This window comes from Streptomyces katrae (genome assembly GCF_000717655.1).
GTDB lineage: Bacteria > Actinomycetota > Actinomycetes > Streptomycetales > Streptomycetaceae > Streptomyces > Streptomyces katrae_B.
Map to the genome: position 1 here is coordinate 398,140 of NZ_JNZY01000010.1, position 56,511 is coordinate 454,650.

Annotated in this window: 50 protein-coding genes and 3 pseudogenes (1 of these 53 only partly in view); 25 read left to right on the forward strand and 28 right to left on the reverse strand. The window is 71.9% G+C overall.

What is annotated here, in order from left to right; genetic code table 11:
• Both IF09_RS0115510 and IF09_RS0115515 read right to left on the reverse strand, forming a co-directional pair.
• Positions 1-811, reverse strand: partial view of an NAD-dependent epimerase/dehydratase family protein gene (locus IF09_RS0115510; protein ID WP_030295994.1) — the 5' portion only. The gene continues 194 nt to the left of window position 1, outside the view; the window shows 811 of its 1,005 coding nt (coding positions 1-811); its start codon is at positions 809-811; its stop codon lies off the left edge, out of view.
• A 118-nt stretch (positions 812-929) separates the two neighbouring features.
• On the reverse strand, positions 930-1,265 hold the full coding sequence (locus tag IF09_RS0115515; protein ID WP_030295995.1) for a hypothetical protein: 336 nt from the start codon (positions 1,263-1,265) through the stop codon (positions 930-932).
• Positions 1,266-1,429: 164 nt separating this feature from the next.
• Between IF09_RS0115515 and IF09_RS0115520 the strand changes: the two genes are divergently transcribed.
• From IF09_RS0115520 to IF09_RS0115540, 6 genes and pseudogenes are all read left to right on the forward strand, one after another.
• Positions 1,430-1,708, forward strand: a complete 279-nt coding sequence (locus IF09_RS0115520) for a hypothetical protein (RefSeq protein WP_051832483.1) — start codon at positions 1,430-1,432, stop codon at positions 1,706-1,708.
• 87 nt (positions 1,709-1,795) lie between these two features.
• A pseudogene (locus IF09_RS44695) lies at positions 1,796-2,305 on the forward strand (hypothetical protein); the annotation flags it as partial.
• A 6-nt stretch (positions 2,306-2,311) separates the two neighbouring features.
• Positions 2,312-3,739 carry a hypothetical protein gene (locus tag IF09_RS0115525; RefSeq protein ID WP_030295999.1) on the forward strand — a complete coding sequence of 476 codons (1,428 nt, stop codon included), beginning with the start codon at positions 2,312-2,314 and terminating at the stop codon, positions 3,737-3,739.
• On the forward strand, positions 3,736-5,082 hold the full coding sequence (locus tag IF09_RS0115530; RefSeq protein ID WP_030296001.1) for a vWA domain-containing protein: 1,347 nt from the start codon (positions 3,736-3,738) through the stop codon (positions 5,080-5,082). The genes IF09_RS0115525 and IF09_RS0115530 overlap by 4 nt, the downstream gene beginning before the upstream one ends.
• A gap of 49 nt (positions 5,083-5,131) precedes the next feature.
• Positions 5,132-6,244, forward strand: coding sequence for an ATP-binding protein (locus IF09_RS0115535; RefSeq protein ID WP_030296003.1), 1,113 nt, complete (start codon positions 5,132-5,134; stop codon positions 6,242-6,244).
• Positions 6,241-9,045, forward strand: coding sequence for a DUF5682 family protein (locus tag IF09_RS0115540; RefSeq protein ID WP_030296005.1), 2,805 nt, complete (start codon positions 6,241-6,243; stop codon positions 9,043-9,045). The genes IF09_RS0115535 and IF09_RS0115540 overlap by 4 nt, the downstream gene beginning before the upstream one ends.
• 3 nt (positions 9,046-9,048) lie before the next feature.
• On the opposite strand, the gene IF09_RS0115545 is transcribed toward IF09_RS0115540, so the two are convergent.
• Positions 9,049-9,582, reverse strand: coding sequence for a hypothetical protein (locus IF09_RS0115545; protein ID WP_030296007.1), 534 nt, complete (start codon positions 9,580-9,582; stop codon positions 9,049-9,051).
• Between the two features lie 132 nt (positions 9,583-9,714).
• Between IF09_RS0115545 and IF09_RS48215 the strand changes: the two are divergent.
• Both IF09_RS48215 and IF09_RS0115555 read left to right on the forward strand, forming a co-directional pair.
• Positions 9,715-9,903 (forward strand): annotated as a pseudogene (locus IF09_RS48215) (SpoIIE family protein phosphatase); the annotation flags it as partial.
• 199 nt (positions 9,904-10,102) lie between these two features.
• Complete coding sequence (locus IF09_RS0115555) at positions 10,103-10,462, forward strand: VOC family protein (RefSeq protein ID WP_030296009.1); 360 nt, start codon at positions 10,103-10,105, stop codon at positions 10,460-10,462.
• Positions 10,463-10,532: 70 nt separating this feature from the next.
• On the opposite strand, the gene IF09_RS0115560 is transcribed toward IF09_RS0115555, so the two are convergent.
• The 4 genes from IF09_RS0115560 to kdpF are packed head-to-tail and all read right to left on the reverse strand — an operon-like array spanning position 10,533 to position 15,106.
• Positions 10,533-11,210 carry a potassium-transporting ATPase subunit C gene (locus IF09_RS0115560; protein WP_030296011.1) on the reverse strand — a complete coding sequence of 226 codons (678 nt, stop codon included), beginning with the start codon at positions 11,208-11,210 and terminating at the stop codon, positions 10,533-10,535.
• Between the two features lie 22 nt (positions 11,211-11,232).
• Complete coding sequence (kdpB, locus tag IF09_RS0115565; RefSeq protein ID WP_030296013.1) at positions 11,233-13,332, reverse strand: potassium-transporting ATPase subunit KdpB; 2,100 nt, start codon at positions 13,330-13,332, stop codon at positions 11,233-11,235.
• Positions 13,329-15,008: a potassium-transporting ATPase subunit KdpA gene (gene kdpA, locus IF09_RS0115570; RefSeq protein ID WP_030296015.1), complete on the reverse strand. Its 1,680-nt coding sequence runs from the start codon at positions 15,006-15,008 to the stop codon at positions 13,329-13,331. The genes kdpB and kdpA overlap by 4 nt, the downstream gene beginning before the upstream one ends.
• 8 nt (positions 15,009-15,016) lie before the next feature.
• The gene (kdpF, locus tag IF09_RS44700; protein ID WP_037634895.1) at positions 15,017-15,106 is read right to left on the reverse strand and encodes a K(+)-transporting ATPase subunit F; all 90 of its coding nucleotides are present in this window, start codon (positions 15,104-15,106) and stop codon (positions 15,017-15,019) included.
• A 272-nt stretch (positions 15,107-15,378) separates the two neighbouring features.
• On the opposite strand from kdpF, the gene IF09_RS45640 reads away from it, so the two are divergent.
• On the forward strand, positions 15,379-15,534 hold the full coding sequence (locus tag IF09_RS45640; RefSeq protein ID WP_158709980.1) for a hypothetical protein: 156 nt from the start codon (positions 15,379-15,381) through the stop codon (positions 15,532-15,534).
• Between the two features lie 2 nt (positions 15,535-15,536).
• Positions 15,537-15,721 (forward strand): annotated as a pseudogene (locus tag IF09_RS46990) (amino acid permease); the annotation flags it as partial.
• Here the strand turns inward: IF09_RS46990 and IF09_RS0115595 are convergent.
• Both IF09_RS0115595 and budA read right to left on the reverse strand, forming a co-directional pair.
• On the reverse strand, positions 15,702-16,589 hold the full coding sequence (locus tag IF09_RS0115595) for an alpha/beta fold hydrolase (protein WP_030296017.1): 888 nt from the start codon (positions 16,587-16,589) through the stop codon (positions 15,702-15,704). The pseudogene IF09_RS46990 and the gene IF09_RS0115595 sit on opposite strands and share 20 nt — an antisense overlap.
• A 197-nt stretch (positions 16,590-16,786) precedes the next feature.
• Positions 16,787-17,539, reverse strand: coding sequence for an acetolactate decarboxylase (gene budA / locus IF09_RS0115600; RefSeq protein ID WP_078613269.1), 753 nt, complete (start codon positions 17,537-17,539; stop codon positions 16,787-16,789).
• Between the two features lie 101 nt (positions 17,540-17,640).
• Between budA and IF09_RS45645 the strand changes: the two genes are divergently transcribed.
• A complete protein-coding gene (locus tag IF09_RS45645; RefSeq protein ID WP_158709981.1) occupies positions 17,641-17,856 on the forward strand; it encodes a hypothetical protein in 216 nt (71 codons plus the stop codon).
• Between the two features lie 203 nt (positions 17,857-18,059).
• Here the strand turns inward: IF09_RS45645 and IF09_RS47945 are convergent, their stop codons facing one another.
• The 5 genes from IF09_RS47945 to IF09_RS0115625 form a co-directional block, all read right to left on the reverse strand.
• Complete coding sequence (locus IF09_RS47945) at positions 18,060-18,182, reverse strand: hypothetical protein (RefSeq protein WP_267882152.1); 123 nt, start codon at positions 18,180-18,182, stop codon at positions 18,060-18,062.
• A 505-nt stretch (positions 18,183-18,687) separates the two neighbouring features.
• Entirely contained in the window at positions 18,688-20,076 is a 1,389-nt protein-coding gene (locus IF09_RS0115610; protein ID WP_030296020.1) for a chloride channel protein, read from the reverse strand.
• 58 nt (positions 20,077-20,134) lie between these two features.
• Positions 20,135-20,410 carry an SHOCT domain-containing protein gene (locus IF09_RS0115615; protein ID WP_030296022.1) on the reverse strand — a complete coding sequence of 92 codons (276 nt, stop codon included), beginning with the start codon at positions 20,408-20,410 and terminating at the stop codon, positions 20,135-20,137.
• A gap of 45 nt (positions 20,411-20,455) precedes the next feature.
• Entirely contained in the window at positions 20,456-20,929 is a 474-nt protein-coding gene (locus IF09_RS0115620; RefSeq protein ID WP_234321002.1) for a DUF6325 family protein, read from the reverse strand.
• 187 nt (positions 20,930-21,116) lie between these two features.
• The gene (locus IF09_RS0115625; RefSeq protein ID WP_030296026.1) at positions 21,117-21,836 is read right to left on the reverse strand and encodes a GAP family protein; all 720 of its coding nucleotides are present in this window, start codon (positions 21,834-21,836) and stop codon (positions 21,117-21,119) included.
• Positions 21,837-22,015: 179 nt separating this feature from the next.
• On the opposite strand from IF09_RS0115625, the gene IF09_RS0115630 reads away from it, so the two are divergent.
• The 3 genes from IF09_RS0115630 (at position 22,016) to IF09_RS0115640 (ending at position 26,240) form a co-directional block, all read left to right on the forward strand.
• On the forward strand, positions 22,016-22,987 hold the full coding sequence (locus IF09_RS0115630; protein ID WP_234321003.1) for a YhjD/YihY/BrkB family envelope integrity protein: 972 nt from the start codon (positions 22,016-22,018) through the stop codon (positions 22,985-22,987).
• A 105-nt stretch (positions 22,988-23,092) separates the two neighbouring features.
• The gene (locus IF09_RS0115635) at positions 23,093-24,514 is read left to right on the forward strand and encodes a DUF2252 domain-containing protein (protein ID WP_051832485.1); all 1,422 of its coding nucleotides are present in this window, start codon (positions 23,093-23,095) and stop codon (positions 24,512-24,514) included.
• A gap of 100 nt (positions 24,515-24,614) precedes the next feature.
• Positions 24,615-26,240: an MFS transporter gene (locus IF09_RS0115640; protein ID WP_030296032.1), complete on the forward strand. Its 1,626-nt coding sequence runs from the start codon at positions 24,615-24,617 to the stop codon at positions 26,238-26,240.
• Between the two features lie 10 nt (positions 26,241-26,250).
• Here the strand turns inward: IF09_RS0115640 and IF09_RS0115645 are convergent, their stop codons facing one another.
• Positions 26,251-27,564 (reverse strand): hypothetical protein, encoded by a 1,314-nt coding sequence (locus tag IF09_RS0115645; protein WP_051832487.1) that lies wholly within the window; start codon positions 27,562-27,564, stop codon positions 26,251-26,253.
• Positions 27,565-27,849: 285 nt separating this feature from the next.
• Between IF09_RS0115645 and IF09_RS0115650 the strand changes: the two genes are divergently transcribed.
• Positions 27,850-28,215, forward strand: a complete 366-nt coding sequence (locus tag IF09_RS0115650; RefSeq protein ID WP_051832528.1) for an SHOCT domain-containing protein — start codon at positions 27,850-27,852, stop codon at positions 28,213-28,215.
• Here the strand turns inward: IF09_RS0115650 and IF09_RS0115655 are convergent.
• Entirely contained in the window at positions 28,169-29,305 is a 1,137-nt protein-coding gene (locus tag IF09_RS0115655; protein ID WP_063607382.1) for a type II CAAX endopeptidase family protein, read from the reverse strand. The two genes, IF09_RS0115650 and IF09_RS0115655, sit on opposite strands and share 47 nt — an antisense overlap.
• A gap of 481 nt (positions 29,306-29,786) precedes the next feature.
• Between IF09_RS0115655 and IF09_RS45650 the strand changes: the two genes are divergently transcribed.
• A complete protein-coding gene (locus IF09_RS45650; RefSeq protein ID WP_158709982.1) occupies positions 29,787-29,960 on the forward strand; it encodes a hypothetical protein in 174 nt (57 codons plus the stop codon).
• Positions 29,961-30,244: 284 nt separating this feature from the next.
• Here IF09_RS45650 and IF09_RS0115665 read toward each other — a convergent pair whose 3' ends face one another.
• From IF09_RS0115665 to IF09_RS0115675, 3 genes are all read right to left on the reverse strand, one after another.
• Positions 30,245-31,258, reverse strand: a complete 1,014-nt coding sequence (locus IF09_RS0115665; protein ID WP_030296040.1) for a hypothetical protein — start codon at positions 31,256-31,258, stop codon at positions 30,245-30,247.
• Positions 31,255-32,601, reverse strand: coding sequence for an MFS transporter (locus IF09_RS0115670; RefSeq protein ID WP_030296042.1), 1,347 nt, complete (start codon positions 32,599-32,601; stop codon positions 31,255-31,257). The genes IF09_RS0115665 and IF09_RS0115670 overlap by 4 nt, the downstream gene beginning before the upstream one ends.
• A gap of 114 nt (positions 32,602-32,715) precedes the next feature.
• Positions 32,716-33,588, reverse strand: coding sequence for a glycosyltransferase (locus tag IF09_RS0115675; protein ID WP_030296045.1), 873 nt, complete (start codon positions 33,586-33,588; stop codon positions 32,716-32,718).
• A gap of 410 nt (positions 33,589-33,998) precedes the next feature.
• Here IF09_RS0115675 and IF09_RS0115680 point away from each other — a divergent pair, with 410 nt between their 5' ends.
• The 7 genes from IF09_RS0115680 (at position 33,999) to IF09_RS0115710 (ending at position 43,696) form a co-directional block, all read left to right on the forward strand.
• A complete protein-coding gene (locus IF09_RS0115680; protein WP_078613271.1) occupies positions 33,999-35,123 on the forward strand; it encodes a Gfo/Idh/MocA family protein in 1,125 nt (374 codons plus the stop codon).
• 102 nt (positions 35,124-35,225) lie between these two features.
• Entirely contained in the window at positions 35,226-36,236 is a 1,011-nt protein-coding gene (locus IF09_RS0115685) for an NAD-dependent epimerase/dehydratase family protein (protein ID WP_030296048.1), read from the forward strand.
• Entirely contained in the window at positions 36,233-37,387 is a 1,155-nt protein-coding gene (locus IF09_RS0115690) for a DegT/DnrJ/EryC1/StrS family aminotransferase (RefSeq protein ID WP_030296050.1), read from the forward strand. Before IF09_RS0115685 ends, IF09_RS0115690 begins: the two co-directional genes overlap by 4 nt.
• Entirely contained in the window at positions 37,384-38,202 is an 819-nt protein-coding gene (locus IF09_RS0115695) for a NeuD/PglB/VioB family sugar acetyltransferase (RefSeq protein ID WP_078613272.1), read from the forward strand. The genes IF09_RS0115690 and IF09_RS0115695 overlap by 4 nt, the downstream gene beginning before the upstream one ends.
• A complete protein-coding gene (locus tag IF09_RS0115700) occupies positions 38,199-39,314 on the forward strand; it encodes a DegT/DnrJ/EryC1/StrS family aminotransferase (RefSeq protein WP_030296053.1) in 1,116 nt (371 codons plus the stop codon). The genes IF09_RS0115695 and IF09_RS0115700 overlap by 4 nt, the downstream gene beginning before the upstream one ends.
• A gap of 39 nt (positions 39,315-39,353) precedes the next feature.
• A complete protein-coding gene (locus IF09_RS0115705) occupies positions 39,354-42,653 on the forward strand; it encodes a DUF4082 domain-containing protein (RefSeq protein WP_030296055.1) in 3,300 nt (1,099 codons plus the stop codon).
• Positions 42,650-43,696, forward strand: a complete 1,047-nt coding sequence (locus IF09_RS0115710) for a glycosyltransferase (RefSeq protein WP_030296058.1) — start codon at positions 42,650-42,652, stop codon at positions 43,694-43,696. The genes IF09_RS0115705 and IF09_RS0115710 overlap by 4 nt, the downstream gene beginning before the upstream one ends.
• A 77-nt stretch (positions 43,697-43,773) precedes the next feature.
• On the opposite strand, the gene IF09_RS0115715 is transcribed toward IF09_RS0115710, so the two are convergent.
• Complete coding sequence (locus IF09_RS0115715) at positions 43,774-44,466, reverse strand: hypothetical protein (RefSeq protein WP_063607383.1); 693 nt, start codon at positions 44,464-44,466, stop codon at positions 43,774-43,776.
• Positions 44,467-44,561: 95 nt separating this feature from the next.
• On the opposite strand from IF09_RS0115715, the gene IF09_RS0115720 reads away from it, so the two are divergent.
• Together IF09_RS0115720 and IF09_RS0115725 are read left to right on the forward strand one after the other, a co-directional pair.
• A complete protein-coding gene (locus IF09_RS0115720; protein ID WP_078613273.1) occupies positions 44,562-46,583 on the forward strand; it encodes an O-antigen ligase family protein in 2,022 nt (673 codons plus the stop codon).
• Positions 46,526-47,497 (forward strand): glycosyltransferase, encoded by a 972-nt coding sequence (locus IF09_RS0115725; protein ID WP_051832490.1) that lies wholly within the window; start codon positions 46,526-46,528, stop codon positions 47,495-47,497. The genes IF09_RS0115720 and IF09_RS0115725 overlap by 58 nt, the downstream gene beginning before the upstream one ends.
• 14 nt (positions 47,498-47,511) lie before the next feature.
• Here the strand turns inward: IF09_RS0115725 and IF09_RS41745 are convergent, their stop codons facing one another.
• From IF09_RS41745 to IF09_RS0115765, 8 genes are all read right to left on the reverse strand, one after another.
• Positions 47,512-48,321, reverse strand: coding sequence for a glycosyltransferase family 2 protein (locus tag IF09_RS41745; RefSeq protein WP_234321005.1), 810 nt, complete (start codon positions 48,319-48,321; stop codon positions 47,512-47,514).
• 29 nt (positions 48,322-48,350) lie between these two features.
• The gene (locus tag IF09_RS0115735; RefSeq protein WP_030296077.1) at positions 48,351-49,457 is read right to left on the reverse strand and encodes a lipoprotein; all 1,107 of its coding nucleotides are present in this window, start codon (positions 49,455-49,457) and stop codon (positions 48,351-48,353) included.
• 5 nt (positions 49,458-49,462) lie between these two features.
• A complete protein-coding gene (locus IF09_RS0115740; RefSeq protein WP_234321007.1) occupies positions 49,463-50,932 on the reverse strand; it encodes an oligosaccharide flippase family protein in 1,470 nt (489 codons plus the stop codon).
• Complete coding sequence (locus IF09_RS0115745) at positions 50,929-51,669, reverse strand: chain length determinant protein (RefSeq protein WP_234321009.1); 741 nt, start codon at positions 51,667-51,669, stop codon at positions 50,929-50,931. Before IF09_RS0115745 ends, IF09_RS0115740 begins: the two co-directional genes overlap by 4 nt.
• Positions 51,670-51,798: 129 nt before the next feature.
• Positions 51,799-52,908, reverse strand: a complete 1,110-nt coding sequence (gene wecB, locus IF09_RS0115750; protein WP_037634902.1) for a non-hydrolyzing UDP-N-acetylglucosamine 2-epimerase — start codon at positions 52,906-52,908, stop codon at positions 51,799-51,801.
• Positions 52,909-52,912: 4 nt separating this feature from the next.
• Complete coding sequence (locus IF09_RS0115755; protein ID WP_030296085.1) at positions 52,913-54,169, reverse strand: nucleotide sugar dehydrogenase; 1,257 nt, start codon at positions 54,167-54,169, stop codon at positions 52,913-52,915.
• Entirely contained in the window at positions 54,169-54,963 is a 795-nt protein-coding gene (locus tag IF09_RS0115760; RefSeq protein ID WP_030296087.1) for a WecB/TagA/CpsF family glycosyltransferase, read from the reverse strand. The genes IF09_RS0115755 and IF09_RS0115760 overlap by 1 nt, the downstream gene beginning before the upstream one ends.
• Complete coding sequence (locus IF09_RS0115765; RefSeq protein WP_030296089.1) at positions 54,960-56,147, reverse strand: hypothetical protein; 1,188 nt, start codon at positions 56,145-56,147, stop codon at positions 54,960-54,962. Before IF09_RS0115765 ends, IF09_RS0115760 begins: the two co-directional genes overlap by 4 nt.
• Positions 56,148-56,511: the final 364 nt, after the last annotated feature.

Below are 56,511 nucleotides of genomic sequence, written 5' to 3' on the forward strand. Positions count from 1 at the left end.
CCCAGCCCGCCTCGACCAGCCACATCGGCAGCGACTCGGCCCCCATGTACTCGGCCACGCCGTTCGCCAGCAGCCATGCCGAGTCGGCGACGACCACCGGACCGGTGTGCCCGCCCGTCGTACGGGACAGCTCGATCCACTCCCGGAACGGAACGACCGGGCCGACGGCGTTGTACGTCCCCGTGCTCCCGTTCTCCGCGGCGTCGAGCAGCCAGGAGGCGAGGTCCCGTACGTCGATGGTCTGCGTCGGTGCAGCCGGTTCGTCGGGAACCAGCATCGGCCCGTGCGGATCGCGCGCCGCGCGGGCCACCCAGTACCCCGAGCGGCCGGTGTGGTCCCCCGGGCCGCCGATGAGTCCGGCACGTGCGATGAGGAGGCGCTCGCCCAGGGCGGCCGCCGACGCCTGCTCGCAGGCCGCCTTGGCCTCGCCGTACAGCGCGCGGTCGACCTCGCTCAGGTCCGTCGGAGGCCGGAGCGGCGCGGACTCGTCCGCTCCGGGCGTGGCGTCGGAGGCGTAGGCGCTCACCGAGGAGACGTACGTCCAGTGCCGGGCACGGTCGCCCAGTGCGTCGAGCGCCCCACGGACGAAGCCCGGCTGCCACGACACCTCGACGACCGCGTCCCACACGCGGTCGAGCAGGGGCGCGTACGCCGCGGGGTCGCGCCGGTCCGCGGCCACCAGCCTCGCCCCGTCGGCGACTGCGCCGCTCTCACCGCGCGCGAGGCACGTCACCCGATGGCCGCGCCCGACCGCCTGCCGCGACAGCTCCCGGCCCACCCATGCAGTTCCGCCCAGCACCAAGATCTCCATGCCGACACCCAAGCATCGGCAGCCTCGGACATCCATACGGATTCGCTGACGGCGGACCCGGCGCCGGAGCCGGCTTTGCGGCGGGGGAGAGAGCCGCTAGCCCGAACGGGTGAGGTTGCTACTCCTCGGTGACCGGGATGTTGATGCCCAGGTTCCGGATCAGCACCCACTCGACCTCGTCCGCGATGGGGAACTCACCCTCGACTTCGGTGTCGGTGACGACCGTGAGCACCGTGCCCGTCGGCTCCTGCTCCACCAGGTTGAGGTGGAGCACCTCGGGCGTGGCCACGATCGGCGGGCTGGCGAGCTCCAGCACGAGCCGGAAGCCGGAAGAGGGGCAGGCCGCCACACCCTTCACCCTGACCGAGCGCCTGCCGCCGCTCGTCCGGTGTTCCGTCGCCTTGAAGTGCTCGGTCTTGTACTCGCACGCAGGTCCGTCGGCCTGTTCAGCCATGTTCGCTCCTCTTGGACGGGGCGCTGCCCCCGAGACCGGTGTTCGGCGCCGGTCCGTATCGGCAACACCCACACCGCTTCACCCTCGGCGCTCCCGCGGGCCGGCGCAACTCCGGCGCCTCGGGATACCGGCCCGTCGCCCGGTCGGTGGCTAGCCTGGGCTGCATGAACTCCTCCGCCGCGCCCGGCCCCGCCGCCGCCCCCGACCGGTACACCGTCGTCCTGCGCCCGGGGCTCGCCGAGCCCGGGGGCTCCCCGCGCCGGGGCGTGCTGCGCACCGCGCTGGTCGAGGCCACCGGTGAATTCGGGGCCTCCGGCTATCCGCGGTACGCGGGCGAGGGCGTACAGGCCGACATCGACCCGAGGACCCGGACCGTCGAAGCGGTGACGGTCGACGGCGCGGAACTCCCGTACGGCTGGGTGGCCCAGGTCGCAGACGCCTGAGGCCGAGCCCGGGGCATTGTCAGTGCTCCCGCCTATGTTCAGCAGTGTCCCGCCGATCGGCGCGGAACTCCCCTTGCTGCATAGGAGATGGGTGCGTTGTCAGACTGGGAGAGGTCGAGCACGGCCCGGGTGGTACCACCCGCGCGGCCGCGCAAGCTCGCCAAGGTCCCGTTCGTCGAGCTGGCCGACGGTCGCTTGCAGGGCGTGGTGTCCAGCGGTTCGGACATAGAGCGCGTCTACGTCTCGTCGGTCGCGGCCGGTACCTACGCGTTCGCCTGCAGCACCAACAACAACCGGCCCTGCGGCGGCGCGCGGGGCTCGTTCTGCAACCACATCAAGGCCCTGGTCGCGGAGGCCGTGCTCCAGTACGGAGCTCCGCGCGTGGCCCGCTACCTGCGGGTCGAGGCTGCGGACGGCGAGCCGACGGCGGTGGGCATCGCCGCCGGCATGAGCAGCACCCGTCCTCCGCAGGGGGACAACAAGGCCGCCGCACCCGTCTTCAGCCGGTTCCTGCGCCACCTGGCCTACCTGGAACTCGCGCCGACCACCGCACCGTTGCCGGAGATGCAGTGGTTCCCGCCGACCAGGGCGGTGGCGACGGCGGTGCCCCCGCGCGAGCCCGGTCCGGGCCCGGGGGAGCGTACCGGCCTGCTGGGCGAAACCATCGCCGGGCTCGACGAGGCCCTCGCGGCCGTCGACGCCTTCGACGGGGCCCTCGTCGCCGGTCTGCTCCGTCCCCGGCCCGCCGAGGCCGCCGGGCTGACCGAGCTCGCCCGGGCCGTCGCGGGGACGCCGCTGGGCGCCAGGGTCGCCGAAGCGGCCGAGAAGGCGGCGGCCGGAGCCGCCGGCGAAGACCACTTCGTGGCCCTCGCCGCCGCCCGCACCGCACTGCTCGGCTCCGTGCACGACGCGCTGACGACCCGCGTCGACGAGATGACCGGCCGGCCCCACAGCGGGGATGAGGCCGTCCCGGCACCCGGAGGGCAGCAGACGCCGAACCTGCTCGCCGCCGCCCGCTCCTGGCTCTCGGATCTCGCCCGCGCCGGCTGGCAGGGCATCGACCACGACCTGGTCTCCGCGTCGGCGCCCGTCGTCTCCGCGATGCTTCCCGACCCGGAGCTGCGCCGCCTGGCGACGCTCCTCGACGGGTTCGCCGCCGAACTCGCCGCCTCCTGCCCGGGTGTGTCCCTGGACCGGATCCCCGCGCGCCGCTGGGCCGACCTGTGGTCGCGCGCCCTGCTGCTGACGCTGCCCGGCGCGGCCGGCGCCCCCGCCACCGGCACGGCCACCGGCCGGCTCCTGCCGCTCGGCATCGACCTGCACGAACACGCGACCGCCGTACAGGCCGAGGTCCATGCGGTGTTCGAGCCCGCGGCCGGCTCGGTGCCCCGCCTGGTGCGGGCCGGCGTATCGGTGCCGAAGCCCGACACGGTGGTAGGAGCCGGCCTCTGGCAGCTGCTCCGTCCGCACATGTCGCTGCTGGCGGCCGCCGGTGAAGGCCGCTCGATGGACCTCACCGACATGCCGATCACCGCCGAGGGCGACCTGATCTGGAGCGAGGCGTGCGCGCGCCCGGGGGAGGCGGCAGACGCCTTCGCCACCGCCCGTGTGGCCCTGCCCCCTGCGGCCGCTGCGGTGGCGGCACCGCTGGACCGGCACCCGGCGCGGATCGCCGTACCCGTCTTCCTGGAGGGCTACGCCACCCGGCAGGAGGACGACGGCGCACTGACGTGGACCACCGCCGGCGGCGACCTCGCCGTCGACACGGACCGGATCCCGGCCGCCGGACCCCTCACCCCGGAAGCCGTTGCGGCGTCGAACGCATGCATCGGCCTGCTCCGCTGGGACGCCGGGACGTTCAGCGTCCAGCCGCTCGCCGTCGAAACCACCGCCCGGAAGAAGGCGGTCGCGGTGCACGCAGGGGCATGGGCGGGCGGCACGGCCGACAAGGCCGGCGTGAAGGCCGAGAAGGCCGCCACCGACGCCGCGGCGGTGCTGCGCGAGCGAGCGGGAAGGCTGTTGCGGAAATGACCGGACAGGAACCCGGGGTGCTCCCCGCCCCCGAAGACAACCGCCGTCAGGTCCTGTACTGGCGGCTCCTCGGCCGGCTGTTCGATCAGGAGGAGCAGGCGACGCTGGAGTCGGCGAGCCTGGCCGTGGTCGAGGACATCGGCCTGCCGACCGCCCTGCTGGACCCGCAGGTGTCCGTCGATTCGATCGTGCAGCGCCACCCGGAGCTGGCCACCGAGTTCGAGGGCCTGATGGTGCCGCCGGAGCCCGCGCCGGAGGGCGCAGGTGAAGACGGACGGGACCGGGCCGCCGAGGTACGGCGCGCAGCGCTCGTCTCCAAGGTGCTGCTCAACGTCTTCTCCTCCGGGTCCGGCACGGTCACCGCCGGGCAGCTGTCGCGCTGGCAGTCCGACGCGGGCTGGCTGGAGCGCTCGCTCGGCTGCAAGCCCGGCGAACTGCGCGGCCCCCGGGCCGGCGGAATCGGCCCGGAACTCGGCGCCATCGAGGCCGGCCTGGTCAAGCGCATGCACCTGCGCGAGGTGCTCGCCGACCCCAAGCTCGCCGCGCAGCTCACCCCGAGCATGTCCCTGATCGAGCAGCTGCTGCGCGACAAGAACAACCTGTCCGGCGTGGCCCTGGCCAACGCCAAGGCCCTGATCCGCCGTTTCGTCGACGAGGTCGCCGAGGTGCTGCGCACCCAGGTGGAGAAGTCCACGGTCGGCGCCCTGGACCGGTCTGTGCCGCCCAAGCGGGTGTTCCGCAACCTGGACCTCGACCGGACGATCTGGAAGAACCTCACCAACTGGAGCCCGGAGGAGGAGCGGTTGTACGTCGACCGCCTCTACTACCGGCACACCGCGCGCAAGACGACGCCGCAGCGGCTGATCGTGGTCGTCGACCAGTCCGGCTCGATGGTGGACTCGATGGTCAACTGCACCATCCTGGCCTCGATCTTCGCCGGGCTTCCGAAGGTGGACGTCCACCTCATCGCGTACGACACGCAGGCACTCGACCTCACGCCGTGGGTGCACGACCCCTTCGAGACCCTGCTGCGGACCAAACTCGGCGGCGGCACCGACGGCACCGTCGCGATGGCGCTGGCCCAGCCGAAGATCGCCGAGCCCCGCAACACCGTCGTCGTGTGGATCTCGGACTTCTACGAATGGCGGACCGAGCCGCTGTTCGAGAGCATGGCCGCCATCCACCGCTCGGGCGCCAAGTTCATCCCCGTCGGCTCGGTGACCAGCTCCGGCCGCGGCAGCGTCAATCCGTGGTTCCGGGAGCGCTTCAAGGACCTCGGCACGCCGGTGCTCTCCGGACACATCCGCAAGCTCGTCCACGAACTGAAGACGTTCCTCGCTTAATACCCCCCTCATACCGCTTACCCATTGATGTGCTGAGAAAGGCGCCGATATGTCCGACCTGTTGCGTGCACCCGCCGAGATCAAGTACGCCGAGGAGCTGGCCTGGCTCGAGTCCGTCGACGACGGCCCGAAGCCCTTCTCCTGGCGCCTCTCCCCGAAGATGGTCCGCCTGTTCATCCTGGGATCCGAGCGCTCCGACGGCCTCGACCGGGAGATCCCGCAGAAGTGGTACGGCGACCGCAGCTTCGTCGAGCGCTCCATCGTCACCCTCGCCTCCGACCGCGGCCTGCTGCTGATCGGCGACCCCGGCACCGGCAAGAGCTGGCTGGCCGAGCTGCTGTCCGCCGCGATCTGCCGCAACTCGACGCTGGTGGTGCAGGGCACGGCCGGAACCACCGAGGACCACATCAAATACTCCTGGAACGTGTCCATGGTGATCGCCAAGGGCCAGTCGCGGGAGTCGATGATCCCTTCGCCGATCATGACCGCGATGGAGTCCGGCGCCATCGGGCGCTTCGAGGAGCTCACGCGCTCCACCAGCGACGTCCAGGACGCGCTGATCTCGATCCTGTCGGAGAAGTACATCTCGGTCCCCGAACTGGACAGCGAGAACATCGTCTTCGCCAAGCCCGGCTTCTCCGTCATCGCCACGGCCAACAGCCGTGACCGCGGCGTCAACGACCTGTCCTCCGCGCTGAAGCGCCGCTTCAACTTCGTGCGCATCCCGGTGGTGACGAACAAGAAGAGCGAGGAGGAGATCGTCCGCTTCCGCACCGAGGAACTGCTGCGCCGGCACCAGATCGAACTGGACGTGCCCCCGACGCTGCTCGACGTGCTGCTGCAGAGCTTCACCGATCTGCGAGCCTCGGCAGCCGCGGCAGGCAGCGACGACGAGAAGCTCGAGTCGGCGCTGTCGACCGCCGAGCAGATCGGCGTCCTCGAGGACGCGATCCTGCACAGCAACTTCTTCGGCGAGCGCACCCTGACCGCCCACACGCTGGCCTCCTCCCTCGTCGGATCGCTGGCGCGGCGCGAGCCGGAGGACCTGGCCATCCTCAACAAGTACCTGCACGGCGTCGTCGAGCCGCGCAGCAAGGAAGAGGGCGGCTCCTGGCCGGAGTTCCTGGAGGGCGGCCGCAACGCGATCGCCACCCTGTCATGAGCCCCGCACAGGAAGGGACGACGTTCGACGCGCTGCGCACCCAGCTGCAGGAGGCCGCCACGGCCTTCGCCGACGGCCCGGACGCGCTGGAGGGCATCCTTCTCGGCATCGTCGACGACGTCGACCGCGCGGTACGCGAACCACTGGAGGTCTTCCCGGTCTGCCACCACTCTCCGGCCTCGGCCGTCGCGATGGCGCGGCGGCTGCGGGAGAAGCAGCCGAAGGTCGTCTACCTGGAGCTGTGCGAGGACATGGCGCCGCTCCTGACCGAGCTGCGCAACTGCCGGCTCCCGGTGGCGGTGCAGGCGTTCGCGAGCGAGGTCGACGGATTCCCCGCCGAATGGGCGCCGCTGTCGGTCGTCGCACCGATCACCGAGGCGTCGGCCGAGTACCAGGCGATCGCCTACGCGCTGGACACGCCGGGCGTCGAGCTGGTCCTCGTCGACCGCTCCTCGGACCACGTGTTCCAGTGGCAGGCCGGGGCGCAGTCCACGCCCGAGCCGGCCGACCCGGACGCCCCGGCGGCCGACGAGGAAGCCGCACTGCACGGCGACGCGGTCGGCGTGGAGATCGGCGACCTGCGCCCGCGCTTCGCCGAGCTGGAGGAGCACCTGCTGCACCACGGCCGGGTGCGGCACTGGTCGGAGTGGTGGCACCAGTACGTCGAACTGCCGCTCGGCGACAGCGACCACGACACGTACCGGCAGGTCATGCTGCTGATCGGCAGCCTGTTCCGGCGTCTCGCACCGGGGGACCCGGGGCGGGTCCGTGTGGACGAGGACCGCGAGCGCCACATGTGGACGAGGATGCGCGAACACCTGGCCGCGACCGGTACCGATCCCGCGGACTGCCTGTACGTGTGCGGCGCGTTCCACGCGGCCAGCCGCGTCCCCGAGTTCGGCGTCGACGGCACGGACACCTTCGAGATCAGCCCGCCGAGCGCCAGCGCGTGGCAGTACGGACTCATCCCGTCCAGCCATGCCGCGATCGAGGCGCAGTTCGGCCTCGCCGGCGGTTCCGTGTCGATCGCCGCCACCCAGTGGGCGAAGAACCTCAAGCGGACACGGGTGAAGCCGTTCCGGCTCGAGGGGCAGGCGGGGGCGAAGAAGGCGGCCAAGCCGCGCAAGACGGCGGCTGCGCCGGCCGTCCCGGCGGGGCCGGAGTCACCCTCCGACCTGCCGGCGGACATGCTCTCCGGGTTCCTGCAGCGTCCGCCCGTCCTCGACCGGCTGGACGAGGCCGAACTGCTCGGCTGGTCGGTGGAGATCGTGCGCGCCGCGCGGCGCAACGGCTACCTCGCCTCGACCGCCGACGCCATCGCCGTCTTCGAGACGTCGATCCTGCTGGCCGGGATGCGCGATCGGGCCAAGCCCACCCCGTACGACTTCCAGGACGCGGCGATCACCTGCATCGAGAAGGACAGGGTGCCCGGCCGGCGCGACGTACGCCGCCTCGTCGAGATCATGATGGGCGGCGACCGGATCGGCCAGGTCGGCTACGAGGCGCTGCCGCCGCTCGCGCGCGACGTGCACGACCGGCTCGCACCGCTGGGCCTGGCGCTCCAGCAGCGCGGTGTGCAGCGCGCCTTGCTGGACATGGCCTCCCGTCCCGAACTGGAGAAGTGCTCCGACGTCCTGTGGATGCTGCGCCACCTGATGCCGCACGGCGCGGCACGCCCGATCATGGGCGAGCGGCGGCTCGGCGAGCGGCCGATCCAGGAATCGTGGGACCTCGCCCTGGGCACCCACCAGCGGGCGCTGATCGAGCTCGGCTACGAGGGCGTCAGCATCGAGCAGGTCCTGGAGCAGCGCCTCCGGCGCACCGCGTACGGGCCGCAGGCGACGACGGCGACGGTCCTGCAGGCCGTCGAGGACGCGACGCTGTACCTGCGCAGCCGCCGCCTCGCCGACGAACTGGGCACGCGCGCCCTGGAGGTCCTGGCGACCGAGCGCAGTGTCGACGGCGCACCGGAGGTGCTGCGGCGGGTACGGCGGCTGCTGGGCCACTACCGGACGAGCGAACCGGTGCTTCCGGGGTGGATCGAGTCGTTCGTCAAGACCGGTTACGCGCACTACTGCACCCTGCTGCCGACGGCGTTCACCGACGAGGAGGCGACGGTCCGCCAGGTCGCGGCGATGCTGGGCTTCCTGTTCAGCATGGAGAGCCTGGCGCTGTCGCTGGGCTGCGACCGGACGCAGCTGGAGCTGGCCTTCGCACAGTCCCATCCGCAGGAGCCGTCGAAGGTGGCGCTGCTGTGGGCGGCGCAGGTGCACCTGGGGGAGCTCTCCCGCACGGAACTGCGGGGGCGGTGTGACGACCTGCTGGGCAACCCCCTGGTGGTGCCCGCTTATCCGCAATACCTGAGCGGATTCCTGCAGGCGCTGGAGCCGGTGCCGCAGCTGGCCGACTTCGTGGTGGAGGCGGTGTCGAACGCGTTCGCGCGGCTGCCGGACCCGGTGCTGCTGCCGTGGCTGCCGGCCTTGATCACCACCCTGCGTTCCGGAGGCGCCGAACTGGCCCCGCTGCTGATCCGCGAGGCCGGCCGGATCTTCCCCGGCCGCCTCGCGGCACTGGACACCTGGACCCCGCCGTGGCAGGACCCCCCGCACACGGCTCCCGCCCTGCCGAGCCGCGCCGGCCCCGCCGCACTGCTCACCGTGCACCCCGAGCCGTGCGACGCCCTGGCAGCCCTGCTGGGATGGGACGATCCCTGGACTCCGCCGGCCTCCGAGGGAGCAGCCCTGACCACCCACCACCCGAAGACGGCCCTGGCCCTGGAGGCGCTCCTGAACGGGTTGTAGGCGTCAGCGGTAATCGTCGGGGTGGCCCTGCATCCAGATGTTGATCTTGTCGCGGGTGCCGATCAGCAGGGTCTGGTGCTTCTTCAGGTTCTCGAAGGAGCGGTCCCCGGCGAGCTCCGCGTCGAGCTTCTTGATCAGGGCGATCGGCTCGGGAAAGTGGCCGGGGCCCTTCGCGTCGGCCTTCATCGCCGCATCCATGCGGTGCAGTTCGTCGTAGACCCGTCCGAGGAAGTACGCGCAGTTCCCCGGGGTGCACGAATCGTCCAGGGTGGCCTGGAGTCCCGCGAAGGCGTCCCGGACCAGGCTCACCGGCTCGGAGCTCTGGGCCGACGGCGTACGGGACGCCGCGGGCGCGGTCGGTGCCGAGTCGGTGGGCGCCGTGGAGCCCGACGCGCTCGGGGTCGCCGCGGGTGCGCCGGTCGGGGTGGACGAGCCGCTGGGCGACGCACTCCCCTTCGGGCTCGTCCCGCAGGAGACGCTGAGCGCTGCGAGGGCCACGGCGACGACCGCCGCACCTCGTATCCTGGATATGGGCATGGCCATGACTTCCCCCGTGATCGTTGAGTCGGCTGACTTTACTCGGCGACGGGGGCTCACCGCCTCCCCGGACACCGGTCTGCGGTGATCCGCGCGCCCGGCGCACGTGCGGATGGCTTCTTCGGCTGCCGGATGCGGAGGCATCCCACGCGCGGGGCCGCGGACTTGGCCGGCGCCGGCCACCTGCCGCCCGCGGTCTTCGGAGCGGACAGCTCGGCCGCTCTGGCCGACGTTCCGGTGGGTCCGCCGCTGGGCACCGGGGTGGGCGGCTACGAGGGCGTCACCCGGGCGATCACCACCGAGGAGACCCTGCTGATGGTCACCGACGGGCTGGTGGAACGGCGCGGGAGGGGACGTCGACGTCTCGCCGGCCCGGCCGGCCGGACCGCTGCTGCCGGTGGGCACGGTGGCGGAGGAGCTGGTGGACGCCGTGGTGGTTGCCCTGGACGCCCGCCACGCCGAGGACGACGTCGCGGTAATCGCCGCCCGCATCCGCCCTCGCAGGCCGTAGGCTCGGGGCATGCCGCTGGAGTGGGAACAGACCGTCGTGGACTCCCGGGACCCGGCCGCGCTGGGCCGTTGGTGGGCGCAGGCGTTGGCGTGGGTCGTCGTGAACGACGCGCCGGACGAGTTCGAGATCCGCCCCGACCCCGACCGCCTGCCCGGCCTGATCTTCGTCCCGGTGCCGGAGCACAAGCAGTCGAAGAACCGCCTCCACCTGGACTTCCGCCCGGACGACCAGGCGGCGGAAGTCCAGCGCCTGCTCGAACACGGCGCCCGCCGTGCCGACGTGGGCCAGGGCCAGGACGCCACCTGGATGGTCCTCACCGACCCCGAGGGCAACGAATTCTGCGTCCTCTCCTCCCGTCGACGGCACTAGTCTCCTCGGTCGTGATCCCGGGCGGGCCGGCGGGGGAGGCGGGGTCCCCTTTGCCGCCGGGTGGCGGCCGTCAGCTCTTGGTCAGTGCTTCGAGCGCGGTGTTGAGCTCCAGGACGTTGACGCGGGGCTCGCCCATGAAGCCGAGGGTGCGGCCGGTGGTGTACGTGGCGACGAGCTTCTCGACCTGCTGGACGTCGAGGCTGTTCTGCTCCGCGACCCGGTGCACCTGGATCTTCGCGTACTCCGGGGAGATGTTCGGGTCGAGGCCGGAGCCGGAGGAAGTGACGGCGTCGGCCGGCACGTCCGAGGGCTCGACCTTGTACATCGCGGTGGAGTTGTCCGCGATCACGGCGGCCTTGGCGTCCTCGACCAGCTTGACCAGGTCCGGGTTGTCGCCCGCCTTGTTGGTGGCGCCGGACAGGATCAGGGAGTACTGCTGGTTGGCGCTGTTGGAGCCGAGGCCGTGGGAGGGGCGCGGCTGGAACCACTTCAGGTCCGGCTCGGCTGCCTCCTGCGGGTCCTGCGGGTATTGCTTCGGCAGGTTGTACGTCTGCCCGATGAGGGACGAGCCGACGACCTGCCCGCTCTTGTCCCTGATCTCGGAACCGTTGGCCTTGTCGCTGAACGCGGCCTGGGCGATACCGGTGACGGCGAGCGGGTAGAGCACGCCACAGATGACGGTCAGGACCAGGAGAGCACGCAGTCCGGCGCCGAGGAGGCGGGCGGTGTTGCCTACTGAGTTGTTCATGGCTGGTCAGCACGCTCCTAATTCAGCGCAGGCCGGGGACGAGGGCGATGAGCATATCGATGATCTTGATACCGATGAACGGGGCGACGAGACCGCCGAGTCCGTAGATCCCCAGGTTGCGGCGGAGCATCCTGTCGGCGCTGGTCGGCTTGTACTGCACGCCCTTCAGGGCGAGCGGCACGAGCGCGATGATGACCAGCGCGTTGAAGATGACCGCGGAGAGGATCGCCGAGTCCGGCGAGTGCAGGCCCATGATGTTGATCTTGTCGAGGCCCGGGTAGACCACGGCGAACATGGCCGGGATGATCGCGAAGTACTTCGCGACGTCGTTGGCGATGGAGAAGGTGGTCAGCGCGCCTCGGGTGATGAGGAGCTGCTTGCCGATCTCGACGATCTCGATGAGTTTGGTGGGGTTGGAGTCCAGGTCCACCATGTTCCCGGCCTCCTTGGCGGCCGAGGTGCCCGTGTTCATCGCGACGCCGACGTCCGCCTGGGCGAGGGCCGGCGCGTCGTTCGTACCGTCGCCGGTCATCGCGACGAGCTTGCCGCCGGCCTGCTCCCGCTTGATGAGGGCCATCTTGTCCTCGGGGGTGGCCTCGGCGAGGAAGTCGTCGACACCGGCCTCTTCCGCGATGGCCTTCGCGGTCAGCGGGTTGTCACCCGTGATCATGATCGTCTTGATGCCCATGCGGCGCAGTTCGTCGAACCGCTCGCGCATGCCCTCCTTGACGACGTCCTTGAGGTGGATGACACCGAGGATCCGGGAGCCCTTCTCGTCCTCGACGGCCACGAGGAGCGGCGTACCACCCGCCTCGGAGATCCGGTTGGCCAGAACGTCGGCGTCCTCGGCGACCCGGCCGCCCTGCTCCGTCACCCAGGCGATGACCGAACCAGCGGCCCCCTTACGGGTCTTCCTGCCGTCGACGTCCACACCCGACATCCGTGTCTGGGCCGTGAACGCGATCCACTCGGCCTGGGCGAGCTCGCCCTGGTGGCGCTCGCGCAGCCCGTACTCCTCCTTCGCGAGGACCACGATCGAGCGGCCCTCGGGGGTCTCGTCGGCCAGCGACGACAACTGTGCGGCGTCGGCCAGTTCGGCCTCCGTCGTGCCCTTGACCGGGACGAACTCGGCGGCCTGGCGGTTGCCGAGCGTGATGGTTCCGGTCTTGTCGAGCAGCAGCGTGGAAACGTCACCGGCGGCCTCGACCGCACGCCCCGACATCGCGAGGACGTTGCGCTGGACGAGCCGGTCCATGCCGGCGATGCCGATGGCGGAGAGAAGCGCACCGATGGTCGTCGGGATCAGGCAGACCAGCAGAGCCGTGAGCACGATCATCGACTGCTCGGCGTCCGCGTAGATCGCGAACGGCTGGAGCGTGACCACGGCCAGCAGGAAGACGACGGTGAGGGAGGCGAGCAGGATGTTGAGGGCGATCTCGTTGGGCGTCTTCTGCCGGGCCGCGCCCTCGACGAGGGCGATCATGCGGTCGATGAAGGTCTCGCCGGGCTTCGTCGTGATCTTGACGACGATCCGGTCCGAGAGGACCTTCGTACCGCCGGTGACGGCCGAGCGGTCGCCGCCGGATTCCCGGATGACGGGTGCGGACTCGCCGGTGATGGCGGATTCGTCGACCGAGGCGACGCCTTCGACCACGTCACCGTCGCCCGGGATGACGTCGCCGGCTTCGCAGACGACCAGGTCGCCGATCTTGAGGTCGGTACCGGGGACCTGCTCTTCAACGGAGTCCGTCAGACGACGGGCGACGGTGTCGGTCTTCGCCTTGCGCAGGGTGTCGGCCTGGGCCTTGCCGCGGCCCTCGGCCACCGCCTCCGCCAGGTTGGCGAAGATCGTGGTCAGCCACAGCCAGGCGGTGATCGCCCAGCCGAACCAGTCGGTCGGGTCCTCGATCGCGAGGACGGTGGTGACCACCGACCCGACGAGGACCACGAACATGACCGGCGATTTGACCATGACGCGCGGGTCGAGCTTCTTCACCGCGTCAGGGAAGGACTTGAGCAGGGCCTTCGGGTCGAACAGGCCGCCACCGACGCGCCCTGCCGGGGGCTTGTGTCCGGTGGACAGGTCTTCGTGCGGAGCACGGGTGGGGGTGATGGTGCTCATGAGGCGAGCCCTTCAGCGAGCGGACCCAGCGCGAGGGCGGGGAAGTAGGTCAGACCGGTGATGATGACGATCGTCCCGACGAGCAGGCCCGCGTAGAGCGGCTTGTCGGTGCGGAGCGTGCCTGCCGTCTCCGGCACGGGCTGCTGCTCCGCGAGCGATCCGGCCAGCGCGAGCACGAACACGATCGGCAGGAAGCGGCCGAGCAGCATCGCGATGCCGATGGTGCTGTTGAACCACTGCGTGTCGGCGTTCAGGCCGGCGAAGGCCGATCCGTTGTTGTTGGCGCCGGAGGTGTAGGCGTACAGGATCTCGGAGAAGCCGTGCGCGCCCGGGTTGGCCATCGAGTTGCCGGGCGTCGGCAGCGCCATCGCGGTGGCGGTGAAGCAGAGCACCAGCGCCGGGGTGATCAGGATGTAGCACGCGGCCAGCTTGATCTGGCGGGTGCCGATCTTCTTGCCCAGGTACTCGGGGGTCCGGCCGACCATCAGGCCCGCGATGAACACCGCGATGATCGCCATGATCAGCATGCCGTAGAGGCCGGAGCCGACGCCGCCGGGCGCGATCTCGCCGAGCTGCATGCCCAGCATCGCGATGCCGCCGCCGAAGCCGGTGTAGGAGGAGTGGAAGGAGTTGACCGCGCCGGTCGAGGTCAGCGTGGTCGCGACGGCGAAGATCGACGAGCCGCCGATGCCGAAGCGGGTCTCCTTGCCCTCCATGGCCCCGCCGGCGATGTCGAACGCCGGGCCGTGGTGGGCGAACTCGGCCCACATCATCAGCGCGGTGAACCCGAGCCAGATGGTCGCCATCGTGGCGAGGATCGCGTAGCCCTGGCGCAGGTTGCCGACCATGCGGCCGAACGTACGGGTGAGGGCGAACGGGATCACCAGGATCAGGAAGATCTCGAACAGGTTCGAGAACGGGGTGGGGTTCTCGAAGGGGTGGGCCGAGTTGGCGTTGAAATAGCCGCCGCCGTTCGTGCCCAGCTCCTTGATGACCTCCTGAGAGGCCACCGCCCCGCCGTTCCACTGCTGCGTGCCGCCCGTGCTGTGCCCGTTGACGAACTGCCCGACCTCGTGGATGCCGGCGAAGTTCTGGATGACACCGCAGGAGACCAGGATCAGCGCGCCGATCACCGAGATCGGCAGCAGGATCCGGACGGTGCCGCGCACCAGGTCGGACCAGAAATTGCCGAGTTCGCCGGTACGCGAGCGGGCGAAGCCCCGTACGAGGGCCACGGCGACGGCCATGCCGACCGCGGCCGAGACGAAGTTCTGCACCGCGAGGCCGCCGGTCTGCACGACGTGGCCCATGGCCTGCTCGCCGGAGTACGACTGCCAGTTGGTGTTCGCCACGAACGACGCGGCGGTGTTGAACGCCTGGTCGGGGTCGATCGACGCGAAGCCGAGCGAACCGGGCAGCACGCCCTGCACGCGCTGGAGCAGGTAGAGGAAGAGGACGCTCACTGCGGAGAAGGCCAGGACGCCGCGCAGGTACGCGGGCCAGCGCATCCCGGCCGAGGGGTCGGCGCCGATGGCCTTGTAGATCCACTTCTCCGGGCGGTAGTGCTTCTCGGAGGAGTAGACGCGGGCCATGTGGTCGCCGAGCGGACGGTAGGCGAGGGCGAGCGCGGCGACGAGCGCGAGCAGCTGCAGCACACCAGCGGTTACGGGGCTCATATCAGCGCTCAGAACCTCTCCGGGTACACAAGGGCGAGGACGAGGTAACCCAGCAGGGAGAGGGCCACGAGCAGGCCGACGATGTTCTCGGCGGTCACAGCTTGGCCACCCCTCGGGCGATGAGAGCCACCAGCGCGAAGACCGCGACCGTGGTGACGACGAAGGCCGGATCGGCCATCGTGAGCTCCTGGATGAAGTGATGAAATGGATTTCGGCCAGACGGCCGAGTAAGAGCAAAGCGCGAGCTCAGACGGGCGTTAAGACCTCTTGACGGGCTCCATACGGGCGCAGCGGAACTCTTGACGCCACCCTGACGCTGAGGCCAGGTCGTCAGGGGCGTGTGAAGAGTGGGGCGGCGGACGTTTTTTGGATGGTGACGGTCGGCGTGGCGGCGCTGACCTCGGCGTTCCCGGAGCTGTACGGCGAGCGGGTGTGGACGTGCCTCGGCATCCTGGTGCTGGTCACGGCCGTGAACCTGCGGGGCGTGGTCGACTCGGCGAAACGGCTGCGTGTGCGAGCGAGCTGACCGCGACCCGCCCGGGCGCGCAGGTCACCGTACTGGTCCCGGAGACCGAACGCGCGCGCACCTGTGGCAGCGACGGCTGCAGAACCAGCGGGGCTCGGTCATGGCCCACGCCGTACGCCGCGACAAGGACGCCGTGATCCGCCGACTGCGTTTCCGCGTCGGTGACGTCACCGACGACGTGCGTTGACACGTCGTTGACGAAGCCGGGCACGGTCCGCGGCGGTGTGTTCGAGGATTGCGGGGACGATCGTCGCCCAGTCGGCCCGCTCGACCCCGTGGCCGGCGTCCTCCAGCGCCAGTAGCCAGCCCTCGGGGATCTGTTCCGCGAGTGCCTCACCGTGACTGAGCGGGAACATCGGATCGGCGGTCCCGTGGATCACCAGCGTGGGCACGGCGATCGAGGACAGGGGCGCTGGTGGGAGCTCACCGTCCGGAAGCGAGTCGTGGTTGCGGGCCGCGGTGAAGTCGTGCGCACGCTCGACGTCGCGACGGACGAGGCTGCGGGCGGCGGCCTCGTCGAACGGGCGCCGACCGCCGGCGAGCACGCGCGCGTAGCCGACCTGGTAGTCGATCACCGAGTGGCCATCCGACCAGTCGACGTGCGCGTCGGAGACGAACTGCACGAACTCCTCGGTGGGCGGGGGAAGCTCGCGGCCCCCGGGCACGGCGCAGGACGTGCTGATCAGTACGAGCGAGAGGACGCGATCGGCGAAATGGAGCGCGAGCAGCTGCGCGAGTGCCCCTCCGGCCGAGACACCCACGACGTGCGCGGCCGGGACGCCATGGGCGTCGAGCACGCGGGCGGCGTCGGCGACCAGGTCCGCGCCGGTGTATCCGGGACGGCCCGGCTCGTAGGTGACGGATCGGCCGGTGTCGCGGTGGTCGTAGCGGATCACGAAGCGCCCGCCGTCGGCGAGCATCCGGCAAAAACCCCACTCCCACCAGAGCATCGAGGCCCCAAGACCCATGATGAGCAGGACGGGAGGATCCGACGGCTCGCCGAAGGACTCGGTGCACAGCGTGATGCCGTCCGCCTCCACCACGCGCTCGGCCATCGTTGCTTCTCCTCACCTGCGGTACACCGGCTCCGGTGGTAGTTGTAGCAGCGCAGCCGGTCGGGAGACGCGGCCTGGCCGCCGGGCGGGGCCGTGGCGTTGTTCTGGAACCCGCAGGGGGTCCGCGATGCGCGGTGGCACGCTGCCTTGGGGGTGTGGGCGGTCCGTCGATTCCTGCGCCGACCGGTATTCACCGCTCAGGGCCTGCGGCTGCCCTGCAGCACCGCCTCGATCTCAGCCGCGATGTCGCCACGGCCGAGCTGCGCCGTGTGGAAGTCCGCCGTCCGCGGCATACGGAGGACCAGCTCGTAGCCCACGTCCACGCGCACTTGCCCGGAGCGGAGTACGAAGTCGTAGGCGTGGCCGCCACGGGTCCGGCAGCTGGAGAGGAAGTGCAGGTGGTATCCGGCCGCGGCCACCCCGAGCATGTGGGTGGGGCTGCGGAAACCGACGATGGTTCCGTCCAGGTCGGTGTGGGTGGAGATGATCTGTCCGGCCACCGCGTCGATCAGCCGGGGGTAGGGGCGGTGCTGCTCCGGGAGCATGCGGGTGACCATGTGGTCGAAGTGCCCGTCGACGCGGACTGCGTAGAACATGTTGGGGCTCGGCAACCACCTGTCGATCACCGCGCGCAGCTCTGTGGCGTAGACGGGCTCGGTCATCCGCCAGTCGTACTCGCCGTGGAAGTAGGTCACTGCCGCGAGGGGTGTTCGCGTGGCCAGGTCGGCTTCACCGGCGGTGCCGTCGGCGCGTAATCGGTAGCATCGCCCGTCGAGGACGATCATCTCGCCGTCGAGCCGGTCGAAGGTGCCGATGCCGAAGTCGCCGTGGCGGCAGAGCTCGGCGATGGTCGTCGTGCCTTCGTAGACGCCCTCCAGCATGGCCGTCATGGTCGAGGCCTGGAAGATCCGCCCCGGCGTGTTCCGCGGAGTCGGGTTCGGTCCAGGCATGTGCCCCCCTGAGTCGCCGTGAGTACGAGGGTCCGGTAGCGGCTTCACGACGCCTGGGCCCCCGCCAGACCTGCGTGCAGCAGCACGTTAGGGAGTCGGCCATGTCGTCACAACGGCGCGCACGCGGTCGCGCGTTGTTCCCGGCGGTGCACCACACCACCGCCCGCCGGCCGGCACCCCCTCGCGCCCCGGCGCGGCGGTACCTCCCCGAGGCGCTGGCCGAGGCGTACGACCCCGTCACCGTGCGCCAGATCCTCGCCCCTACGGGCGGCCTGCCCAAGCACGCCCGGCCCCCCGGCGCGTGGTGTACTCCCTGAACCCCACGGGCGCCGACGATGATCTCCCGCACATCAAGGCACTCGTCAACGCCGCCCTCACCGACTCACAGCCGGACCGCCCCTCCCGTCCCGTGATGCGCGAAGCGACTGGCCCGGCGGGCTGAACGGGAATGCCGCCGGAAGCAACGTGCCGCCGACCCGGGCAGCGGGCAGGGCCCGTTCGACCATGAGGAGATGGCCCGTCAGGAACCAGACGGCGGTGTCGAGTCGCCGTACGCGACCGGGCGGCGCAGGACGCTGCCGCGCTGTTCGATGAGGTGGGCTCGTATCTCATCGTGTGAGGCGAGGCGCGGGGTGTTCTGCACGGGTACGAGTGTGCCGTTCGCTCCGGGGTCTGCGGCAGGACTCCACCGCCGCCACCGAGGACGTCGTCGTGGACGGCTCCGGGTCCACCCCGCACGCGCCCACCCGGCTGTGGGCACCGCGACGGCACCGGCACCTCGGCCGGGCGCCCCGTTGCCCCCCTGGACCACGACCCGGGTGTCCGAGCCACGGCTCGTCCTGGCACAGCCCGGCCAGCAGGCGTGCGGCGTAGCCGAGTGCGGGGTGCGCGCGCACGTGGTCGGAGCGGGCCGGCAGGTGCGCCGCGTGCCTCCCTCGACGGCGTGGCGCAGGGCGAACGACGCCGGCAGGGCCCTGGGGTGGTCCGGTTCGGCGGCGAGGACGCGGTCCAGCCGGGCGAGGCCGTCGGAGGGACGGCTGTCGCCGCCGCCCGGCACTTCACGGGGTCGGACTTCCGCATGCACGTCTGCCGGGACGCCTGCGTCCCGGCGGCCCGGGCGGGCTCTGCCCCTTCGAGCGGAGCAGACGCTACGGCGCAGGCGCAGGCGCAGGCGCGGCGGGCTGGGCCGGGCGGCTTACGGGTGGGACCGGCGGGCCCGGCGGCAGGAGTTCGGCGGTCACGAACGCCACGACGGCGGAGAGGATCGCCACCGGGATCATCTCGGTGCTGCCCAGGACCAGGACCACGAGTACCACACTGCTGACCGGCAGCCGCAGCGCGCTCACGGTGGCGGCAGCCATGCCAGCCGCCAGCCCCGCGCCGATGCCCAGGCCGGGCAGGGGCGAGCAGAGGACGCCGGCCGCGGCGCCGAGGAACAGGGACGGGAAGATGGGGCCGCCGCGCAGGCTGCCCAGGCACAGGGAGAAGGCGGCGCCCTTGCACAGGAGGACGGCGATCAGCGCGCCCACGCCCCAGGCGTGCGGATCTCCGGCCAGCTCGCCCAGCGTGGCCTGGCCCGAGGAGGCCACGTCCGCGGGAGAGCGGCCGGTACCCAGGGCATAGGCGGCGGCGCAGACGCCGGCGGCGAGCGCGCAGAGCACCGTGAGGGTCAGGGGCCGTCGGGCGACGTGGACGGCGGTCAGCCGGCCGCCGTACTGGATCAGGTGCACCCCGGCGGCGAGGGCCACGGCGATGAGGATCGACCAGCCCACGTCACCGACGTCCAGACGGGGGAACTGCGGGCCTGCCTTCAGCTTCAGATCGCCGGTCCCCAGACCGGTCCAGCGGCCGAAACCGGTGAACACGAGCGAGCCGATGCCGCTGGAGAGCAGCGCGGGCAGCATGACGGCGAACAGCTGGGGTCCGCCCACGCCGACGACCTCCATCAGCAGCACCGCACCGATCAGCGGATTGCCGAAGATGGTGGCGACCGCGGCAGCGGCGCCGGCGGCGCCCAGCAGCGCGGTGCTCATCGGTGTCTCCGGCGTTCCGGTGAGGTGCCGCAGCGCGATCGCGAGTCCGCCGCCCAGCGCGATCAGCGGGGCCTCGGGGCCGAGCGTGGCGCCGAGCGGCAGGCTGAACGCGGCCGCGAGGACCACTCCGGGAAGGGCTGCGGCTCCGAGACCGCCCGCGTGCAGTCCGGACGCGGGGATGTGCCCGCCCGCCCCGGGGAAACGGGTGACGATCTGCCCGACGCAGATACCCGATATGAGCAGGAGCGGCAGGGGCCACCACCACGGCGGAGTGTCGTGGCCGAGGGCGTGCGGGAGGTCCGTCCACACCAGGCTCTCCAGTTTCTGGATCCCGGCGAGGAACCAGAATGCGGCCAGCGAGACCGGGATGCCGATGAGCCCGCAGAACACCAGCGTCTTGAGGTATCCGGGAGTCCGGAGCAGCTCGCCGAGCTTGTGGGGCTCCGCGGGCCGTGATGGCGGCTGTGGACTCGGACTCCGGCTCGGCTGCGTCGGCTGCGTCATGGGGCCGTTCCTTCCCGTCCCCCGTCCCTCACCGGTGCGCCCGGTGCAGGGTGCTCTGTCAGCCGAGGATCCGGCGCTTCTGCTCGGCGAATTCCTCCTCGGTCAGCACTCCCTGCTCCTTGAGGGTACTGAGCTGCTTGAGCTGGTCGATCTTGGTGGTCATGTCATCGGCGGCAGGGGCCGCAGCCGGGGGCGGCGCTGCGGCCACCGGCTCTTGCACGGCGTCCTGCTGGGCCCACCGGCCGGCCTGCCGCCGGGACACCCGGTTGGACACGGCGGTGGCGGTGCCGGCGACGACGGCCGTACGGGCGACTCCGCGAAGAAGTCCGGGCATGATGCTCATCTCCAGGGGTGCGGTGAAGCAGGTCTGCGGGCGGTCTCAGCCGTCGGCGGGCGGGACGTCCATGGCGTCCAGCGAGGCGAGCAGAGCCTGGACGGGAATCCGGCCGGCCGCCACGAGCTGGGCGCCTCCGCGCCGCAGTTCGCGGGCGAACGGCGCCGCCCACCTGTTCTCGTAGACGATGATCCCCGCCGAGTTCCCGGGTTCCAGAGCGGTGCCGGCATCGTCGATGTCGCTCTGGTCCAGCAGGCCGGACGCGGCTCCTTCGAAGACCGTCAGGTCGACCTCGTCGCCGAAGTCGGTCAGTTCCACCGCGGTCACCGAGCCGTCCAGGTCCTTGCGGACGAAGACCAGGTCGAAGATCCGGATGATGCCGCGATCGACGAGATCCACGAGCATGGGCAGTCCGTTGCCCGTCATCCGATTGCCCGGGAACTCGATCACGGCGTAGTCCACGGGGCCCATGTCCTCGATGTCACCGAATCCGCGGGGTTCCTCGGGCTCGCTGCTCATGGCTGCTCCTGTCGGGCTGGGGGAGGGAGGGACGCCGGGCCGGCCGCCGGTGTGCGGACCGCGGGTGGCCGGGTACGAGCGGTACCGAAGCGGATGTCCCTGAGTTCATTGCAGCACCGCGCACGGACCTTCGCACATTCGGAAGCGTCACCTGTGGCAGGGGCCGACCGGCCGGCGGTCCGGCCGGTCAGCTGGTCAGCTGGTAGATGCTCTTGGCGGTCAGCCACAGGCCGAGGGCCAGGCACAGGATGACGATCGCCTGCTCCGAGTGGGCCTTCAGCCATCCGCGCATGCGCAGGAGCCGGGCCTGCGCCACCTCGGGGGAGAACACGATGTACAGCTCGGCGGCCAGCAGGCTCGCGGTCGCGAGCAGGCAGAAGCCGAACAGGGCCGCATAGGTGGCCGCGTGCGAGGTGTTCGCCTCGAGTACCGTCGTCGCACCCGCGGCCACCATGCCCCACGGCTGGACGAGCACGGCCAGGCCGGCCGCCGCCCAGACCGAACTGTGGTCAAGGCCTTCGGCCACCTTGTCGGCCCGTTCTTCCCGAGCCTCCGCGCCGGGGGATGCCGCAGCACTCCCCGGGGCACCAGACGCAGCACCCGCCGGAGCCGCGGAGCTCGCCTGGATGAGGCGGCGGCGGTGCAGTCCGTAGAACACCAGCCCGATCCCGATGGCCAACTTGGCCGCAAGTCCTGCCACGCCGGGAGGGGAGCGCGGCGGCGGGGGCTGGCCGTCGGTCAGCGCGAGGACGACGGCGATCACCGCGACGAAGCAGGCGAGCCAGGCCAGAATGAAGGCGAGGCCCTTCCAGACGCCCCTGGCGGACGACACCACGAGCGCGAACGCCATCATGGGCAGCGGGTAGAGCGTGATGACCAGTGCGATCAGCATCAGGTCGAGAACCATGGCGCCCCCAGCGCGTGACGACGTACCACGTCGACCCTACGCAGCGGACCCGCCTTCGACACCTTTTGCGGGCGCGCGGTACCGGGCACCGGTTCGAGATGCCGCTCCGGGCGGCATCCTCCAACCTGGACGCACACGAAGGAGAGACTCATGGCGACGACTGCTCCGCAGGTGCTGTCGTGGCTGCCCGGCCGTTGTCCGCCTCCCTCCCCACCGCCCCACTCCCCGGTGCACTGATGGCCGCCGGCAAGCGGGCACACCATCCCGTGCACCCCTCGTGGTGGCGGACCCGTTCGCGCACGGCAGCGGTGAGGGCGCGACGCCTCCAGCGCGAGGCGGAGACCCGCTTCCCGGTGATCACCCATGTGGCGGAGCGCATGGTGGCGGTGAACATCTTCGACTCCGCGACGCGCCTCGCCGCGCAGTGTTTCCTCACCGCCGTCCCGCTGGTCTTCGCCGTGGCGTCGTTCGCGCCCGAAGGCCTGCAGCAGCAAATGGCCGAATCCATGCGCGCGGTCTTCGGGCTCACCGGTGAGGCGAGCGAGCAGCTGAACGCCATCTTCGGCGGCACCGACAGCGAATTCCAGAATGCGGTGGGCGTGGTGGGCGCCCTGATGGTGCTGCTGTCCGCGACCGCCGTGAGCCGCGCCATGCAACGCCTGTGCAAGCGGGCGTGGGAGATTCCGCGGAAGGGGGTCCACATCGCGATCTGGCGCTGGGTCGCCTGGATCGGCGTCTGGCTCTGCGTGCTGGTCGTGCAGGGACCGGTCCGCGACGGGTTCGGCGTCGGACTGTGGCTGGGCATCCCCCTCACGTTCGTCTTCCTGGCGCTGACGTGGTGGTGGTCGCAGCACCTCCTGCTGGGCGGACTGGTGGGCTGGCTCCCCCTGCTGCCGGGAGCCGTGCTCACCGCCCTTGGCGCCACCGCCCTCTCGCTCGTCGCCCGCTTCTACATGCCGCGCGCCCTCAATCGGGCGCTGAGCGACTACGGGTCGGCCGGTTCGGTCTTCGTCCTGCTGTCCTGGCTGATCGTGGTGTGCGTGGCCATCGCCATCGGTGTCACTGCGGGCGCCGTCCTGGCGCAGGAGCCGTTCCTGGCCGGGCGGCTGGGCAGTCCGCTCCCCAAGCGGCCGGGGGACGACCAGGGCTGAGCAGACCGGGTGCCGTGCGCCGGAGCCGAACGGCACCGTACGGCGCTGCCGGGCCGTGAGTGCCATGCTGGGCAGCAGGGGCCCGCGTGGCCTGGAGGTGCAGCGATGGCAATGCATGCCGCAGGGGCGGAGAACGGCACCCGCGGACTGTCCGCCGCGGAACGGGCCGAGCGCGGACGCGCCGCCCGGCACCGGACGCCCCGCTCCGTGCACGGGGAGTTCGAACCGCCCGCGGACCGACGGGATCCGGTGGAGGTACTCGAGGGGCAGGCGGCCGGCCGAGTGCCGGAGCTGGTACCGATCCGCTACGGGCGGATGTCAGAGTCCCCGTTCCGCTTCTATCGGGGCGCCGCGGCCGTCATGGCCGCCGACCTGGCCCACACCCCGGACTCCGGACTCCGGGCCCAACTGTGCGGCGATGCCCACATGTTGAACTACGGCCTCCTCGGCACCCCGGAGCGGAACCTGCTGTTCGACGTCAACGACTTCGACGAGACACTGCCCGGACCGTGGGAGTGGGACGTCAAGCGGCTGGCCGTGAGCCTGGCCATCGCCGGGCGGGAGAACGGCTTCACCGATGCCGAGCGCACCGCGATCGTCCGGTCCGCGGGCCGCTCCTACCGTGAGCAGATGCGCCGCTACGCCGTCATGCGCCACCTCGACGTCTGGTACGCGAGGGTCGATGCGGAGCAGCTCCAGACACTGGGGGCGGCCGAACTGCGCTCGCGCGGCCGCAGGCGGCTGGCCGAGGAGCTGGCCAAAGCACGCGGGCGGGACAGCCTGCAGGCAGCCGGGAAACTCACCGAGGTGGTCTCCGGCGAGCGCCGGTTCAGGTCGGTACCGCCCCTGGTCGTACCGCTCACGGAGCTGCTGGCGGACAACGAGCGCGGCCCGCTCGAGGAGCAGATCCGCGAAATGGTCGAACAGTACGGCCAGACCCTCCCTTCGGACCGGCGGCACCTGCTGCGGCAGTTCACCGTCGTCGACATGGCCCGCAAGGTGGTGGGGGTCGGGAGTGTGGGCACCCGGTGCTGGATCATTCTGCTCCAGGGCAGGGACGGCGACGACCCGTTGATCCTCCAGGCCAAGGAGGCCGGCGAGTCGGTCCTCGCCCCGTACGTCGGCGCCGGCGAGCATTCCATGCAGGGCGAACGGGTGGTGGCCGGGCAGCGCCTGATGCAGGCAGCCGGCGACATCTTCCTGGGCTGGTACCGGGCGAAGGGCATCGACGGCCGCCAGCGGGACTTCTACGTACGGCAGTTGCGGGACTGGAAGGGGAGCATCGAACCGGAGCTCATGGCGCCGCGGGGCATGCAGACGCTCGGCGACGTGTGCGCGACCACCCTGGCCCGGGCACACGCCCGGTCCGGCGACCGGATCGGCATCGCCGCCTATCTGGGCAGCGCCGACGTGTTCGACCGGGCACTGGTGCGGTTCGCGGAGGCGTACGCCGACCGGAACGAGCGCGACCACCAGGCCCTGGTGGACGCAGTGGCCTCGGGCCGGGTGGCGGCGCAATCGGCGTGAACGCCGGCGGGCGCTGCGAGCGCCCCGCGTCTGTGCCAGTCGGCTGACCTGCCCGGCGAGGCGACACGTGGCTGTCCGGAGCCGTGGGAGGCTCCGTTCCATGACAGCCAAGGCACACCCGACATCCGCGGCCGGGGCGGCGAAGGGCGCCCGGGGCGTCCTGCTGACGCTGGCGGCCGGCCAGTTCCTGATGGCCCTGGACAGTTCGGTCATGAACGTCTCGATCGCGACGGTGGCGGAGGACATCGGCACCACGGTCAGTGGCCTGCAGGGCGCGATCACCGCCTACACGCTGGTCATGGCGATGCTGATGATCAGCGGTGGCAAGGTCGGCGCCCTCGTCGGCCGCAAGCGGGCGTTCATGATCGGCTGCGTCATCTACGGCTGCGGATCCCTCACCACGTCACTCGCCCCGAACCTCACCGTCCTGCTGCTGGGCTGGTCGTTGCTGGAGGGTGTGGGAGCCGCGCTGATCATGCCGGCGATCGTGGCGCTCGTCGCCTCGAACTTCGCCGTGGAGCGCAGGCCGGCCGCGTACGGGCTGGTCGCCGCCGCAGGGGCGGTGGCGATCGCGCTGGGGCCGCTCATCGGCGGCGTGGCGACGACGTTCTTCTCCTGGCGCTGGGTGTTCGCCGGGGAGGTCGTGGTCGTGCTGGCCATCCTGCTGCTCGCCCGCCGGGTCGCCGACGCGCCCCCCGACCACCGGCCGCGCATCGACGTCGTGGGCGCGATCGTGTCGGCGCTGGGCATCGGACTGTTCGTCTTCGCCGTGCTGCGCACGAGCGAGTGGGGCTGGTTCCGGCCCAAGGCCGGCGCACCGTCCTGGTTCCACCTCTCACCGGTCGTCTGGCTGATGATGGCCGGCCTCTTCCTCCTCTGGCTGTTCTTCCGCTGGGAGGCACGTCTGGTCGCACGCGGGACCGAACCCCTCGTGGATCCGGAGCTCCTGGGCAACCGGCAGCTCACCGGCGGCCTGACGATGTTCTTCTTCCAGTACCTCGTACAAATGGGCGTGTTCTTCGTCGTCCCGCTCTACCTGTCCGTCGCCCTGGGCCTGTCCGCCGTCAAGACCGGCGTACTGATCCTTCCGCTTTCCATCTCCCTGCTGGCCGCCGCTGTCGGGATCCCCCGGTTCCGTCCGGACGCCTCACCTCGGCGCGTGGTGCGGTTCGGAGTGCTGCTGATGCTCGCCGGGGCCGTCGTCCTGCTGGCCGCCCTGGACGAGGACTCCGGCGCGGGCGTCGTCACCGTCCCGCTGCTGCTGATCGGTCTGGGGATGGGGGCGCTGGCCTCACAGCTCGGAGCCGTCACGGTTTCGGCCGTCCCGGACGAGCAGAGCGCCGATGTCGGCGGAATCCAGAACACCGTCACGAACCTCGGCGCGTCGATCGGTACCGCCGTCGCCGGGTCGATCCTCATCACCATGCTGACCTCGTCGTTCCTCACGACCATCGAGCAGAACCCGGCGGTCCCGGCCGAGGTCAAGGAGCAGGCGAACGTCCAACTCGTCGGGGGAGCGCCCTTCCTGTCGGACGCCCAGCTCACCGCAGCCCTCGAGGATGCCGGTGCGAAGTCGGAGGTGACGCAGGCTGCACTCGACGCGAACGTCACCGCACGGATCGACGGCCTGCGGGCCGCCCTGGGGGTCCTCGCACTGGCCGCACTGACGGCGCTGTTCTTCACCCAGCGCATCCCCGCGACCCAGCCCGGGGCGGCGCGTCCCTGAGCCCGGCGGCCTACACGGAACCCGGTGGTCTTCCGCCGACCGTCGCCCTGCTCTCGGCGACCTCGGCGTCTTCGGCGATGAACTCCGCCACGGCAAGGGCGAAGAGGAGCGCGAGGGCGAGGCCCAGGACGACCCAGCCGGTCGGGTGCGGCCACAGGACGAAAGCGAGGACGGCGGCCGCCACCAGGATCCATGTGATCCAGGCGCGGTGGCGACCGACGAACGGCCCGACCGGGCCCGTACGCAGGCCCGCGTGGTCGGCCGTGGCCCGGGTGGCCGCGATACCGGAGTGCCACAGCCGGCGGACCACCGTGGCACGGCGTCCCGGCCCCGAGAGCCAGGCGGCGAGCGCGAGCAGTACGCCGAGGACCACGACCGTGCGGACGGCGGTCCGCAGGAGGCGGATCAACGCGTCGTAGACGGCGCCGGCGGCCGGCTGGGAGACGGTGTCGGGGAGCGCGTTGAGATAGACCGTACGGAAGACCGTCAAGGCGATGCCCAGGATGAGCGCCGCGGCGGCGAAGCCGAGGGCCGCCGCGACCAGGCTACGGCGCCGGTGGGCTGCCAGCAGGACGCCCACGGCCGCGAGGATCACGGCGATGACCGGCAGCCACAGGCCGACGATCTCGAGCAGCCGGAAGCCGGTCTTGACCCGGCCGATGTCGTCCGACCGGAGAACGGTGAAGTCGGTGTGGATCTCGGGGATCTTGGCGGCGACGGTGAGCCCCGAGTCCACGAGCCGCGTCTTCACCTGTTCGATGACCGGGGCGAGATCCACGGTCACCGAGTCGTTCTTGATCTCCACGGCTCCCTCGTCGCTGCCGGTCAGCGCGCGTACGAGGGCGGTGTGGATCGTGCGGTTCGCGCCGGTCCAGATGGTGGCGAAGGCATCCGACGCGACGACGTCCTGCGCCTTGTCGTGCACGAAGCTCCGGACCGCGCCCTCGAGGCCGTTGCCCAGCTTCCCGAGCCCCTTCTGCAGCAGCGGCCGGTCCTCCGGCGCCACGCCCTCGAGCAGGGCAGGCAGGTCGAGGTGTTCCATGACCGCGCCCGTGACCCGGTTCGCGGCGGCCGCCTGGACGTCGGGGTTGGAGGCGAGAGGAGCCACGGTGGCGACGTAGCGGTCGGTGTCGCCCACGATGTCCGCCGTCCATGCGGCGACGATGCCCAAGGGGGCCAGGACGCAGCCGATGACGATCAGCAGGGCGGACAGGAAGGCGCGCAGCCTGTGCCGCGGCGGCGGGCGTTTCGCGGCCTCGCTCTCCAGCGTGGCAACCCGAGCCCGCAGAGCGGCGAGCTCGCCCTGGCTTTCGTCGTCCGGCATGGCATGTCTCCTAGGGGTCGTACCCCAGGCAATCCCGGCCACCTCGATCCGGCGAGCGGTGGTGACCCGACCGGGTGAGACCTGTCGATGCGATCCGTGGCCTGCGGTGCGGCCCGGTGGGGCAGGGCGGCTGCGCCGATGCGAGAGGTACGGGGTGAGCCGTACGGGGCCGCTCGACATGCGGAACGCGGTGGGCGAGCCAATACTGCTGATCGCGGGCATCGGGCCCGCCCGAAGGAGGCATCCGTGGACGACGACTACCCGGCGCTGAGCATCTTCTGGTCCATGCTCTGGTTCTTCCTGTGGATCATGTGGCTGTTCCTGCTGTTCAAGATCATCACGGACATCTTCCGCGACCACGAGATGAGCGGCTGGGCCAAGGCGGGCTGGCTGATCTTCGTCATCGTGCTGCCCTTCCTCGGCGTACTGGTGTACGTCATCGCCCGCGGGAAGAGCATGACCCAGCGGGACGTCAAGCAGGCCAAGGAGAACGAGGCCGCTTTGCAGAACTACATCCGCGAGACGGCAGGCGCCGCTCCGGCCGGCGGATCGGGCGGCGCGGACGAGCTGGCCAAGCTGGCCGAGCTGAAGGCCAAGGGCGCGCTCACCGAGGAGGAGTTCCAGCAGGCCAAGACGAAGCTGCTGGCCTGACGGCGTCCCGGACCGGCAGCGTGAGCTGGTGGTCCGGGCTGCGGCTCTCGACGCCGTACCGGGCGCCGAGTCTCGAGATCAGCAGGCAGTAGGCGGGTGCGCACACCAGCTCGAGGACGAGCGCCTGCCACGGGGCGTCTGCTGCGGTTCCGGAATCGGCCAGTTGTCCCAGCGCGAGCGCTATGCCGTAGGACAGCACGTTGTTCGCCGTGTGGATCGCGATCACGGCCTCCAGCCCGCCCGTACGGATGACGAGCCAGCCCCACCACACCGCGGAGTAGAAGAGCAGCGCGAACCCCGACCACGCACCGAACCCGTGGGCGAGCGCGAAGAGCAGCGAGGCCACGACGATCCCCGGCCAGGGCGAACGGAGGAAGCCCCCGAAGAACTGGACGAGCCAGCCCCGGAAGACGAACTCCTCGGCCGCGGCCTGGAAGGGAACCAGCCCCAGGAACACCGCCGAGCCGAGCAGCAGCGGCAGCCATCCGGGGAACTCGCCCGCGAGGCTCTCGGGGCCGTCCTCCACCCGGCCCCAGAGCACGAGCGCGCCCATCTGAAGGGCTATCAGGGGGAATGCCACCGCAGCACACCGGGCGAGCCAGCCCCAGCGCAGCCGGCCCAGGACGGAAATCACCGTTCCGGCGGGACGGCGGCCGCACGCACGGACGGCCAGCAGGACGACGGGTATGCCGACCGCCAGGCCGACGAGCCCCATGGCCTCGTCCGCCAGCGGGTCGGACAGCACCCGGTCACCGCCGTCGGGGGCGAGCTGCAGGCCCAGTGCGTGGCCGATGGCCATGCCGGCCACGGTGACGGCTATGAGGCCCGCCGCCAGGAGGACCGTGACGAGGAGAACCTCGCCGAGACGCCCGAGTGCGCCCTGCCGCCCGTTCCTCGCCTGCTCGTGGTACAGCGAACCGGCCGCCGCGGCCGCGAGGGCAGGGGGCTGGGCGTACCCGGCAGGGGGAGCGGGCCGGCCCTGCGGCGGGGCCCAGGGGGCCGCGCCGGCGCAAGGGCCGCCGTCGACCCAGACCTGGGCGTTCGCATCGGCCGGCGTGAACCGGCCGTCCGGATGGGGAGTCTGTGACACGGGTACCGCCCGCCTTCTTCCCGTTCGAGTGTCTGCGCGCCCATTCGATCACGCGTACGTTGCGTACGGTGCGCAGGGCTTCGGCGGACGACGCAGGCGGGGTCCTGCTCGGCGATCTCGGCGGTGACCACGGCGACCGCGGCCCTCAACCCAGGCGTGCATCGGCAGGGGGGACTCGACCCCGCTCCGGACCGACGTCAGCAGCTGACACGTCAGGGTGACGTCGGAGCCGGCCGGAGTGATCTCTTTCGGGGAAGCCGCGACGGTCACGCCGTCGGCTTTCGCGGCCCGGCCGGCATCTTCCTGCGGCTGCCTGCCGGTCCTTGAACTGGCCGTACGTACCCGAGAAGGCGAGGACCGCCTCCGTCGGTGACGGGAATTCAGGGGCTACCGGCAGGTATCGGACCGTGTTCCGCCCAGGTTTGATAGGAGTTGGCGTAACCGGCGCGCGCCAGTACGTCTGAGCGGGAAGGGCACGATCATGCTGGAGTTTCCCAAGCCGCGAACCCTGGTGTGCTCGTACTGCCAGGCCGGCCCGAAGGACGGCACGGCCCGGACCCTGTCGGCGGAGGCCGGAATGCTGACGGTCACCTGGCACACCGCATCCTGCCCGCACTACGCGGCGGACCGCATCCTCGCCGACAAACGCATCTGACCCGCCGCCGGTCCTGCGGGGCGTCCGTGGAGGAAATGTGGATACCGCAGACCCGGCACCGGAAGCGGGAGGCGGTCGGCATGCCGCTCGAGGATGCCCAGGTCCGGTGACCACCGCCACCGCGTCCGTGAGATGCAGGTCCACGTGGTGCTTCTCGACGAGGTGCGGACCGGGTCCCGGGCGCCCGGTCCACGAGGGCCGAGTCCGCACGAACGCAGGACCCGGGCCGGCCCGACAGGGCCACGGCGTCGGGCAGTCGGCCCTCGTGACCGCGCGTACGGCCGTCAGCCGAGGCGCGTCGGCGAGGAGGCCGCCGGGGTCAGGACGCGGGGGGCGCCCGTGCCGTCCGCCGGGACCGTCCACAGATCGGTGGTGTCCGCCCGGCCCTCTGCGGGCAGGGCGTAGGCCAGAGTCCGGTCGTCGAGCCAGACGGCCTGGTCGTCCACGCTCCGCTTCTCCGCGAGCGGCGTCTCGCGCAGCGTCCCCAGATCCAGTACGTGCTCGCGCCACAGAGAAGCCCCGCGCGCGACGCGCTTCTTGTACGCGACCCGCGTCTCGTCCGGGGACAGGGACGGACACTCGACGTTCTGGGCGAGGGTGGTGACGCTGCGCCGCGAGACCGAGCCCTTCACCAGGTACGTCTGGCCGGCGGTGCCGAGGGTGGCGTAGAAGGTGTCGTCGTCCTTGGAGAAGGTGACGCCCCAGAAGTTCACGTCGCCCGAGGTGTACGGCCGGCCGTCCAGCTGGATGGAGAACTTCTCCAGGTCCGGTTCGATCGCCCCCGTACGGGTGTCCACGATCGCGGTGCGCGTGGAGAAGAACGCGGCGCCGTACGACTCGCCCGAGACGAACACCGTCCAGGCGGCGAAGTGGCCGCTCGGCGAGACCCGGGCCCGCGAGGGGGTGCCCGCGAGCGGGAAGCTGCGCAGCGTACGCAGGTCCGGGTCGACGATGAGGGCCCGGTTGTCCTGGGCGAGCGCGCCCGGAGCGGAGTTCAGGCACACGCCGGTGCCGGCGGCCGCGTGGAAGCGCCGGCAAGTGAGCTGCGACGCGGTGCGCTCGGCCCGGGGCGACTGCCCCGGGACCGAGACGAGCGCCCCGCGGTGCGGGCCCTGCGCGCCGTTGAGGAAGGCCAGCCGGTCCTGCCGCCCGAGCGTGACCGGGCCCTGGGCGACCTTCGGATCCCCCTCGTGCGTCTGCTCGGCCCGGGCGGCGGCGCGCAGCACCAGCGCGGTGCCGAGCCCCCCGAGGAGCAGCACGGCCACGGCGAGTACGAGCAGCCGGCGTGAGCGGGTCATCGGGTTCCTCGGGGGTGTCGGGCCGCTTCGGGAGCGGCGTCGGGCGCCGCCGGGCGGAGTACGAAGCCTGCGACGGCCGCGCAGCAGCACAGACCTGCCGCGGCGGCGGTGAGCGCAGGGCCGGCGCCCCAGAGCGTCCAGGCGGCGCCGAACGCGAGCGAGCAGCCGAAGCGGGCCATCGCCTGGCTGGTGCCGACCACGGCGAGGCCGGTGGCCCGCAGCTTCGCGGGGACGGTCGCGCCGACGGCGGCGGGCAGGACCCCGTCGGTCGCTGCGTAGAACAGGCCGTGCAGTACGAGGACCAGGTACGGGAGGGTCGGCCACTGCGGGGCCCACAGCAGCAGCCCGTACCCGGCCAGCAGGAGGGCGTGCCCGGCGAGGAAGACGGTACGGCGGCCGATCCGGTCGGCCAGGGCGCCGGCCGGCACGGCCAGCAGCAGGAACACCGCGGCGGTGCCCAGGGGGAGCAGCGGGAACCACTGCTCGCGGATGCCCGTGCGGTCCTGGAGCAGCAGGTATAGGAAGGCGTCGCTGACGGTGGTCAGGCCCAGCAGGGCGGCGCAGAGCGCGAGGGCGCGCAGCCGGGGCAGCCGCAGCAGGGCCCCCGCCTCCCGCAGGTTCACGGCGGCGGCCTCGGGAGAGTCCGGCTTCACCGTGCCGGGACCCACCGCCGCAGGCCCCCCGGTCGGGTCGAGGCCCGCGCCCGACGGGACGAACAGCATGAGCACCACGACGCCGAGCACGGCGACGCACGCGCTGACGCCGAAGACGGCGTCGTACCCGCCCACCGCCATGTTCAGGATGAAGAAGGCGGCGAGCGGGCCGAGCAGCGCCCCGGTGGTGTCCATGGCGCGGTGGACGCCGAACGCACGGCCCTGTAACCCGGCAGGTGTGGAAAGGGAGATCAGAGCGTCGCGCGGCGCGGTGCGCAGACCCTTGCCGGTCCGTTCCAGGGCGAGGACCACGCCCACCGGGCCCAGGCCGTGCGCGAGCAGCAGCAGTGGTTTGCACAGCGCGGACAGCCCGTAGCCGATGCCCGCGATCAGCTTGTGGTTGCGGACCCGGTCGGCGAGGTGGCCGCCGGTCAGCTGCACCAGCGCGCTCACCCCGTTGTAGACGCCGTCGAGCGCGCCGAAGCCGAGCGGGCTCAGACCCAGTCCGGCGACCAGGTACAGGGGCAGCACCGCGGTGACCATCTCGGAGGAGACGTCGGTGATCAGACTGACCGTGCCCAGCGCGAGGACGGCCGGGGCGACTGCGGGGGCCCGGACGGACCTGCCGTCCGGAGCCGTCTCCGGTGCGGTCTTCGCGCTGGCGGGCGCGGAGCGGTCCGCGAGGTACATGCTCTCGAGCTCCCGGTGCCGACGGTCTGAGTCACTCGTACGTGCGAGTGAAACCCTAGTGGTTGTACGGGCCAACTGGGCGGTGTACGGCCCGGTTCGGCTCAGTGGGGCGGCTCAGCCCTGACGGCTGCTCTCGTCGCGCAGCCAGGTGGAGAAGTCCCCGGTCCGGATGGCCCTGCGGGCTCCCCGGCGGGCGGCGAGGGCCGCCACGACGAACACGACGACCCCGGGGAGCAGGCTCGGCCGGTCCCTGAGCAGGGCGCGCAGGTCGCCCGTACCGGTGCGCGCGGACGGCGCACGCGCCCCTTCCGGGCTCCGGGCCGCCTCCGCCGCCTGGAAACGCTCCAGCTCGGCGGACGAGGTCGCCGCCCTGACGCGCCGCCTGATCAAGTCGCCCCAGGTGCGCGGCGGATGCACCACGACCCGGGCCGCCTCGACCACGCGCCGCTCCTGCGGCCCGAACGCGAGGGACGCCGCCAGGTCGTCGGCCATCAGCGGGGGCAGCGCTGCGATCCGTTCGTGCCCCGGCTCGGACACCGCGATGACGCCCCGCCCGAACAGCCCCTCGCGGACGGCGGGCAGCCGCTGCCAGACCCGGTAGTACGCCCGGACCGGCCAGGCGCACCCGGAGAGCGGGATGTCGCGGCCGGGGGCCGCGGCGAGGAGGTCCGGACTGGCGGCGAGGACGCCGGCCAGCGCCCGTACGCCGGCCGCACCGAACTCCACGTCGGCGTCCACGTACAGGCGGGGAAAGCCCCGCGCGTGCTCGTCCCCGACCCGAAGTGCCCTGTGCTTGGACGGAGTTGATATCTCCACCACGCGGACGCGGGGGCTCCGCGCGCCCGCCACCGCGGCGGTGTCGTCCGTACAGCCGTTGCACACCACGACGATGTCGGGCCCGCAACCCGGGCCGTCGGCCAGGAGCGCGTCGAGGAGCCGGCCGATGACCCGGCCCTCGTTGTGGGCCGGGATCACGATGCTGGTCACCCCGGAAGTATGCACGCTCGAACAGCCGAGCCGACCGTTTCCTCCAACTCTCCCCGGGGGTAGTCCCGGTGGTCTAGATTGAGCGCAGCCGACCGGGTTCGGCGTGCTTCGGCGACGCTGAAATCCAACCGGAGCAAGGCAGTTGGGGAAATACGGGTTCGGCGGCCTGGGGGAACGGGCCGCCTGCCCGTGGCCGGACCGGCGCGAGGGGCGCCGGGCGGCCGGGGGGCGGAAAGTACGTCGCAACACGTAGGGCATCGGTCGTGGGGGCCATCACCGTTGGGCAGGTCACGCACGGGGCGCGCATGCGCCCCGGCGTCGGCCGTCGGCGGTACCCCCTTCCTTCGCACGCGTCCCGGCCATGGGTTGTCGATACGCCCGCGGGCGTGCGCCGAGGGAAAGGGAACGCTGTGAAGGAATCCGAGAAGGATGCCGAGAAGGACGCCGCGAAGGGTGCGGGGCGCGAGGGCGGGGTCGCAGGTGCGTGGCCGGCCAAGCCGTTAGGCGTCGCCGTCATCGGAGCGGGCTACTGGGGACCCAATCTCGTCCGCAACTTCCAGTCCAGTCCGGGGTTCCGGCTCCGCTGGCTCTGCGATCTGAACGTCGACCGTGCGCGGCAGGTGCTCGGCGCCTATTCCACGGTCCAGGCGACCTCCGACTACGCGGCCGTCCTGGCGGACCCGGCCGTCGACGCGGTCGCCGTCGCCACCCCGGCCGGCACCCACCTCGACGTCGCACTGGCCGCCCTGCGCGCCGGCAAGCACGTCCTCGTCGAAAAACCCCTCGCCGCCACGTACGAGGACGGCCTGAAGCTGGTGACCGAGGCCGAGCAACGCGGCCTCACCCTCATGTGCGACCACACCTACTGCTACACCCCGGCGGTGGCCCGCATCCGCGACATGGTCCGCTCCGGCGAACTCGGTGAGATCCAGTTCGTCGACTCGGTCAGGATCAATCTGGGGCTCGTCCAGAAGGACGTCGACGTCCTGTGGGACCTGGCCCCCCACGACCTCTCGGTCCTCGACTTCATCCTCCCGGAGAACATCCGGCCCGTCGCCGTCGCCGCGCACGGAGCGGACCCGATCGGCGCAGGCCAGTCCTGCGTTGCCTATCTGACGCTCACGCTCAACACCGGCGCCATCGCCCACGTGCACGTCAACTGGCTCTCCCCGCTGAAGGTCCGCACGACGATGGTCGGCGGCTCCAAGCGCACCCTGGTGTGGGACGACCTCAACCCCACGCAGCGCGTCGCGGTCTACGACCGCGGCGTGGACATGACGACCCCGCAGGAGATCGGCGCGGACGAGCGCCGCGACATGCTCGTCTCCTACCGGACCGGGGACATGGTGGCGCCCGCGATCGGCGAGAAGGAGGCCCTGCGCAGCATGGTCGAGGAGTTCGCCGCCGCGATCAGGACGCGGCGGCCGGCGCTGACCGACGGCTGGGCGGGCCTGCAAGTACTCGACATCCTGGAAGCGGCCTCCCGGAGCCTTGAGTTCCGCGGCGCTGTCGTCGGACTGCGCACCGGGCGCTGACCGTTGGCGGGTCCCGCCACGGGACCACCCGCGCCCGCGGGCCGCGCACACTGCCGCGGGCGCAGCAGGAAACACCATGACCGACTCAGTAGGGGCAGGGCGTTGAGCAGCGTACGAGGCAAGAGGATTCTGGTCACCGGCGGGGCGGGCACGATCGGCTCGCACGTGGTCGACCTGCTGGTGGACAACGGGGCGCGCGAGATCGTGGTGCTCGACAACTTCGTCCGGGGGCGCACCGCCAACCTGGCCCGCGCCCTGCAGAGCGGCGTCGTCGAGGTCGTCGACGGCGACATCCGCGACACGAACGCCGTACGCAAGGCGACCGAGGGCGCCGACCTCGTGTTCCACCTGGCCGCCATCCGGATCACCCAGTGCGCGGAGGAGCCGCGGCTGGCGAACGAGGTGCTCGTCGACGGCACGTTCAACGTGCTGGAGGCCGCGGTCGCCGCCGGGGTGGGCAAGGTGATCGCCTCGTCCTCGGCCTCGGTCTACGGGCTGGCGGAGACCTTCCCGACCACCGAGCGCCACCACCCCTACAACAACGACACCTTCTACGGGGCGGCGAAGGCCTTCAACGAGGGCGTGTTGCGCAGCTTCCACGCCATGTACGGACTGGACTACATCGCGCTGCGCTACTTCAACGTGTACGGGCCGCGGATGGACATCCACGGGCTGTACACCGAGGTCCTGATCCGCTGGATGGAGCGGATCACCGCGGGCGAGCCGCCGCTGATCCTCGGCGACGGCACCCAGACCATGGACTTCGCCGACGTACGGGACATCGCGCGGGCCAACCTGCTGGCCGCCGAATCGGACCTGACCGACGAGGTGTTCAACGTCGCGAGCGGAACCGAGACCAGCCTGCGCGACCTGGCCCTCGGACTGCTCGAGGCCATGGGCGCGGAGGGGATGGTGCCGGAGCACGGACCGGCCCGCGCCGTGAACGGGGTAACCCGCCGCCTCGCGGACACCACGCAGGCCTCGGGGCGGCTCGGCTTCACCGCCGGGATCGACATGCGCCGCGGGCTGCGGGACCTGGTGGACTGGTGGCGGGCCGAGCGCGCGGCGGACGCCGCCGCGGCGGAGGCAGCAGCCGGGGAGGCCGGCCGATGAGCGCACGGGTCCCGGCCCCCGCCCGCATCCCCGTCATGATCCCGTGGCTCGGCGAGGAGGAGGCGCAGGCCGCCGCCGACGCGGTGCTCTCCGGCTGGGTCGCCCAGGGGCCCCGGGTCGCCGAGTTCGAGCGGGCCTTCGCCGAGCGGGTGGGCGCCGAGCACGGCATCGCCGTGAGCTCGTGCACCACCGCCCTGCACCTGGCGCTGATCGCGCTGGAGCTCGGGCCGGGCGACGAGGTGGTCGTGCCCTCGCTGTCCTTCATCGCCACCGCCAACGCGGTGCGCTACGTGGGCGCCCACCCGGTGTTCGCGGACGTCGAGGAGGCCACCGGGAACCTGACCCCCGAGACCGTGGACGCCGTACGCACCCCGCGGACCAGGGCGGTGCTCGCCGTCCACCAGGGCGGGGTGCCGGCCGACGTGCACGCCCTGCGCGCAGCCTGCGCAGACTGGGGGGTCCCGCTGGTGGAGGACGCCGCCTGCGGGATCGGCGCGACCGTGGGCGGCAAGTCGGTCGGCCACGGGGCGCTCCTCGCCGCGTGGTCCTTCCACCCGCGCAAGGTGATCACCACCGGCGAGGGCGGCATGGTGACCACGGACGACACCCAGTGGGCGGAGCGCCTGCGCCGGCTGCGCGAACACGGCATGAACGTGTCCGCGGCGCAGCGGCACGCCAGCAGCAAGCCGATCGCCGAGAGCTATCTGGAGGTCGGCTACAACTACCGGATGACCGACATCCAGGCCGCGGTCGGCCTGGTGCAGCTCGGCAAGCTGGACGCGATCGTGGCCCGCCGCCGCGAACTGGCGGCCAGGTACGGTCAGTTGCTCTCCGGCATCCCGGGCCTGCGCCCGGTCCGGGACCCCGGTCACGGCGAGGGCAACTTCCAGTCGTACTGGGTGCTGCTTGCCGAGGACTTCCCGGTCAGCCGGGACGAGCTGCTCTCGGTGCTGGCCAGGGCCGGGATCTCGGCCCGGCGCGGGATCATGGCCTCGCACCTGGAACCGGCGTACGCCGGGCACGGGGCGGCGCCGCTGCCGGTGACCGAGCTGATCAGCCGCGACTCGCTGATCCTGCCGCTGTTCCACACCATGACGGAGGACCAGCAGGACCGGGTGGTCGCGGTGCTGCGCGAACAGGCCGGCGGATGACCGCGCCAAGCGCCCCGACGGGCCCGACCACCCAGGACCTGCTCATCGTCGGCGCGGGCGGATTCGCCCGCGAGACCGCCCAGGCCGTACGGGACGCGGTCGCCGCCGACGGGGAGCGCGGCCGCACCCCGCGGTGGCGGCTCGCCGGGCACCTGGACGACGACCCGGTCCTGCACGGCCGGGACGTCGACGGGGTGCCGGTGCTGGGCGGCAGCGACCTGGTGCACCAGAGGCCGGACACCCGGGTCGTGGTGTGCGTCGGCAGTCCGCGCGACTACGCGGTACGGGCCCGCGTGGTACGGCGCCTGGCCCTGCCCGAGAGCCGGTACGCGACCGTGGTGCACCCCACGGCCGCCGTCTCCGCGTCCTCGGTGCTCGGCGCGGGCTCGGTCCTGCTCGCGCACTGCGTGCTGACCGCGGCCGTACGGGTCGGCGCCCACGTGGCCGTGATGCCGCACGCGGTCCTCACCCACGACGACACGGTCGGGGACTTCGCGACGCTCGCTTCCGGGGTCCGCCTCGGCGGCGGGGTCCGGCTGGGGCGGGGGGCGTACGTGGGCGCGGGCGCCCTCGTACGGGAGAACACCGCGGTCGGCGCCTGGTCGCTGACCGGGATGGGAAGCACGGTCCTGGCCGACGTGCCGCCCGGCGAGGTGTGGGCCGGAAGCCCGGCCCGCCGGCTGCGCGCGGCGGGGGGCCCGGCGCTCGACGAGCTGCGGGCCGACGGCGAGGCGACCGGCCGGGGGCCGGAGACACGGACAAGGCCCGGGATACGCACGAGGCCGGAGACACGGATGGGGAGCACAGTCGCATGAACCAGATACCGCTCGTGGACCTGAAGGCGGCGCACGCCGAGGTAGCGCAGGAAGTACGCGCAGGATTCGACCGGGTGCTGGCCGACACCGCCTTCATCGGCGGTGAGGAGGTCCGGGCCTTCGAGCGCGCGTACGCGGCCTTCGCCGGGGTCGGCCACTGCGTCGGCGTGGCCAACGGCACCGACGCACTCGAACTGGCCCTGCGCGCGAGCGGGGTGGGCGTCGGCGACGAGGTGGTGCTGCCCGCGAACACGTTCATCGCCACCGCCGGCGCGGTCGCCCGGACCGGCGCGCGGCCGGTCCTGGTGGACTGCCTGCCCGACACCCTGCTGATGGACCCGCAGGCCGCGCTGGACGCGGTCGGCGAGGCCACGCGCGCGGTGGTCCCGGTGCACCTGTACGGGCAGTGCGCCCCCGCGGCCGAGCTGGCCGCGCAGCTCCCCTCCTACGTCAAGGTCGTCGAGGACGCCGCGCAGAGCCAGGGCGCCACGCGGAAGGGCCGCTCTCCGGGCAGCGGCGGGATCGCCGCGACCAGCTTCTACCCGGGCAAGAACCTGGGCGCGTACGGTGACGCGGGCGCGGTGGTCACCGACGACGAGGAGACCGCCGACCTCGTACGGGCCCTCGCCAACCACGGCGGCATCGCCAAGTACCGGCACGACGTGGCAGGGTTCAACAGCAGGCTCGACGGGCTGCAGGCCGTGGTCCTGCGGGCCAAACTGGCCCGCCTCGCCGACGGGAACGCGGCCCGCCGCGCCGCCGCCGCCCGCTACGACGCGCTGCTGGGCGGTCTGGCGGCCGCCGGACGCCTGACCCTGCCGGTCACCGCGGACGGCAACGTCCACGTGTGGCACCTGTACGTCGTCCGGGTCAGCGGCGTCGACCGCGACGCGGTCGTAGGCAAGCTCAACGCAGAGGGCATCGGCGCCGGCGTGCACTACCCCGCCCCGGTCCACCTGACGCCGGCCTACGGCCACCTCGGACACGGCCGCGGGGACTTCCCCCATGCCGAGCAGGCCGCGGACCGGATGCTCTCCCTCCCGCTCTTCCCGCAGATCACCGCCGCTCAACAGCAGCGGGTCGTGGACGCGCTCACCGACGCGCTGCGCTGACGCCCTGCGCCCGCGCAGACGTACAAAAAAGAGGTACAGATGAACAGACGGACAAGGTTGATCCGGTACGGCCTCTTCACCGTGGTCGCGGCCCTGATGGCCACGGTCTTACCTCCGTCCTCGGTGGCGGGTGCGGTGGACCCCTGCGGTCCCGGCACGAACGCGATCGTGTGCGAGAACTCCAAGCCGGGCACACCGATGTCCGACTGGTTCGCGCCCAGCGCCTACGGCGACATCAAGGGCTTCAGCGCCCAGATGAGCGTCCAGGCGGGCGAAACGGTGCAGTTCAAGGTCCAGTCGCCGACCCCGTACCGGGTGTCGGTCTACCGGCTGGGCCACTACGGGGGTGACGGGGCCCGCCTGATGTCCACCGCGGCGCAGGCGGCCCAGACCTACCCGGCGAACTTCCTGCCGGGCGGCAACCCGCGCAGCTGCACCACCAAGGCCGCCACCGGGCTGGTCGACTGCGGAAACTGGCCCGTCACCGCGACGTGGACCGTGCCGGCCGATGCCGTCTCAGGCCTGTACATCGCCAACCTCGACCAGGCGGACGGCAACGGGGTGATGCCCTATCCGTTCGTCGTCCGCAACGACTTCAGCCACTCCGACATCGTCGTGCAGACCAGCGACCAGACCTGGCAGGCGTACAACAACTACGGCGGCCAGGACCTGTACGACGGCGGGGGACCCGCGCCGGACGGCCGGGCGTACGAGGTCAGTTACAACCGGCCCATGGACATCGGCGGGGAGAACGGGATCTACGGATCCGAGTACCAGATGATCTCCTGGCTGGAGCGCAACGGGTACGACGTGAGCTACATGTCCGGAATCGACATGTCGACCCGTGGCGCGACCCAGCTCCGCGACCACAAGGTCTTCATGTCCTCGGGCCACGACGAGTACTGGACCCAGGACCAGTTCACCAACGCGCTCAGCGCCCGCCGCGCCGGTGTCCACCAGACGTACTTCAGCGGCAACGAGGTCTTCTGGAAGACCCGCCTCGCACCCAGCATCGACGGCGCGGCCACGGCCGACCGGACGCTGGTCTGCTACAAGGAGACCAAGCTCTCCTTCCCCCAGCCCAACGGCGTTCCCGACCCGAGCGGGACCTGGACCGGCACGTTCATGGACCCGGCCAGCTCCACGAACGGGCGGCCCTTCCAGCCGCAGAACCAGCTGACCGGTTCGCTGTTCAGCGTGAACGGCTACCGCAGCGACGCGCTCACCGTGCCCGGCGCGTTCGCCAAGATGCGGCTGTGGAGGAACACCACCGTCGCGAGCCTCACCCCCTCCCAGACCGCCACGTTCCCGGCCGGCACGCTCGGCTACGAATGGGACAGCGACGTCGAGGACGCGGCGCGTCCGCCCGGGCAGATCCAGTTGTCGTCCACCACGGTGGACATCAACGACGGCAAGCTCCGCCTCGACTACGGCAACACATACGGGAACGGCACCGCCACGCACAGCCTGGTCGCCTTCCGCGACCAGACCTCGCACGCCCTGGTCTTCGGCGCCGGCACCGTGCAGTGGTCCTGGGGCCTGACCAACATGCCGACGGGCAACCCCGACGACGCGGTGGTCACCGAGGACAAGCGGATGCAGCAGGCGACGGTGAACGTCTTCGCCGACATGGGCGTGCAGCCCAAGTCCCTGCAGAGCAACCTCGTCGTCGCGACCGCCTCCACGGACACCACGGGCCCGGCCATCACGGTCTCCAGCCCGGCGCCCAATGCCACGGTGCCCGCGTTGCGGCCGGTGACCGTCACGGGCACCGCCACCGACAGCGGCGGCGGCGTCGTGGCCCGGGTGGAGGTCTCCACCGACGGCGGGACCACCTGGAAGGCGACCACCGGCATCGGGTCCTGGAGCCACAAGTGGACCCCGACCACCCCCGGCCCCGTGCAGATCAAGGTCCGCGCAGTGGACGACAGCGTCAACATCGGCGCCACCACCACCGTGCCGCTGACCGTGGGACCCCAGCAGTGCCCCTGCACCGTCTGGCCGGCCGCGGCCGTACCGGGCACCGTCAACGCCGGCGACGGCAGCGCCGTCGAACTCGGCGTGAAGATCCGCTCCTCGGCACCCGGCTCGATCACCGGCGTCCGCTTCTACAAGTCCCCGGCCAACACCGGAACCCACACGGGCAGCCTGTGGAGCAGCACGGGGCAGCGCCTGGCCACCGGCACCTTCACCAACGAGACGGCGTCAGGCTGGCAGCAGCTGAACTTCTCCTCCCCGGTCCCGGTCAAGGCCAACACCACGTACATCGCCTCCTACTTCGCCCCCAACGGCGGATACTCCTTCGACAACACCTTCGCCAACGCCGACGCGGGTCTGGCCCCGCTGACCGCGCTGCGCAGCGGTACCGACGGAGGCAACGGGGTGTACCGCTACAGCGCCACGGGCGGGTTCCCCTCCACGGCCTCGTCCGGCAGCAACTACTGGGTCGACGCGGTCCTGGACACCTCCACCGCGAGCACGACGCCGCCCACCGTCACCTCGATCACGCCGCAGTCCGCGGCGACCGGCACCGCGATCACGGCAGCGGTGAAGGCCACCTTCAGCGAGGGCATCGACGCCGACACCCTCGCCTTCACCCTGAAGGACCCGGGCGGCGCCGCCGTTCCGGGCAGCAAGGTCCTCAGCGCCTCCAACAGCGCCACCTTCACCCCGTCCACGGAGCTGGTGCTCAACGCCACGTACACGGCGTCGGTGCAGGCCGCCGACCTGTGGGGCAACGCCATGACGGCGCCCGTCACCTGGACGTTCACCACCAGCGCGAGCCCGCCCACCGTGAACTGCCCCTGCAGCCTGTGGGGACCCACGGCCGAGCCGACCACCGCCAACGTCGGCGACGACACCAACTCCGTCGAACTGGGCACCCGCTTCCAGTCCGCGGTCAGCGGCTACGTCACCGGCATCACCTTCTACAAGGGCCCCGGGAACACCGGCACGCACACCGGCAGCCTGTGGTCGGCCGACGGAACGCTCCTCGCGACCGGCACCTTCGGCAGCGAGACCCTGTCGGGCTGGCAGCAGCTGCACTTCGCCACCCCGGTGCCCATCACCGCGGGCACCAGCTACGTGGCCTCCTACCACGCGCCGAACGGCAAGTACTCCGTGGACGGCGGCTACTTCACCGCCGCGCACCGCTCCTACCCGCTGGTCGCCCCGGCCGACGGCAGCGGGGGCGCCAACGGCCTCTACAAGTACGGTGCTTCCACCGCCTTCCCGACCAACACCTTCGGCTCCGTGAACTACTGGGTCGGCCCGGTGTTCACCACCACGGCGCCGGCCGGCCTCGCGTCGGACGGCTCCACGGAGGTGTCCGGCCAGTGAGCACCGTCAGCGTGGTGATCCCCTGCTACAAGTACGGCCACTTCCTGGCCGACTGCGTCAAGAGCGTCCTGGACGAGCAGGAAGGCGTCGACGTACGGGTCCTGATCATCGACGACGCCTCGCCGGACGACTCGGCGGAGGTCGCGCGCGCCCTCGCGGCCGCCGACCCCCGCATCGAGGTCCGAGTCCACGAGCGCAACCAAGGCCACATCGCCACCTACAACGAGGGCCTGCTGGAGTGGGCCGACGGGGACTACGTCGCCCTCCTCTCGGCCGACGACCGGCTGGTCCCCGGGGCCCTGGTACGCGCCGCGGCGCTGCTCGACGCCCACCCCGAAGCCGGCTTCGCCTACGGCAGGCCGCTCCGGTTCCGGCACGGCGGACCGCTGCCCGCGGCCCGCACCCGGAGCACCGGTTCGGTGGTCTACCCGGGACGGTGGTGGCTGGAGCGGCGTTTCCGGGAGGGCACCGGGTGCATCACCTCGCCCGAGGTGGTCGTCCGCACCAGCCTCCAGCGCAAGGTCGGGGGCTACGACCCGGACCTCCCGCACGCCGGCGACATCGAGATGTGGATGCGGCTCGCGGCGCACGCCGACGTGGGCTACGTCCGCGGGGCCGACCAGGCCTTCTACCGCGTCCACGGCAACAACATGTCCACCACGGACTTCGGCGGACAGCTCGACGACCTGCGCCAGCGCCTCGTCGCCTTCGACTCCGTCCTGGAGAAGTGCTCCGGCCTGCTCCCGGAGGCCGGCCGGCTGTCGGCCCTGGCGCGGACCCGGCTCGCCCGGTACGCGCTGCGGCGCGCCTACCGCGCGTACGACCGCGGGCGCACCGGGGTGGTTCCCGTCGAGGAGCTGGAGGCCTTCGCCGCCGAGTGCCTGCCGCAGTACACCTCGCTCGGCGAATACCGGGCGCTGCGCCGGCGGCGGCGGATCGGGGCGCGCGTGATGCCGTACCTCCAGCCGCTGGTGCTCTCGGCCGTCGCCGACCGGGGGCGCGAGTGGCTCTGGTGGCAGTCCTGGAAACGCCGAGGGATTTGATGAACCAGCAGTACCGACAGCGCCGACTGCACCACCGCCCCGCCCCCGGGGCACCAACGGCCCGGCGGCCCGCTTCCTCAGCGGGCCGCCGCGGCCGCGGGCACCCGGCTCCGCGCCCCCGCGTCGGCCCCCGCCCCGCTCTCCGGACCGGTGTCGGCGCTCTCGCGCCGGCGCCGGTTCCGGCGCGTCACGACCTGATCGGTCCACAGGGCGGCGGCCACGCCGCAGACCCCGGCCAGCAGCGCCGTCCCGGCCAGCCCGCGGCTCTTGGTCCCGGTCTGCGCGACCGCCGTCGGCGGTACGAGGAGCGTCACGCTCATCCGCGCCGGCTCCGGGATCTGCTGCTCGGCCTGCATGGCCGTGATGCGCTTCGTATAGGCCTCGACGACCTTCAGCACCGCCAGGTTGGCGGCGGCGGGCTCCGCGTGCTCCGCCTGCACCTGGAGCGAGGGGATCAGATAGCGGGGGGTGACGCTGGTGCCGCTGTTGCGCGGGATCAGCCGGTACGGGCCGCCCACCCCCGCCGCACGCAACTCGGCCGCACCGGCGGGGGATTCCAGCTGCTGGACCGCCGCGTACGACACGGCCGCGAGCGGCGGCTGAAGATTGGCGAGCTGGTTCGGCTGGCTGCCGGTCACCGGCGGCTTGAGCACGACGATCGCCGAGCTCACGTGGGTCCGGGTGGGGCGGAGCACCTGCAGGGCCCCGGCGCCCGCGAGCACCGCCACCAGGACCAGGACGTACCAGCGGCGGCGGAGCGTGCGGAACAACTCACCAGGCGACACAGGATTCCTTCCGTCGCGTTCGATCTTTCCAGGACGCGGGTCGGCCCGCCATCGGTTCCGGCAGGCGCGAAGGAGTGTTCGTGAGCATCGGTGAAATAGCCGCGGTGCTGCGGCGCCGCTGGTACGTGATGGTGCCCCTCACGCTGATCGGACTCCTCGCGGGGCTGCACCTGTACCGGTCGGTGCCCGTGGCGTACCAGTCGCAGAGTTCGGTGGCACTGCTCGACTCCACGGCGGTGGCCGAACTGGCCCCCGCCTTCGGCAACCCCCTCTCGAACGCGGGCGGTTCCCTGGTCGTGACCGCGGACGTGCTGATCAGGACCCTGTCCGGGGCAGACGCGGCGCGCGACCTGCACGGCCTCGGCGTGACCGACCCCTACACGGTCGGCTTCGCCGCGAACACCTCGGGCCCGATGCTCACCCTGACCGTCACCGGCACCGACCGGGCGAAGGTGCTCAAGGAGACCAGTACGCTCACCACCTTCGCCGGAGAGCAGCTCAACGCGCTCCAGGCGGCGGCCAAGGTGCAGCCCGCGTACTTCGTGCAGACGGCCCCGGTGGTGCTGCCGCAGACCCCCAAACCCCAGCTCAAGAGCCGCTACCAGCAGGTGCTGGGCGTGGTCATCGCCTCCGTCACCGCCGGCTTCACGCTCTCCTTCGTGACGGAGACCCTGCTCGTGGCCCGCCGCCGCAGGCGCGAGGCCGCCGCGGCCGGCGCACCCGGAGCGCCCGTCCGCAGGAGGCTTCGGGGCCGGCAGCCGGACGCCGCCGCTCTGCTCAGCGGCTACCTGGGGCTGGCCTTCTTCATCCCGTCGAACCTGACCCTGCCCGGCATGGGCGGTGTGGGCACCCCGGCCAACGTGTTTGCGCTCCTCGGTCTGTTCTGGTACCTCGCGACCTGGCTGACCGGCCGGATCCGTCCGGCCGCGGGCACCCGGCTGCCCCGGGTCGTGATGTGGCTGCTGGCCGTCTCGGTGCTGGCCTCGTACCTCGCGAACGCCACCCGCGGCAGCTCGCACAAGGAGGTGCTGGGGGCGGACCGCGGCCTGATCGGGCTGCTCGTCTGGGTGTCGATCGTGGTGCTGGTCTCCGCCGGCGTACAGGACCGGGGCCGCCTCGACGTCCTGCTGCGGCGGGCCGTGGTGATGGGATCGGTGGTCGCCGCCATCGGCTACTACGACTTCTTCACCGCGACGAACATCGCCGAACACATCAGCATCCCGGGGCTCCACTCGAGCGTCGCGCAGATCACCACCCTGGACCGCGGGGCGTTCACCAGACCGCGCTCCACCACCGCGCAACCGCTGGAATTCGGCGGCATGCTCGCCCTGCTGCTGCCCTTCGCCGTACAGCAGGCCTTCGACCCCGTCCGCAGCCACCTCAGCCGCTGGCGGCGCTGGGGTCCCGTGGCCCTGATGGGCGGCGCCCTGCCGCTGACCGTGTCGCGGACCTCCATCATCGGCGCGCTCATCGTCGTGCTGGTGATGGTGCCGCGCTGGAAGCCGCAGCGGCGCTGGACCGCGATCGGCCTCCTGCTGGGCTCGGTGGCCTGCTTCAAGGTCCTCGTCCCCGGGCTGATCGGCACGATCACCACGCTGTTCGGGTCCTTCCTGTCGAACTCCGACAGCAGCACCCAAGCCCGCACCGTCAAGTACAGCGCGATCGTCCCCTACTTGGAGGAACGCCCGCTGTTCGGGCGGGGCCTGGGGACCTTCACGCCGGACCTCTACTTCTTCACCGACAACCAGTACATGCTGACCCTCGCCGAGATGGGCCTGCTGGGCCTCCTCGCGCTCCTGGCGCTGTTCTTCACCGGCACCCACCAGGGCGGAGCCATCCGCCGCCTCGCCGCCGACGAGTCCGACCGGGAGCTCGGCCAGGCGTTCTTCGCCTCGGCCCTCGTCGCCCTGGTCAGCAGCGCCACCTTCGACGCCCTCAGCTTCCCGATGTTCGCCGGGATGTTCTTCCTGACGATCGCCGCCGGAGGCAGTTACCTCGGCTTCATCCGGCGCGGCGCGCCGAAGCCCCGAACCGTGGAGTCCCCATGTCCTCCCGCCGCCATCCCGGCCCGCCGGCCCGACCTCACGCAGCCGGTCCCGTAGCCGTCCTCGTCGTCACGTGGAACAGCGCCCGGGTGCTCCCCGAGTTCCTGGCCTCCCTGCCGGCGGGCCTGGCCGGGCTCGACTGGCGCCTGGTCGTCGCCGACAACGACTCGGCCGACGACACCGTCGAGCTGGTCCGGTCGCTGGCCCCGGACGCGACGGTCGTCCAGACCGGCCGCAACGCCGGGTACGCCGCAGGCGTGAACGCCGCCCTGGCGGCCGCCGCCGCATGGGAGGGCGGCTTCGGCGCCGCCCTCGTGTGCAATCCCGACATCAGGATGCGGCCGGGCTGCGCCGCACTCCTCGTCGACGCGCTCGACGCGCCCCTGTCCGGCGGCCGCCGTGTCGGGATCAGCGTCCCGCTGCTGTACGAGGAGGACGGCACCCTCCAGCACTCGCTGCGCCGGGAGTCGCGCGTCACGCGCGCCCTGGGGGAGGCGGTGATCGGCAACCGGCGGGCCGGGCGCTTCCCGCGGTGGAGCGAGCTGGTCACCGACCCGGCGGCGTACGAGCGGGCCACCGTCGCCGACTGGGCGACCGGCGCCCTCATGGCCCTCTCCCGGGACTGCCTGGATGCCTGCGGGGCCTGGGACGAATCCTTCTTCCTGTACTCGGAGGAGACCGAGTACTGCCTGCGGGCCGGGGACCGTGGCTTCGCCACCCGCCTCGAACCCGCGGCCTCCGCCGTCCACCTCGGGGGTGACTCGCAGGTCTCGCCCCGCCTGTGGACCCTGCTGACCCTCAACCGCGTACGCCTCTACGGCCGTCGGCACGGGGCGGCGGCCACCGCCGCCTTCCGCGGGGCCGTACTGCTGCGCGAGACCTCGCGGGCCGCGCTCGGCCGGCCGGCCAGCCGGGCGGCGGCGCGGGCGCTGGCCAGCCCGGCCGCGCTGCGCGCCACGCCCGGGCCCTGAACGAGGCCGCCGCGTCACCCGGTGGGCGTCTGCCCGTCCCAGGCCGTGTAGAAGCTTTCGGGGTTGACCAGGTAGCGGACGGTGGGCCGGGGCACGTGGCGGACCTCGTGACGGCGCGCGTAGCGGCGTACGAGCTCCCAGTCCTCGCGCGGCAGCACCTCGGGCGTGCGCCGCAGCCGGCTGAAGTACAGGGACCGGGTGCGGCGCGCCACGAAGGCGTTGGTGTCGAGGAAGGCCTCGCGGGCGGCGCGGCGCCGGTCGAACGGCACGGACAGCACGTCGTGTTCGGAGCCGTCGGGCAGCACCCGGCGCAGGGCGGTGTACACGGCGTCGGGGCCGCCGGGCGGCTCGAGCACCGCGAGGGCCTGCTCCAGGTGGTCGGGCTCCCACAGGTTGTCGTCGTCCAGGAAGGCCACGTACCGCGAGCGGGTCAGCCGTATCCCCACGTTGCGCACGACTCCGGCGGTGGCCGTGTTGCGTGCCAGCGACACCGCGAACAGCCGGGTATCCGACGGAAGTTCGGGCAGTCCCGCTCCGTCGTCGACGACGATGACCACCTGGTCGGCCACGGTCTGCCCCAGGGCCGAGCGGACCGCCGCGCGCAGCGCCTCGGGACGCCGGTGGGTGGCGATCACGGTGGCCACGAGCGCGGCGGGCGGACTGCCCAGGACCACGGCGAGCCGGGTGGTCTCGGCGTCCTCGAGACGGCGCAGCCGCACGGCGGAGGGGGCGAGCAGGACCTTGTTCCTGGCCTCGAAAAGCACCAGCCAGCCGAAGGCCCGTTTCAGCAGCTCCCAGGGGGCCCGGGCGATACGGTGCATCATGTCCTCTCGATCGTCGGGAAGCAGGGCGTTCAGGAGGTCGGTTCGGGGACCACGGGCCGGCCGTCGGCCGTGCGGTTGCCGTGCCACACGTTCCCGGCCCCGCCCGCGTTCCAGGCGGCCACCAGCCCGTAGGCGCCCCCGTTGGGGTGGTACTGGGCGGAAAACACGTTGTCCGTGACCTGGATGCCGGTGGCGCCGGGCCCGCCGCCGTACAGCGCGTACGCCCCGCCGGCCAGCCAGTTGCCGTCCACGACCACGGAGGAGACGCTGCCCGTGTCCGCGAAGAGCCCGATGGCGGCGCTGGCGCCCTGCTCCACGGGGACGGGGTTCAGCAGGGTGTTGTGGCGGATGGTGAGGCGGCCCTTGTTGCCGCCGCCGCTGATGACGGCGTCGGTGTGCTGCCACTCGCCGCCCTGGTTGCGGAAGGGCACGATGTCGTGCACGTAGTTGTCGTGCAGCTCGCCCTGACCCATCGAGAGGGCGTTGCCGAACACGGAGACGTCGCACCACCCCACCTCGATCGAGCTGCCGCCCATGTTGGAGACCGCGTAGTCGACGCCGCCGTTGTCGGGACCCTTGCCCGGTACGGCGGTGATGGTGGTGTGCAGGACCCGCAGGCCGCTGTAACCGGGGCGGAGGTTGATCCCCCACCAGTTCGTCGAGGTGATCCGGCTGTCGATGATCGTGACGTCGTTGGCGTAGACGTCCAGGGAACCGCGGATGTCCCAGCCCTTGATGACCATGCCGTCGGTCTTGACGGACATGTTCCCCGTGTCGTGCGGCTCCAGAGCGATCCGCGGGCCGGTGGTGCGGGCGTCGGGGAATCCGCAGGCACCGGGCGAGGAGCAGGGGCCGCCGGGCCGCGGGCTCGTACCCGGCGAGGGTGTGGCCGAGGGCGGCGCCGTACTGGCGGAAGGGCTCGGACCGCCCGATGCCGACGGGTCTGCGGAGGGCGAGGCCGACGGCGTGGGCTCGGGCGGGGGAGTGGCGCCGGGGCACTGGAGGGCGCTGTCCGGGCACGGCCCGGCCGAGGGTTCGCTCACCCCGGTCCGGTCGGCGTCGTACAGCGCCAGCACGACGGCCAGGACGAGCCCGGCCAGCAGCCAGGCCACGAGGCGCCTGCGGTCGCCTGACACTGCGGCTACCCCGCTGCCTGCGGGGCGCCGCGCAGGCAGCCGAGGCTCGGCAGGATGCACAGGGCGTAGCAGGCGGTGCCCGCGGCCGCGGTCGCGAGGAGCGCGATCACGCCGTCGCCGAGGAGCCGCTCCAGGCCGAGGACCACGGCGGCCATCACCGCGCCGCCGAGGAAGGGCCAGGAGCAGGCCCGGGCCACGGTGCGCAAGGCCACGCCGCCGCGGTGCAGCGCGACGAGGAACACCGGCACCACGACGGCGCCCGCGACCAGGACGTGTCCCTGGGCCACGCCCACGATCCCGCCGGCGCCGGCGCCGATCACCAGGGCCGGGATCAGGATGACGAGCCAGAGCCCCTGGACGCCGATGAGCGAGCGGCGCCGGCCGATGGCGACCAGGCAGTCGTAGGCCAGTTCGCAGCCGATCCGGACCATGCCGAGCGCCATCAGCCAGGGCAGCGCGGCGGCTGCGGGCAGCCAGCGGTCGCCGTAGACGAGCCCGACGATCGGCCCGGCCAGGGCGGCCAGCAGGACGCAGAGGGGGACGGTGCCGGTCATCACCACCCCCAGGGCGCGGCCGAATCCGCCGGCCAGCGCCCCCGGTGAGTCGGCGAGCCGGGAGAACCCGGCGAAGGAGACGCGGCGGGCCGCCTCGGAGATGATCCGCACGGGCCAGCCGGAGATGTTGAACGCGAGCACGTAGAAGCCGAGGGCCAGCTGGTCCAGGGCGGACCCCACCACCATGGTGTCCACGTTGACGACGCCGAGGGCGAGCATGCTGGCCCCGGCGAGCGGGAGCCCGAAGCGGAGCAGCGCCCGCGCCTGCTCCCGGTCCCAGCCGAACTTCAGGGTGCCCGGCGCGGCGAGGCAGCAGCCGACGAGAGCGGCTGCGTTGCCGGCCACGGAGCCCCAGGCGAAGCTCATCGCGCCCCACCCCTCGACGGCCAGCAGCAGGGTCACCCCCGTGCTGAGGACGAAGTTGACGGCGTCGACGGCCATCCGCTTGCCCTGCGCGAAATCCCGCGTCAGGAACCCGGCGGGTACCTGCGACAGCCCGTCGAGGACCACGCACACGCACATCACCCGCAGGATCCCGGAGGCCTCGGGCGAGCCGAGCACCCGGGCCACCGCCGGGGCGGCCGTGAACAGCACGGCGTACAGCAGGCAGCTGGAGGTGGCGCTCAGGGTGAGCACGGTCGGGGCGAAGCGGCGCGGGTCGCCCTCCCAGCGCACGAGGGCGAGGGAGACGCCGAGCTCGTTCGCGGAGAGCAGGACCAGCAGCACCGTCTGGGCGATCCCGTACACGCCCCACGCCTCGGGACCGAGGAAGAAGCGGGCGAGGATGATGCCGGTGACGAAGTTGCCGAGGCGCATGACCACGGTGTTGACCAGGCTCCACCGGGCGGCGGACCCGACTTTGCGCCCCAGCGACGGTGCGTCGGTCGGACCGGCCCGGACACCGGTGTCGGCCCCCGTCACGGCGAAGATCCGGCAGATGCCCGGGCCGTACGGGAGGCACTCGCGCCGGAGTCCGCGGCGTCGGGCACCGCCTCGGACTCGGTGCCCCCGAGCGCGGTGGCCTCGGCCTGCCCCGGCCGGTGCCGGCCCGGTTTGCCCGGCCTGCGGCGCCGGGCCTCCACGAAGAAGGTGGCCACCAGGCTGAGGACGAAGCCCAGTGCGCCGGCCATGATCAGGTACTGGAGCCGGGTCTTGGTCTGCGCCTCCGGCTTCTGGGGCGGGACGATCGTCGCCATGCGGATCATGGCCTCCGCCGTCACCGACTGCTGGGCCTGGAACTCCTGCAGCCGCTTTTCGGCGTACGCGGTGAAGACCTGGTCCGACTTCAGGACGGCGGCCGGGTCGGTGCCGGTGACGCTCAGCCACATGAAGGGCCCCTGGGCGTTGTCGGCGATCTTCGCCTCGTACTCCCCGGTGACGCCTTGGGACTTGAGGTCCGCCCGGGAGTCGTCGGAGTTGAGGTTGCGGGCCAGGCCGTCGGCCATGCCGGTGAGCGAGGCCTGGGTGCTCAGGAAGGGGTTGCCGTCGAAGGCCACCGTGGCCTTCTTCGAGTTCAGGAGGGTCACCGTGCTCTGTGACCGGTACTCCACCGGGACCAGCACGTACACGCCGGCGATGAGCGCGGCCGTGAGCAGCAGTCCGGGCAGCAGCACGTACCAGCGCCTGCACATGACCCGCCAGATCTCCGCGAGATCCATGGTCTTCCCCCTCGCGGCGGCGTCGTGTCCTCCACGCGCCGCCGCTCTTTCCTCTGGTGATTACGGTTCTTGCGTTCTTGCGTTCCTGCGGGGTTGCCGAGTTGCCCTCTTCGCCGGCCCGTACGGGCGCTACGGCACCAGGTCGGTGGGCCGCAGCCGGGTCCGCGCCGTCCCGCCGTCCAGCAGGACCCCGGCGATGCGCTCGCTCGCTCGGCCGTCCCAGAGCACGGGACAGCGCGCCGCGGGCGGCTCGTCGAGCACCCGGGTCACCGTGGCCGTGATGCGCCCCGGGTCGGTGCCCGCCAGTACGTTGGTGCCCTCCTCGACGGTGATCGGCCGCTCGGTGTTCTCCCGCAGCGTCACGCAGGGCACACCGAGGGCGGTGGTCTCCTCCTGGACGCCCCCGGAGTCGGTGAGCACCACCCGGGCGGCGTCCTGCAGGGCGATGAAGTCGAGGTATCCGGCCGCCGGGACCACCCGGATCCCGCCGGGGACTCCGGTCTCCTCCAGCCGCTGCGCCGCCCGCGGGTGCACGGGCAGCAGCAGCGGACAGCGGTCGGCGACCTCGCCCAGTGCCTTCAGCAGGCCGCGCAGCGCCCCGGGGTCGTCCACGTTGGCCGGCCGGTGCAGGGTGACCAGGCCGTACCCGCCCCGGGTGAGCCCGTACCGGTCCAGGACGTCCGAGGCGCGGGCCCGGTCCAGGTTGGCGAACAGGGTGTCGATCATGACGTTGCCGACGATGTGGATCTGGTCCTCCCGGTACCCCTCCGACCGCAGGTTCGCGGCCGCATCGGGGGAGGGAGCCAGCAGGTAATCGCTGACGCGGTCGGTGGCGACCCGGTTGACCTCCTCCGGCATGCCCCAGTCCCGGCTGCGCAGTCCGGCCTCCACATGGGCCAGCAGCGGGCCGGCCTTCGCGGTGACCAGGGCGCAGGCCAGTGTGGAGTTGATGTCGCCGACCACCACGACGACGTCCGGGGCCAGTTCGTCGACCAGAGGCTCGAAGGCCGCCATCACCCGGCCGGTCTGCTGGGCGTGGGTGCCGGACCCGGCGCCCAGGTACCGGTCGGGGGAACGGATGCCGAGGTCGCGGAAGAACACGTCGTTCATGGACTCGTCGTAGTGCTGCCCGGTGTGGACGAGGATCACCTCGGCGCCGCGGCGCTCCAGCGCGTCCATCACCGGTTTGATCTTCATGTAGTTGGGCCGTGCTCCGGCCACGCAGATGATCCTGGGCATGGTGTCAGAGCACCTCCACGGCGGGACCGGAGACCCGGTTGCGGCAGTCCAGTACGAAGGAGGCGTGCTCGGTGATCATCGCGTAGTCGAAGGCGTCGTGGTCGGTGAGCAGGACGACCACGTCGGCGGAGGCCAGCTCCTTGCGCGTCGGCTCGACCCGCACGAGGCGGGCGTCGGCCTTGAGGCCCTCCACCACGTGGGGGTCGGCCGCGCGCACCCTGGCGCCCATGTCGAGCAGCAGCTGGGAGATGCGTACCGCCGGCGACTCCCGTGCGTCGCCGGTGTTCTTCTTGTACGCCAGCCCCAGCAGCAGGATCCGGGAGCCGTTGACCGATCGGCGCTTGGCGTTGAGCGCGTCGATGACGCGGCGCGCCACGTACTCGGGCATGTGGCTGTTGATGTCGTTGGCCAGCTCGACGAAGCGGAAGTTCTGGCCGAGTTCGCGCTGTACCCGCCAGGACAGGTACGACGGGTCGATCGGCAGGCAGTGTCCGCCGACCCCGGGCCCGGGGGTGAACTTCATGAAGCCGAACGGCTTGCTGGACGCCGCCTCGATGGCCTGCCACACGTCGATGTCGAGGTGGCGGGCGAACATGGCTATCTCGTTGACCAGGGCGATGTTCACGTGCCGGAAGGTGTTCTCCAGCAGCTTCGCCAGCTCGGCCTCCTTGGGCGAGCGCACCGGCACCGTCTTGTCGACGAGGCCTCCGTAGAAGGCCTCGACCGCCTTGAGCGAGGCGGCGTCCACACCGGAGACGACCTTGGGCGTCTGCTGGAAGCCCCAGACGGTGTTGCCGGGGTCGATCCGCTCCGGGCTGTAGCCGAGGTGGAAGTCGGCTCCGGCGGTGAGGCCGGATCCGTCCTCCAGGATCGGGCCGAACAGCTCCTCGGTGGTGCCCGGGTAGGTGGTGGACTCCAGGACGACGGTCGCGCCGGGCCGCAGGAAGCGGGCCAGGGTGTGCGCCGACTCCTCGATGTAGCGCAGGTCGGGGGCGCCGTCCTGTAACGGGGTCGGGACGGTGACCACCGCGATGTCGAAGCCGCCGCAGTCGCGGGCGAGTTCACTGGGCTGGTAGGCGCCGCGCTCCAGCGCCCGGGTCAGCCGTTCGGAGGAGACGTCCTCCACGTACGACTCGCCGGCGGCGAGGCTCTTGACCCGCCGGGCGTCCACGTCGTACCCGACCACCTGGTGTCCGACCTCGGCGGCCCTGATGGCCAGCGGGAGGCCTACGTATCCCTGTCCCACGACGACGACGCGCATCAGTGACTCCTGTTCGCGGAACCGGCAGACGGTACGGCAGACGGTGTGCGGCGGATGAGTTCCCGGGCCGTCATGAGGAGGAAGGCCGTGTTGGTGGTGAGGTAGCGCTTGCCGAGGCGGCGCGGCTCCTGCAGGGCCCGGTAGAACCACTCGAGGCCCATGCGCTGCCAGACCGCGGGAGCCCGCTTGGTGATGCCGGCCAGGATGTCGAAGGAGCCTCCGACGCCGTGCACCACGTGGGCGCCGGTGCGCTTGCCGTACCCCGCGGTGAAGATCTCCTTCTTGGGCGAGGTCATGCCGAGGAACAGCAGATGGGCGCCGCTCTCCGCGACGGCGTCGGCGACCTCGGCCTGGTCGGCGTCGTCGAAGTAGCCGTTGCGGCTCCCGGCCACGCGCAGTGCCGGGAAGCGCTCGGCGATCCGCCCGAGCATCAGGTCCAGTACGTCCTGCCGGGCGCCGAGCAGGTAGACGGGGACGTCCGCGCTCTCGGCGGCGGCCAGCAGCCGCATGAACAGGTCGATCCCCGCGACCCGTTCGGGCAGCCGGACGCCGAGGACGCGGCCTGCCCACACCACGGCCTGGCCGTCGGCGAGGACGAGGTCGCAGCCGGAGACCGCCGCCGCGAGGCGGGGGTCCCGGCGCATGTTGACCAGCTTGGCGGCGTTGACCATGCCGATCTCGATCTGCTCGCCGCGCTTCACCGCGTCGAGGCAGCGTCGTACGGTCTCGTCCATGGTCAGGGCGTCGAGCCTGACCCCGAAGAGGGCCGGGCGGGACGGTCGGTGAGCAGTCATCTGTGCAACCCCCCGAGCCAGGCGTGGAGCAGCCAGCCGAACTCGTACGGCCTGCACTCGCGGTCGATCACGACGGGGCGGAAGATCCGGTCGAGCGGAGCCAGCCGCGCCTGGGGGGCCACCTTCGTGGTGACTCCGCGGGCGGCGCGGACGGCCTTGGCCGGGTCGCCGCGGTACACCTTGCGCCAGGTGACCCCGTACTTCTCGAGGATCACGGGCTCGCGCGGGGTGCCGTCGGGCCCGCTGATCTCGGGCACCTCCGTCATCCAGCGCAGACCCCGGCGGATGGCGGCGCCGAAATCGGTGCCCCCGGCGTCGGCGAGGTCGAAGAGGGCGGTCGGGGCCATGGCGTGCTGGTGCACGCTGTAGACGGGGTAGCCCTCCACCACACCGCCGGTGCGGGCGTCGTAGTGCCACCACCACTGTCCGCCGTCCCCCTGGAGTGCGCAGATCCGGGCGGCGCAGGCGTCGGCGGCCGCGAGGGCCACCGGGTCCGGGCCGCTCGCATGGAGCCGGGCCAGCGCCTGGAGCGGATACGTCTGGTCGGCGAAGCAGGTGACGTGGGAGCGGTATCCGGGGACCAGCCCCGGTCCGGTGGCGTGCGGGAACAGCGGACTGCCCACCGCCCGGGCCGCAAGCAGCCGGTCGCGGGCGACCGCCAGGCGGTGCTCCACGTCCGCCGACGTACGGGCCGCGGCGAGGGCGGAGAGCACCCATGCCGCCTCGACGGTGTACTGCGGCCGTCCGGGGACGTCCAGCGCGGCCATCCGCGCGAGGGCGTCCGCCAGCTTCGGGTGGCCGGTCTCGGCGGCGGTCCAGGCGATGAGAGCCGCGTCCCCGAGGTTCGTCACCACGGGCAGCCGCTCCACCAGCAGTCCCGCGTACTCCTCGACGCTGTGTCCGCCGAACAGGGTGCGCTGGCGCTCCTCGGGCAGGAACCGCGCCCCCAGCGCGGTGATGGCCGCGTACCGGGTACTGGTTCCGCGCCCCTCCATCCGGCGGACGCCGTCGGAGGTGACCGTCCCCGCCCGGGTGAACACGAAGGTGTCGGAGCCCGGCAGGTACATGTCGGGCAGTCCCGCCTCGGCCAGCGCGAGCAGCCGCTCGGCGAGCGCGTGCAGCGACGGGTCCTCGAGGGCCAGTGCTTCTAATCGTGCTGCTCGTGCTGCTCGTGCTGCGGTCACCGGGTCCCCACCCCGGTTCCCTGTGTGCTGCGCGCACCTCGTATGTCCGAGCTGTACGGCTCCAACACACCCACCCCCTCTGATCGCTCCTCGGACAGACCTGGCGGTCGTCGTTCCGCGGAGGGGACTGCGCATGACGGCGCACGTGCCGGCGGTGTGTTTCCCCCGATGGCACGGACCGTCCGGGGCCGCCCACTGGATCCCCCCAGCGATGCCCCGGACCGGAGCACGCGCGAACGGCAGCGTCGGGCGGGCGCGATGATGCGCCGTCCGTCACCTGGTCCGCGATGCCCTCGTCGTGTACAACCCCCCACTGAACAAAGCCTGTTGCCTGCTCAGATCCCGTGTACAGGGACAAGGTATG

What these genes read in the sequence shown, in the direction of transcription:
- IF09_RS0115515 (WP_030295995.1), bottom strand. Translation starts at nt 1,265, where the DNA reads ATGGCTGAACAGGCCGACGGACCTGCGTGCGAGTACAAGACCGAGCAC.
- IF09_RS0115520 (WP_051832483.1), top strand. Translation starts at nt 1,430, where the DNA reads ATGAACTCCTCCGCCGCGCCCGGCCCCGCCGCCGCCCCCGACCGGTAC.
- IF09_RS0115530 (WP_030296001.1), top strand. Translation starts at nt 3,736, where the DNA reads ATGACCGGACAGGAACCCGGGGTGCTCCCCGCCCCCGAAGACAACCGC.
- IF09_RS0115535 (WP_030296003.1), top strand. Translation starts at nt 5,132, where the DNA reads ATGTCCGACCTGTTGCGTGCACCCGCCGAGATCAAGTACGCCGAGGAG.
- IF09_RS0115540 (WP_030296005.1), top strand. Translation starts at nt 6,241, where the DNA reads ATGAGCCCCGCACAGGAAGGGACGACGTTCGACGCGCTGCGCACCCAG.
- IF09_RS0115545 (WP_030296007.1), bottom strand. Translation starts at nt 9,582, where the DNA reads ATGCCCATATCCAGGATACGAGGTGCGGCGGTCGTCGCCGTGGCCCTC.
- IF09_RS0115555 (WP_030296009.1), top strand. Translation starts at nt 10,103, where the DNA reads ATGCCGCTGGAGTGGGAACAGACCGTCGTGGACTCCCGGGACCCGGCC.
- IF09_RS0115560 (WP_030296011.1), bottom strand. Translation starts at nt 11,210, where the DNA reads ATGAACAACTCAGTAGGCAACACCGCCCGCCTCCTCGGCGCCGGACTG.
- kdpB (WP_030296013.1), bottom strand. Translation starts at nt 13,332, where the DNA reads ATGAGCACCATCACCCCCACCCGTGCTCCGCACGAAGACCTGTCCACC.
- kdpA (WP_030296015.1), bottom strand. Translation starts at nt 15,008, where the DNA reads ATGAGCCCCGTAACCGCTGGTGTGCTGCAGCTGCTCGCGCTCGTCGCC.
- IF09_RS45640 (WP_158709980.1), top strand. Translation starts at nt 15,379, where the DNA reads ATGGTGACGGTCGGCGTGGCGGCGCTGACCTCGGCGTTCCCGGAGCTG.
- IF09_RS0115595 (WP_030296017.1), bottom strand. Translation starts at nt 16,589, where the DNA reads ATGGCCGAGCGCGTGGTGGAGGCGGACGGCATCACGCTGTGCACCGAG.
- budA (WP_078613269.1), bottom strand. Translation starts at nt 17,539, where the DNA reads ATGCCTGGACCGAACCCGACTCCGCGGAACACGCCGGGGCGGATCTTC.
- IF09_RS45645 (WP_158709981.1), top strand. Translation starts at nt 17,641, where the DNA reads ATGTCGTCACAACGGCGCGCACGCGGTCGCGCGTTGTTCCCGGCGGTG.
- IF09_RS0115610 (WP_030296020.1), bottom strand. Translation starts at nt 20,076, where the DNA reads ATGACGCAGCCGACGCAGCCGAGCCGGAGTCCGAGTCCACAGCCGCCA.
- IF09_RS0115615 (WP_030296022.1), bottom strand. Translation starts at nt 20,410, where the DNA reads ATGCCCGGACTTCTTCGCGGAGTCGCCCGTACGGCCGTCGTCGCCGGC.
- IF09_RS0115620 (WP_234321002.1), bottom strand. Translation starts at nt 20,929, where the DNA reads ATGAGCAGCGAGCCCGAGGAACCCCGCGGATTCGGTGACATCGAGGAC.
- IF09_RS0115625 (WP_030296026.1), bottom strand. Translation starts at nt 21,836, where the DNA reads ATGGTTCTCGACCTGATGCTGATCGCACTGGTCATCACGCTCTACCCG.
- IF09_RS0115635 (WP_051832485.1), top strand. Translation starts at nt 23,093, where the DNA reads ATGGCAATGCATGCCGCAGGGGCGGAGAACGGCACCCGCGGACTGTCC.
- IF09_RS0115640 (WP_030296032.1), top strand. Translation starts at nt 24,615, where the DNA reads ATGACAGCCAAGGCACACCCGACATCCGCGGCCGGGGCGGCGAAGGGC.
- IF09_RS0115645 (WP_051832487.1), bottom strand. Translation starts at nt 27,564, where the DNA reads ATGCCGGACGACGAAAGCCAGGGCGAGCTCGCCGCTCTGCGGGCTCGG.
- IF09_RS0115650 (WP_051832528.1), top strand. Translation starts at nt 27,850, where the DNA reads ATGCTCTGGTTCTTCCTGTGGATCATGTGGCTGTTCCTGCTGTTCAAG.
- IF09_RS45650 (WP_158709982.1), top strand. Translation starts at nt 29,787, where the DNA reads ATGCTGGAGTTTCCCAAGCCGCGAACCCTGGTGTGCTCGTACTGCCAG.
- IF09_RS0115665 (WP_030296040.1), bottom strand. Translation starts at nt 31,258, where the DNA reads ATGACCCGCTCACGCCGGCTGCTCGTACTCGCCGTGGCCGTGCTGCTC.
- IF09_RS0115670 (WP_030296042.1), bottom strand. Translation starts at nt 32,601, where the DNA reads ATGTACCTCGCGGACCGCTCCGCGCCCGCCAGCGCGAAGACCGCACCG.
- IF09_RS0115690 (WP_030296050.1), top strand. Translation starts at nt 36,233, where the DNA reads ATGAGCGCACGGGTCCCGGCCCCCGCCCGCATCCCCGTCATGATCCCG.
- IF09_RS0115695 (WP_078613272.1), top strand. Translation starts at nt 37,384, where the DNA reads ATGACCGCGCCAAGCGCCCCGACGGGCCCGACCACCCAGGACCTGCTC.
- IF09_RS0115700 (WP_030296053.1), top strand. Translation starts at nt 38,199, where the DNA reads ATGAACCAGATACCGCTCGTGGACCTGAAGGCGGCGCACGCCGAGGTA.
- IF09_RS0115705 (WP_030296055.1), top strand. Translation starts at nt 39,354, where the DNA reads ATGAACAGACGGACAAGGTTGATCCGGTACGGCCTCTTCACCGTGGTC.
- IF09_RS0115725 (WP_051832490.1), top strand. Translation starts at nt 46,526, where the DNA reads ATGTCCTCCCGCCGCCATCCCGGCCCGCCGGCCCGACCTCACGCAGCC.
- IF09_RS41745 (WP_234321005.1), bottom strand. Translation starts at nt 48,321, where the DNA reads ATGATGCACCGTATCGCCCGGGCCCCCTGGGAGCTGCTGAAACGGGCC.
- IF09_RS0115745 (WP_234321009.1), bottom strand. Translation starts at nt 51,669, where the DNA reads ATGGATCTCGCGGAGATCTGGCGGGTCATGTGCAGGCGCTGGTACGTG.
- wecB (WP_037634902.1), bottom strand. Translation starts at nt 52,908, where the DNA reads ATGCCCAGGATCATCTGCGTGGCCGGAGCACGGCCCAACTACATGAAG.
- IF09_RS0115755 (WP_030296085.1), bottom strand. Translation starts at nt 54,169, where the DNA reads ATGCGCGTCGTCGTCGTGGGACAGGGATACGTAGGCCTCCCGCTGGCC.
- IF09_RS0115760 (WP_030296087.1), bottom strand. Translation starts at nt 54,963, where the DNA reads ATGACTGCTCACCGACCGTCCCGCCCGGCCCTCTTCGGGGTCAGGCTC.